This is a genomic window from Halomonas sp. MCCC 1A13316 (assembly GCF_014931605.1).
GTDB lineage: Bacteria > Pseudomonadota > Gammaproteobacteria > Pseudomonadales > Halomonadaceae > Halomonas.
Genome location: NZ_CP053382.1, coordinates 226260 through 282447, shown reverse-complemented (window position 1 = coordinate 282447; position 56188 = coordinate 226260). Strand labels below are relative to the sequence as shown.

Here is a 56188-nt window from a genome sequence, read left to right as displayed (position 1 = left end):
GACCTTGTCGATGGCTTCGGCATACCAGCGCAGACAGCGCACCGCTGACGGCAGGTCGACCGAGAGGCTGTCGCGGATCGGCTTGCCGACATCCAGCGTTTCGGTGAGGGCCATATCCTCAGCCTCGCTCTGAAGCAGATCGGCGAGCCTGGTCAGCACATTGTTGCGCTCCGCCGGTGAGGCCCGGGACCAGTCGCCTCGCCGAAATACACCCTGAGCGGCCGCCACGGCAGCATCGACGTCTTCACCGTTGCATCGGGCCACGTCGGCAAGGCGCTTGCCTGTGGCCGGGTTGTATGTGGCGAAGCGTTGCCCGGAACTCGACGCGATGAATCGCCCATCGATGAAGGCGTCGCATTCGAACTCGAGCCGAGCAGCGCGCTCCGCCCAGTCGATGCGAGAGGTTTCACGGTTCGTGCTTGTCATTTCGGTCTCCTTGCCTGCTCAAGGGCGGTTGGCACTGAGCCGGCGTTCCATGGCCAGCACGCCTTGGCCAAGCGTGAAGGTAAGCGCCAAGTAGATAAGGGCAGCCGTGGAGAGAATTTCGATCGGCATATAGGTTTCGGCCACCAGGTTGCGTGCCACGCCGGTGATGTCCAGCAGGGTCACGGTGGAAGCCAGCGAGCTGGCCTTGACCATCAGGATCATCTCGTTGCCATAGGCGGGAAGCGCATGCCGCAGGGCCTGGGGCCAGACGATGCGAAAGAAGGTGGTGAACGGGGCCATGCCACAGGCGCGCGCCGCTTCGAGCTGACCATGGGGCACCGCCTTGATACCGCCACGAATGACCTCGGCGGTATAGGCGCCGGTGTTCAAGGCGAAAGCGATCAGGGCGCACCAGTAGGGCTGACGCAGAACGGGCCACAGGAAACTGTCCCGAATGGCCTCGAACTGGGAGAGTCCGTAATAGATGAGAAATATCTGCACCAACAGCGGCGTGCCGCGGAAGAAAAATACGTATCCCACGGCAATCGAGCGCAGAATGGGGTTGCCGTATAGCCGTGCCAGTGCCGTGGGAAGCGCCATGCAAAAACCGATCAACAGCGCCACTACCACCAGCTCGAGCGTTACCCATAGACCCTGGAGCAGAGCCGGCACGCTTTCGATCATCAGCGACAGGTTCATGCGACACTCCTCTCGATGACGCCTCGGTTGGCGCGCTGCTCGAGTTTGCGCTGCGCCAGCATGGCCAGCGCCGTGAGGCACAGGTAGATGAGCGCAGCGGTAAGAAAGAACGTGAAGGGCTGCTTGGTGTAACCGACTGCCACCTCGGTCTGGCGCATCAGTTCGTCCAGGCCAATGACGGACACCAGGGCGGTCTCCTTGAGTATGATCAGGAAGGTATTGCCCAGCCCGGGCAGTGCGAACCGCCAGACCTGAGGCAGCACGATTCGCCAGCCAATAGTGAGCGAGGTCATGCCGCAGGCCTTGGCCGCTTCAACCTGACCTTTCGGTACCGCCTGGATGGCGGCCCGCAGGATTTCGGTGCCATAGGCGCCAAAAGTCAGGGAGAGCGCCGCCACACCCGCGGCGAAGGCCGAGACATCGATATAGCTGTCGTAGCCCAGCTGGTCGGCAACGGCGTTGACGATGACGACACCGCCAAAATAGATGAACAGAATGACCACCAGCTCCGGAATACCGCGGAACAGAGTGGTATAAACGCCTGCCACGAAGCGCAGCAAACGCGATTCCGACAGTTTCATTGTCGCGCCCAGCAGGCTGAAGCCGAGCCCGATAATCACAGAAGTCAGAGCGAGTTGGACCGTAACCCACGTGCCTTCCAGCAGCAGGTGGCCGAAACCGAACAGGTCGAACATGAGGCTTCCCGATTCTTGCACCGCCCGGACGGCCCATGATGAGCCCTCCGGATGGTGCGGCTGTCATTGCGGACGGATGGAGAAGGAAAAATACTTGGCGCTAATATCGTCGTAGACGCCATTCTCCATAATCGTGACCAGCGCCTCATCGAACTGCTCGAGAAGCTCGGGATCGTCTTTGTTGATGGCGATACCAGCGCCCTCACCGATATAGGCAACGTTGAGTACCGGCTCACCCTTGATCTCATAGGCTCCGTTGGCGTTCTCGTCGATCCACTCCTGCATGAGCACGGCCTGGCCGACAACGCCATCGAGGCGCCCCGATTGCAGGTCGAGGTTGTGGTTTTCCACGGTGTCGTAGGTATTGACGGTGGCCTGGGGGTACTCGCCATCCAATAAGTTGGCATAGGTGGTGGCTCGCTGGACACCGATGACCTTGCCGTCCAGCTTGTCGGCTTCGAAGGCAATATCACTGTCAACGGGAGCGACGAGAGCGGCACCTACCTGATAGTAGGGTCGCGTGAAGTTGACGGCCTCCTTGCGTTTCTCGGTGATCGACATGGAGGCCACGATGGCATCGTAGCGTCCCGTGACCAGCCCCGGAATGATCCCATCCCAGGCCTGGGCGACGATCTCGCAATCCGCCTCCATTTCGGCACAGAGCGCCTTGGCGATATCCACGTCGAAGCCTTTCAACTCACCGCTTTCATCGATGTAGTTGAAAGGGGGATAGGCCCCTTCGGTGGCGATGCGAATGGTGTCGGCATGGACAGTACCTGACACCAGAGAGCCGGCGATGATGCTGAGTACGAGCAGTTTGGTTTTCATTGAAAATACCCTCCTGATTGGATTTGTTGTTGCTTGGGCAGCGGCTATCACAGCCGGGAAAGAAACTGTCGGCAGCGTTCCGAGCGCGGGTTGCCGAACACCTCCTCGGGAGCCCCTTCTTCCTCGACTTTTCCTTCGTGGAAAAACATGACGTGGGAGGAAACCTCTCTTGCGAAGCGCATTTCATGTGTCACGACAACCATCGTGCATCCTTCATCGGCAAGAAGTTGCATGACACGCAGCACTTCTCCCACGAGTTCGGGGTCGAGTGCGGAAGTCGGCTCGTCGAAAAGCAGAGCCGCGGGTTCCATGGCCAGCGCCCGGGCAATGGCCGCCCGCTGCTGCTGGCCGCCGGAAAGCTGGGCAGGATAGCTGTCGCGCTTGTCGCTCAGGCCGACCTTGTCGAGAAGCGACTCGGCTCGCTCGATGGCCTTTGCCCGGCTCAAGCCCTGCACGCGCATGGGGGCTTCGGTGAGGTTCTGCAGAATGGTGAAGTGGGTCCATAGATTGAAATCCTGGAACACCATGCCGAGCTCGGACCTGATGCGACGTAGCTGTCGCCTATCGGTGGGTTCCAATCCTTGCTTGCCGGGGCGCAGGCGCACCTCTTCACCGGCCACGCGAATCGCCCCGGCATCGGGACGTTCCAGCAGATTCAAGCAGCGAAGGAAGGTCGATTTTCCCGATCCGGAAGAGCCGATGATCGAGATTACATCACCGCGCTTCGCTTCAAGGTCGATGCCTCGCAGCACTTTCAGCGAACCGTAACTTTTTTCTATGCCACGTATGTCCAGGGCAAGTGATGCCGCTGTCTCCGCCATGGATCTCTCCCACATATTGTTTTTGTCGCCTTACGCGCTGCGCTCGGCAGACGCCTTGTTAGAAACAAGTGTTTCTCATCATGAGTAAAAAAACAAATGTTTTTTATGAGTCCGAATCCCCTACCGCCTCAACGGGCCGAAGGATGGGCGAAACGGCTCTTCCGTTCTGCTAACTTGAGAGGAACCATGAAAAGAAGGAAATTCATCGACATGCCTGTCTTGCGCCGCACCACTCTGCTGAACGCTTGCTTGGTTCTCCTGCTTCCCCTGTCGGCCTTGGCCCAGCAACCCATGCCGGAATACCAGGCCTACGAGGACGCCCTGGCCCGAGGCGAGCGCCAGGCCAACGTTTGGCAGTACGGCTGGGCCGGGGTCTATGCCACCTCGTTGGCGTTCAATGGCTACCAGTCCAGCGAGGCGGACGACCGCGACGACCGTTACGATGCCCGCGTGGGCGTGGTGAAGTCGGCGCTGGCGCTGGCTGGCACGCTGATGGATGACCAACCGCACCCGGCCGCCTACCGCGAGCTGAGAGAAGGCGATGGCAATATCGAGAGTGCCCGCCGGCTGTTGCATGCGGTGGCGGAGGAAGAACGCCAGCGCCGCAGCCTGCGGGCACGCCTGGGCTCGTTGGCGATCAATGCCGCTTCGGGGCTGTTGATCGGCGTGGGCGACGGCCGTGGCCGCGACGGAGCGATCAACTTCGCCACCGGCATGCTGATCAGCGAGCTACAGCTGCAGACCCAACCACGCCAGGCCTCAGTGGCCATCAACCGCTTCAAGCCGGCGCGGGTCTCTCTGGGCGACATTCATCTCGAAGGCGAGTATGCCCTGCTGGTGGCGCCCAATCAGGTGGGGGTCGCGCTGCGCTATTGAGAGGAACTGCTGAACGACGCTACGCCTCCTGACATGGTTATCGAGGATGTGGCCGCTTGGCTGGCCAGATTTGTTATGATATAACATTTTACAAATAGCAGCCTGACACTTTCCCATGCTCGACACGCTTCTGTGGTGGCTCACGTCACCTTTCGATTACGTCTTCATGCGCCGCGCCCTGGTCGCCTGCCTGGCGCTCTCGCTCACGGCGCCCATTCTCGGGGTGTTGCTGACGCTGCGCGGCATGAGCCTGATGGGCGAGGCGCTGTCGCATGCGATCATGCCGGGCGTCGCCATCGCCTTCATGCTGGCCGGTTTTTCGCTGCCGCTGATGATGCTCGGGGGCGTGCTGGCGGGCCTGGTCACCGTGGCGCTCGCCGGTGGCGTCACTCAGTTCAGCGGCCGCCATGGCCAGCCTGGTCCTGATTGCCATGGCCGGCGGGGTAACCATCGTCAGCCTTTCGGGCAATGCCCTGGACCTCGGCCATGTCCTGTTCGGCAGCATACTGGCGGTGGATGGCCGTACGCTGGGGCTGGTGGCGCTTGGCAGCAGCACGATCCTGGTGGGCCTGGCGATCGCCTTTCGCGCCTTGGTGGTCGAATGCCTCGACCCGCTGTTCCTGACGCTTCAGGGGCGCCATGCCGGCTGGACGCATGCCCTGTCCATGGTGCTGGTGGTGATCAGCCTGGTGATCGGCTTTCAAACGCTGGGCACCTTGATGGCAGCCGGGTTGATGCTGCTGCCCGCCGCCGCCGCGCGCTACTGGAGCCAGCGGCTCGAGGGCATGATCGCCATTGCCATTGGCATCGCCCTGGCGTCCAGCGTGGTGGGGCTGCTGGTGTCCTACAACGCTGGCCTGCCTTCCGGCCCTTCGATTATCCTGCTGGCGGGGCTGGGGTACTGTGCGTCGGTCGTGTTGGGCCCCTACCGTGGGTTGAAAACGGGTACCCGTTGGCCGAAGCGCGTCGTGTCGTCGCGGCATGCCGGGCAGTTACGCTGACAGGGTTCCCTTTTATGTCGAATTCTGGATACTGCCGCCCTTGGATCGGCCGATTGCCGTTATTCAATGTCGCAATGAAGACTCCCCCTTTGTCGGGCGTCTTGTTATGTTATATCTTAATTGTTTTTTGCGAGGGCCACTCATGGCACACCGCACGCATCGGCATCGCCCCGAGGGGCCGTGCCATTTTTCGCTGATGTCGCTTTCCGCCTCGCGCCGCCTGTTTCTGGTCGCCGCGCCGCTGGGCGTGCTCTGGTTCGCCGTCTCCTGGGCGGCTGGGTGGTGGGGCTGATGGCCGAGACTCACTCCTCACGCCTGGAACTCGAGGATCTGCAGCTGGCCCAGGCCAACCGCACCGTACTCGAACACGTGAGCGGCCGCTTTCGCGACGGTGCGATCACCGCCCTGGTGGGCGCCAATGGCGCCGGCAAGAGCACCCTGATCCAGGGCATCATGGGTATGCTGCGCCCGGTGAAGGGCAAGGTACGCTGCACGGTTCCCAAGGAGCGGCGCGCCTGGCTGCCCCAGCAGCTGGCGCTCGATCTCACTTTTCCCATGAGCGTGGAAGAGCTGGTGATGACCGGCAGCTGGCCGAGCCACGGCGCGCTCACCGGCTACTGTGCCCGCCACTACCGCCGTGGCCGCGAGGTGATGGCGCGCCTGGGGATCTCGCACCTGGCCCACCGCCCGCTGGGCGAGCTTTCCGGCGGCCAGCGCCAGCGCGCGCTGATCGGCCGCACCCTGATGCAGGAAGCCGAACTGCTGCTGCTCGACGAGCCCTTCGCCAACGTCGATGCGGAAACCGTCGAGGTGCTGATGACGGTACTGCGTGACATGGCGGCCGAAGGCGCCACCATCATCGTGGTCCTGCATGACATGGAGCAGCTCGCCCGCCTGTCGGAGGAAGTCGTGGTGCTGACGGGCGGTCACGCCCGCTGGACCACCGCCCAGGCCGTGCTGCAGAGCCAGCCTACCAGCGTCGGTTCGGCACGTCTCGCGCTGGGTATGCCGGGGGTCGATGCATGATGGAGCTGCTTTACGAGTGGCTGATCGCGCCCTTCGACTACGGTTTCATGCGCCGCGCGGCGGTGGCCGGCCTGGCCCTGTCGCTGGCCGCCCCGCCCATTGGCGTGTTCCTGATGCTGCGCGGCATGAGCCTGATCGGCGATGCCATGGCGCATGCCATTCTGCCGGGCGTGGCACTGGGCTTTCTGCTGGCGGGCTTCTCGCTGCCGATCATGAGCCTGGGCGGCGTGCTGTCGGGGTTATTGATTGCAGTGCTGGCCGGCAGCGTGTCGCAAATGACCGGGCATCGGGAGGACTCGGCCATGGCCAGCTTCTTCCTGATCTCGCTGGCGGCGGGGGTCATGCTGGTCTCGCTGGGTGGCAGCAGCGTCGATCTCACCCATGTGCTGTTCGGCTCGATCCTGGCGGTGAACTCCACCGCGCTGGTGCTGATCGCGACGATCAGCAGCGTGATCGTGATCACTCTGGCGCTGATCTTCCGCGCCCTGGTGGTCGAATGCCTCGACCCGCTGTTCCTGCGCGGCCAGGGCATGCAGGGCAGCCTGGTGCACGGCATCTTCCTCGGCCTGGTGGTACTCAACCTCACTGCCGGCTTCCAGACCCTGGGCACCCTGATGGCCGTGGGTCTGATGATGCTGCCGGCCACTACGGCGCGCTTCTGGAGCAAGCGCCTGGAGGGGCTGATCACCGTCGCCATCCTGCTGGCCGTTGTCGCCAGCCTCGGCGGCCTGCTGCTCTCCTACCATCTCAGCGTTCCTTCGGGGCCGGCCATCATCCTGCTGGCAGGCGTGGGCTACATGCTCTCCGCCCTTCTCGGCCGCCACCACAGCCTGAGGGCGAAGCTGCAGCGCCATGCCGTCCCCCTGGGCACGCCAGAACCGCACTGAATAGAACACTACCCCTGAGGAGGCTTTCCATGCGACACGCTACATCCGCTGCCCTGATGCTGGGCGCCTCGGCCATGCTGGCACTGCCTGCCGCCATTGCCGCCGAACGCGTTCAGGTCGTCACCAGTTTCAGCATCCTGGCCGACATGGTGCAGAACGTGGGCGGCGAGCATGTGGAGGTCACCTCGCTGGTCGGCCCCGACAGCGATACTCACGTCTTCTCTCCCAGCCCACGTGATGCGCGCTCGCTCGCCGACGCCGACCTGGTGGTGTTCAACGGCCTGCGGTTCGAAGGCTGGATGGAGCGGTTGATCGGTTCCAGCGACTACAGCGGCCCGCTGGTGACTGCCAGCGACGGCATCGACAAGCTCGACTACCACGGCCAGAACAGCGCGCATGCTCACGGTCACGACGATCATGAGGATGACCACGACGACGACCATGACGACCACGGCCAGGAAGAAGCGGCTGGCCACGACGAACACGACCATGGTGACGACGACCCGCACGGCTGGCAGGACTTGGCCATGGGCAAGGTCTACGTGGGTAACATCCGTGATGGCCTGATCGAGGCGGACCCGGACAACGAGGCCGCCTACCGCGAGAACGCCGAGCGCTACATCAACGAGGTGGAAGCCACCGACGCCGAGATTCGCGAACTTCTGGGCGAAGTCCCCGATTCCACCAGCGTGATCACCGGCCACGACTCCTTCGGCTATTTCGCCAGCGCCTACGGCATTCGCTTCCTCTCGCCGGTGGGGCTCTCCACCGAGGCCGAGCCCAGTGCCGCCGACATGGCACAGCTGATCGACGTGATTCGCGAGCAGAACGTACGCGCCCTGTTCCACGAAAACATGACCAGCCCGGCGGTGATCAATCAGCTCGCCGAGGAGACCGACCTGCCCATCGCCGGCACACTCTATGCCGATGCCCTGGCAGCCGAAGGCGAGGCCAGCACCTATTTGGGCATGATGCGCCACAACGCCCAGGTGCTGCATGACGCCCTGGCCGAAGCGGGCCAAGGCGACCATGGTCACGATGGCGATGACCATGACGATCACGGCCACGATCACTAGGAAGAGAATGGCATGAGCCACGCAGCGCCTCGGTTACCCTCCAGGTAACCGAGGCGCTGCTCGTCGTGGCCTCGAAAGCGTGGCAGCAGGCACGACGATACTCAACACGCACCCGAGGAGCCGAAGCCTTCCACTCGCCTGTCGCGGCGCACCTTCCTCGGGACGGCCGCAGCCGCAAGCGCAGCGGCGGTGCTCAAGCCTGGGCAGTTGCTCGCTCAGGAGCGACCCTGGGATGGCTCTCTCGTGTCATACCCCGACCCGGCCATCGAGGTCATCGATGACCGCTTCAGTGCCTACCGCCTGGCCAATGCGGCGGTCGAGCGCCTGGCGACAGGCTTCCGCTGGGCGGAGGGACCGGTCTATTTCGGCGACGGCGGTTTTCTCGTCTGGAGCGATATCCCCAACAACCGCCAGATGCGCTGGCTCGAGGACACCGGCGAGGTAAGCATCTATCGCGAGCCGTCCCACAATTCCAATGGCAACACGCGGGACCGGGAAGGGCGGCTGCTGACCTGCGAGCACGACACGCGCCGCGTGACCCGCACCGAGCATGACGGCACCATTACCGTGCTGGCAGACGCGTTCGAGGGCAAGCCGCTCAATGCCCCCAACGACATCATCGTGCATCCCGACGGCGGCATCTGGTTCACCGACCCGGGCTACGGCATCCTGATGCATTACGAAGGGCATATCGCCGATTTCGAACTGCCCGAAGCCGTCTATCGCATCGACCCTGACAGTGGCCGACTGCAGAAGATGGCCGAAGTTATGAAGCCCAACGGCATCGCCTTTTCGCCCGACTACTCCCGCCTGTACGTCTCCGATACGGGTGGCACCCATACCCCTGGGCATCCCCACCAGATCCTGGTGTGGGATGTCATGGACGACGGTACCCGCCTGGCCAACGAGCGTCAGTTCGCCGAGGTCGGCCCGGGTTTCATCGACGGCATGGCCACGGACATGGATGGCAACCTCTGGTGCGGGGCGGTCTTCGGTGGCCTGTTCGATGCCGAGGACCACGATGGCGTTCACGTCTATGCCGACGATGGCACCCTGATCGGCAAGATTCATTTGCCGGAGCCCTGCGCCAACGTCTGCTTCGGCGGCCTCAAGCGCAACCGCCTGTTCATGACCGCCAGCCAGTCGCTCTATGCCGTCTATGTCGAGACCCAGGGGGTCGCCGTCTGGGCCGGCAACACGTAGCTCTTCGCGCCAGCGGACGACATACATGAGTGGAGAGGGCAACCCTCCGCTCTTTTCGGCACGCATCCTTCCGTTCTTCCTTCTCGTCCTTCCTTAGCGCTCCTGCTTAGCCCTTCCCTGGCGCTCGACTGGCACGATCCGTCACCGCTTCAATCAGGCCCCCATTTATCGGTTGCCATAAATACGACTCGCCGGCTTGTTTTCACCCTGCGACCTCAGCCTTACCCGCCTCGCAGCAACGAAAGAATGGCACGAAAGGCAAAAATTGTGGCGCGATGGGTAAACCTGACGAACCGCTTTCTTCACTACCATGAACGGGCGTGCCAAGGGCCAGCAGGCCTCTCACAGGCAGCCCACACCCTTTACACAAAAGTTCACCAAACAATACACAGTTTTATCCACAGACGCTCATTTAACGCCGAATACAAGAAAACAATCCAAAGGCCGCATAATGACAATGACACGCCGCTTCGCCCTGGGAGCGCTAGCCGCTTCCATCCTGCTCGCCGGACAGACCGCTCAGGCCGAGATCACCGACAACGAGATCCGCATCGGCTACCTTGCCGACATGTCGGGCCCCTACCGCGATCCCATCGGCCCGAACGGCCTGGAGGCGGTGCAGATGGCCATCGAAGACGTCGGCGGCAGCGTGGCCGGCGCCAGCATCGAAGTCTTCAGCGCCGACGACCGCAACAGCCCCGACGTGGGTTCGAGCGTGGTGCGCGAGTGGATCGACCAGCGCAACGTCGACATGGTCACCGGCCTGGTGGCCTCCTCGGTCACGCTGGCCGCTGTTCAACTGCTGGAAGAGGCGAACCGCCTGGGGCTGGTCAATGGCGCCGTCTCCTCCGGCGTGACCAACGAGAGCTGCTCGCCCAACCATATCCACTGGGTCTACGGCACCTGGGCGATGTCCAACGGCACCGCCAAGGCGATCACCCAGGAGGGCCACAAGAGCTGGTACCTGCTGAGTGCTGACTACTCCTTCGGCCATGCCCTGGAAGGCGACGTGGAGCGGGTGGTCAGCGAGAACGGCGGCACCGTGGTGGGTAAGGCGCGCCACCCCTTCCCCAGCAGCGACTTCTCCTCGTTCATGTTGCAGGCCCAGGCCTCCGGCGCCGAGGTGATCGCGCTCAACAACGCCGGCGCTGATACCTTCAATGCCATCACCACCGCCGGCGAATTCGGCATCACCCAGGCGGGCCAGGTGCTGGCCGGCATGGTGCTGTTCAGTACCGACGTGCGCAGCATCGGTCTGGAGGCCGCCCAGGGACTGCAGTTCACCAAGGCGTGGTACTACGACCTCAACGACGAGACCCGCGCCTGGGCCGAGCGCTTCCGCGAGCGCACCGGCAGCATGCCCACCATGGTCCACGCCGGGCTCTACTCCAGCACCCTGCACTATCTCCAGGCGGTGGATGTCGCCGGCACCGACGAGGCCCAGGCCGTGCGCCGGCAAATGGCCGACACGCCGATCAACGACATCTTCGCCACCGACGGCTACATCCGCGAGGACGGCCGCATGGTCCACGACATGTACCTGGTCGAGGTGAAGACGCCCGAGGAGTCGCAGAACGAGGACGACCTGTTCCGCGTGGTGCGCACCATTCCCGCCGAGGAGGCGTTCCGCCCGCTGTCGGAGAGCAAGTGCCACCTGGTTGACAACACCTGAGCGCTTCGCTTCCGACCCACGAACAAGCACAAGAGGATCGTCATGAGCCACGCATGCAGGAACGCACACAGCAGGATCCAGCGGAACACCATCGGCGCAGCGCTCAGCCGCAGCGCACGCAAGCACCGCGACAGGCTGGCGCTGGCCTTCGAGGGCCGGCGCTGGAGCTACGCCCAGCTCGACCGGGCGGTTAACCGGGTCGCCAACCGCCTGCTGGCGGCGGGCCTGGCCCCGGGCGAACGCCTGGCCGCCTACGGCAAGAACTCCGACGCCTACGCAATCGCCTGGTTGGCCTGCACCCGCGCCGGCCTGGTGCACGTGCCGATCAACTTCGCTCTGAGCGCCGACGAGCTGCGCTACATCCTCGAGCAGTCCGGCGCGGCCGGGCTGCTGAGCGATACCAGCCTGGCCGACAACGTGGCCAGGACCAGCGAAGGCCTCCCCCTCACGCTCGCCGGCACCCTGCACGCCGAAGCGCCGCCAGGCTTTGACGTGCTGCAGGTCGCCCTCGATGAAAGCAGCGACGATAGCGAGCCGGACGTCGTCATCGACGGTGCCAGCCTGGCCCAACTGCTCTACACCTCGGGTACCACGGCGGCACCCAAGGCGGCGATGATGACCCACCAGGCGCTACTCGCCGAGTACATGGCCTGCATGGTCGAGCTAGACATCAAGGGCGACGAGCCGATGCTGGCCGCCCTGCCGCTCTACCACTCGGCACAGATGCACGTGTTCCTGATGCCGGCGTTGTTGCTCGGCGCGCCCGTGCACCTGCGCATGGCGCCGCTGCCCGACGACTGCCTGAGCCAGATCGCAAGCCAGGGCATCGCCTCGTTCTTCGCCCCGCCCACGGTGTGGATCGGCCTGCTGCGCCACCCCGACTTCGACACCTTCGACCTCTCCACGCTGAAGAAGGCCTACTACGGCGCCTCGATCATGCCGGTGCCGGTGCTCGAAGAGCTGCAGCAGCGCCTGCCCGGCGTGGGACTCTACAACTGCTACGGCCAGAGCGAGATCGCCCCGCTGGCCACCGTGCTGCGCCCCGAGGAGCACGCCGAGCGCCCGGCGTCGGCGGGCCGCCCCATCCTCACCGTGGAGACGCGCATCGTCGACCTGGAGATGAACGACGTGCCGACCGGCGAGCATGGCGAGATCGTGCACCGCTCGCCGCAGCTGCTCACCGGCTACTGGGACAAGCCCGAGATGAGCGAGGAAGCCTTCACTGGCGGCTGGTTCCACTCCGGCGACGTGGGCTACTTCGACGAGGCGGGTTACCTCTACGTGGTCGACCGCATCAAGGACGTGATCAACACCGGCGGCGTGGTGGTAGCCAGCCGCGAGGTCGAAGAGGGGCTGTTCACCCACCCCGCCGTCTCCGAGGTGGCCGTGATCGGCCTGCCCGATGCGAAGTGGATCGAGGCCATCACCGCCGTGGTGGTGCTCAAGGAAGGCGCCGAGGTGAGCGAGGAGGAGCTGATCGCCCATGCCAAGGCCCACATGGCGCCCTACAAGGTACCCAAGCGCATCCTGTTCGCCGAGGCCCTGCCCAAGAGCACCGCCGGCAAGATTCTCAAGCGCCACCTGCGCAAGGACCTGAGCTGACCATGACGGAAACGCAAGACGACCTGACGCCGCTGTTCCACGACACCATACGCCGCTTCCTCGAGCAGGAGGTGGCGCCCCACTACGAAGCGTGGGAGGCCGCCGGCGAGATGCCGCGTTCGCTGTGGCAGAAGCTCGGCGAGGCCGGCCTGCTGGGCATCGACCTGCCCGAAGAGATGGGCGGAAGTGGCGCCGACTTCGCCATCGTCCAGCTGGCGCTGGAGGAGATCTCGCGGCAGGGCTTCGGCGGCCTGGCCAGCGCCTACAACATCCACGCCAACATCGTCATGCCCTACCTGCTGCATATCGCCACGCCGGCCCAGCGCGAGCGCTGGCTGCCGGCCATGGCCCGTGGTGAGGCGATCGGCGCCATCGCCATGACCGAGCCCGGCGCCGGCAGCGACCTGGCGGCGATGAAGACCCGCGCCCGCCGCACCGAAGATGGCTGGCGGCTAGACGGCAGCAAGCTGTTCATCACCAACGGCCAGATCGCCGACCTGGTGATTGTCTGCGCCAAGACCGCCCCCGGCGCCGGTGCCCGCGGCGTGTCGCTGTTCCTGGTCGATACCTCGCTTGCCGGCTTCTCCCGCGGCCAGCCGATCAAGAAGATCGGCCAGCACGCCAGCGACACCGCCGAGCTGTTCTTCGACGACCTGCGCCTGCCGGAAGAAGCCCTGCTCGGCGAGGAGGGTTCGGGATTTACCTATCTGATGCAGGAACTGCCCCGCGAGCGACTCGGCGTGGCGGCCCAGGCGCTGGGCGCCATGGAGGGTGCGCTGACGCTGACCCTCGACTATGTGCGCGAGCGCCGCGCCTTCGGCCGTGCCGTGGGCGATTTCCAGAACACCCGCTTCACCCTGGCCGAGGTGCGGGCGCAGATCGACATGGGCCGCGCCTACTTCGAGCAGTGCGTGGCCAGGCATCGCCGCGGCGAGATGAGCAGCACCGACGCCGCCATCCTCAAGCTGCAGCTCAGCGAGATGCAGTGCCGCACCATCGATGCCTGCCTGCAGCTGTTCGGCGGCTATGGTTATACCCGTGAATACCCAATTTCGCGCTTCTACCTGGATGCCCGCGTGCAGACGCTCTACGCCGGCACCTCGGAGATCATGAAGGAAGTGATCGCCCGCTCGCTGCTCGGCAAGAGCACGGCGGTTTGAGCGCTTCGGCTAGAACCGAACGACAAGACCTGAACGATAAGACAAGTGCTGAACGACAGACAGGAGACACACCATGCGGCTCGATTCCGTGGTCATTCTCGGCAGTGCCCGCACCGCCATCGGCAGCTTCGGCGGCAGCCTGGCCGGGCTCGCCCCGCATGAGCTGGGCACCGTGACCGCCCGCGAGGCGCTGGCCCGCGCCGGCGTCGAGGCCGGCGAGGTCGACCACGCCGTCTACGGCCACATAATCACCACCAGCCCGCAGGACGCCTACCTGGCGCGCCACATCGCCCTGGAGGCAGGCCTGCCCGCGGGCGCGGCGGCGTTCAACGTCAACCGCCTGTGCGGCTCCGGCGTACAGGCGATCCTCTCAGCCGCCCAGCAGATCGTGCTGGGCGACAGCCACCTGGCGTTGGCCGGTGGCGCCGAGTCGATGAGCCGCGGCGCCTACCTACTGCCGCCCCAGGCACGCAACGGCCTGCGCATGGGCCACGCCAGCGTCACCGACCTGACCTTGGGCGTGCTCAGCGACCCCTTCGGCAGCGGCCACATGGGCGTGACCGCCGAGAACATCGCCCAGCGCTGCGGGCTCGAGCGCGAGGAGATCGACCGCTTCGCCGTGGAGAGCCACCGCAAGGCCGCCCGCGCCATTGCCGAGGGTCGCTTCGATGGGCAGATCGTCCCGGTCACCGTGCGTGAGGGCAAGAACGAGCGCCAGTTCGACCGCGACGAGCACGTGCGCGACGGCGTGACGCTGGAGGATCTCGCTCGGCTCAGGCCCGCCTTCGCCAAGGAGGGCGTGGTCACCGCCGGCAACGCCTCGGGCATCAATGACGGCGCCGCCACGCTGGTGCTGGCCCACGCCGACGAGGCCGCCCGCCGCGGCCTCTCGCCCCGCGCCCGGCTGATCGGTGCCAGCACCGCCGGGGTCGAACCCAGCGTGATGGGCCTGGGGCCGATCCCCGCCGTTCGCCGCTGCCTCGACGAGGCCGGGCTCTCCATCGCCGATATCGACGTGATCGAATCCAACGAGGCCTTCGCCGCCCAGGCCATGGCGGTGGCCCAGGAGCTCGACTTTCCCGCCGAGCGGCTCAACCCCAATGGCGGCGCCGTGGCGCTGGGGCACCCGGTCGGCGCCACTGGCGCGATCCTCACCATCAAGGCGCTGGCCGAGCTGGAGCGCACCGGCGGCCGCTACGGGCTGATCACCCTGTGCATCGGCGGCGGCCAAGGCATCGCCCTGTTGATCGAGAGAACGGCTTAGGCAAGCGCCCTCTCAGGACGCATACAACGACAAGGAGCCGCATATGAACACCGTCACACCGAAGATTCTTCCCGCCACGCCCTCCGCGACCAACCCGCCGCTGCTGATCGGCGAGCTGCTCGACTCGGGCGTGCGCATGGCCGGCGACAACCAGATCGTCTACCGCGACCTGAGCCGCCACGACTACCGCCGCTTCCGCGAGCGGGTGCACCAGCTTGCCCATGTTCTCAGCGCCCAGGGCGTCGAAGCCGGCGACGTGGTAGCGGTGCTCGATTGGGACAGCCACCGCTACTTGGAAGCATTCTTCGCTATACCCATGCTCGGCGCGGTGCTGCATACCGTGAACGTGCGACTCTCGCCGGAGCAGATTCACTACACCATGGAGCACGCCGAGGACGACTTCGTGCTGGTGCACGAGGATTTCGTGTCGCTGCTCGAACCCCTAGCTTCTCGCCTCCCACGCATACGTGGCTACCTGCTATGCCAGGACGCCCCGGCCCAGCGCGAGAGTTCGCTCAACCTGGTCGGCGAATACGAGGCGCTGCTGGCCGAGCAGCCGACCCGCTACGATTTCCCCACCTTCGACGAAAACGCGGTGGCCACGCTGTTCTACACCACCGGCACTACCGGCAACCCAAAGGGCGTGTTCTTCACTCACCGCCAGTTGGTGCTGCACACCCTGGGCGAAGCCAGCGCCTTCCAGACGCCGGGCTTCGAGCTGCTCAACCGCGACAAGGTGTACATGCCGATCACGCCGATGTTCCACGTACATGCGTGGGGCGTGCCCTACACCGCCACGCTGATGGGCGCTACCCAGGTCTACCCCGGGCGCTACGAGCCGGAGATGCTGGTCAAGCTGCTGGTGGGTGAAAAAGTCGACTTCTCTCACTGCGTGCCGACCCTGCTCAACATGGTGGTCAGCGCCGAGGCGATCGCCTCGGGCAAGGTCGACCTCTCTGGATGGAAGGTGCTGGTGGGCGGCAGTGCGCTGACCCAGCCGCTGGCGCAGAGGGCTCGGGAACTGGGCATCGACACTCGCAGCGCCTATGGCATGTCCGAGACCTGCCCACTGCTCACCGCCGACATCCTGCCTCGGGACATCAACGAGGCCGACTTCGAGACCCAGCTGCCGTGGCGTTGCAAGGCCGGTATGGCCGTGCCTCTGGTACACCTGCAGGTGGTGGACGAGAGCGGCAACGCCCTACCCCACGACGGCGAGAGCGTGGGCGAGGTTCGCGTACGCGCCCCCTGGCTGACTCAGGGCTACTACAAGGAGGAGGCCCGCAGCGAGGAGCTGTGGCGCGACGGCTGGCTGCATACCGGCGACGTGGCGGTACTCGACGAGCGCGGCTTCCTGCAGATCCACGACCGCATCAAGGACGTGATCAAGACCGGCGGCGAATGGATCTCCTCGCTGGAGCTGGAGAACCTGATCGGCCAGTGTCCGGGCATTTCGGAGGTGGCTGTGATCGGTGTCCCCGACGAGAAGTGGGGCGAACGCCCCGCGGCGCTGGCAGTGCCCAGCGACCTCAATAACCCGCCCCAGGCGGAGGAGGTGCAGGCCTTCCTGGAGCGCTTCGTCGAGGAGGGCCGCATCAACCGCTGGGCGATTCCGTCGTTCGTGCGCTTTGTCGACGAGATTCCCAAGACCAGCGTGGGCAAGCTCGACAAGAAGCGCATTCGCCAGGAGGTCTGAATCAGGAGATGCGGGAGAGGGGGACTAGAGCCCGCCGATAGGCGGCGGGGGAGTTCCCCGTCCAGCCCTTGAAGGCGCGGCTGAAGCACGCCAGGTCGGTGAAGCCCAGTTCGTCGGCAATGGCCGGCAGCGGGCGCTCGGAGCGGGTCAACGCCTGGATGGCAACGTCGCGGCGGAATTCGTCCTTCACCGCCTGGAAATGCGTACCCTCGTCGGCCAGTCGACGCGATAGGGTACGCACCGACATGTGCAGCGCCCTGGCCACGTCGTGCACCGAGCCCGAAGTAGCCAGGTGCCGCGTGAGGTGTTCGCGTACCCGGTGCGAGACCAGCCGATCGGCGAAGGAGACGTAGAACCAGTCGGCGGGTGCCCGGCGCAGGAAGGCGCCAAGGTGCTGTTTGGTCTGGCGGATCGGCTGTTCGAGCAGGGCGGCGTCGAAGTAGATGGCGGTCTGCGGCCGCTCGAAGCTCACCTTGCCCGGGTAGAAGTAGAGATAGTCGGCGCTGTGGGCCGGCTGGGTATAGGCGCACTCCATTATCAGCGGCGGGATCTTGCGTGCGATCATCCACGAGGCGATGCCGTGGAACAGCTTGAGCATCAGCTCGTGGATGAGAATGCGACTGCCCGCTGGCGGCCGGTGCTCCACCAGCGCCACCCGCGCCAGGCCGTTCTCGACGCTGTACTCATAGCCAAAGTCGTCCATTACGATGCGGAAGAACAGCATGTAGCGGTGCAGCGCCACTTTCAGCGTCGGTGCCTCCAGCACGCTCAGGCAAAGCAGCTTCAGCGTACCCCCGCGCAGCGGCCTGGCGAAGAAGCCCGGCGTCTCGTCGTCGTGCTCGTTGACCAGCAGGCGATAGAGCGTGGCGAACTGCTCCACGGTCACCCGGCCGTGAGGGGCACTGAGAAGAAACGGCGAAATCCCGGCACGGGCAAGATACGCCTCGCGAGCCGCTTCGTCCTCGGGCACGCCACGAAACAGCTCGTTGACGAAATGCATGGATACCGTGACGGACACTTCCCACTTCCCCTATGTTCCGGCTGACGACATCAGGCCGCGTGGTCATGGTAAGTTACCCGCAGCCTTGGCCAGATACTCTGCGACCAAGGGATCATCGCCGCGACATCGACGGGAGCCGCCATGCTCGAATTTCGCCAGGTTCATAAAGCCTACGCCACGCCCCAAGGGCCGCTCGCGGTGCTCGCTGCCGTCGACCTCGAGCTGCGCCCCGGCAAGAGCCTGGCGCTGATGGGCGAGTCCGGCAGCGGCAAGTCGACGCTCTTGCACCTGGCGGCCGGGCTCGACCTCCCCGACAGCGGCGAGGTACTCGTCGCCGGCCGTTCAATCTCTGAGCTGGACGAACCGACCCGTGCCCGGCTGCGGCGCGATACGCTGGGGTTGGTGTTCCAGCAGTTCCACCTGGTACCGAGCCTGAGCGTGAGTGACAACCTGCGGTTGCAGGCGCGGCTGGCCAAGCGCGAAAAACCGGAGTGGTCGGCTCACCTGACCGAGCGCCTGGGCCTGGCGGGCCTCGAGCGGCGCTACCCGGAGCAGCTCTCGGGCGGCCAGCAGCAACGCCTGGCCATCGGCCGCGCGCTGGCACCTCGTCCCGCCCTGCTGCTCGCCGACGAGCCGACCGGCAACCTCGACGAAACCACCGCCACTGAGGTGCTCGAGCTGCTGCTGGACCTGGTTCGCGAGGCCGGCAGCGCCCTGCTGATGGTGACTCACAGCCCCCAGGTGGCGGCCCCGCTGGACCGCTGCCTGCGGCTGACCCATGGCCGGCTCGAGCCGCCTTCCGGCCCGGAGGCGAGCCGCCGCTGATGCTGACCGCCTTGGCGACAATGCTTTCGCACTACAAGCGCCACCCCGGCCAGCTCGCCATGCTGCTGCTGGGGCTGTGGGTGGCCGGTGCGCTGTGGAGCGGCGTGCAGGCGATCAACGCCTCGGCACGCGACAGTTATGCCCGCGCCGAGGCGCTGTTCACCACCGGGCTCGACCGCCTGGAGCGCCGCGACGGCGAGCCGCTGACCCGCGACGACTACCTGCGCCTGCGCCGCGCCGGCCTGCCTGTCTCGCCGCTGCTCGAGGGCACGCTGGTAGCACCCGACGGTACCGAGCTGCGCGTGATCGGTATCGACCCCTTCACCCTGCCCGGCGACAGCGCCTTCGCCGCCGCCACGAGCCAGGGCGAGCTGACCGATTTTCTCACCCCGCCGTGGCAGACCCGCATCGCCCCGGACACCTTGCCTGCGCTGGGCATGAACGCCCGCGAGGCCCTCGGCGCCGAGCCGCACCTGGCCGAAGGCCGGCTGCCGCCGTTGGTGCTCTCCCCCATGCTGCCCCCCGGCACCCTGGTCATGGATATCGCCGCCGCCGCGGTGCTGCTCGACAGCGGCGAGCGGCTGTCGCGCCTGGTCAGTGCGCCCGGCGCACTCGAACGCGCCCCCAAGGGGCTGGTGCTGACCCGGTCGGCGACGCTGGTCTCGCCCGGCCAGCTCACCGAGAGCTTCCACCTCAACCTCACCGCCATGGCGCTACTGGCACTGGTGGTCGGCCTGTTCATCGTCCAGGCCGCCCTGGGCCTGGCGTTGGAGCAGCGCCTGGGCATGCTGCGCACGCTGCGTGCTCTCGGCGTGTCGGGGCGCGGGCTGGTCGGGCTGCTGGCGTTGGAGCTTGTGCTGCTGGGCGTCATTGGCGCCCTGGCCGGCATCGTCAGCGGCGTGTGGCTGGCCCGAGTGCTGCTGCCCGACGTGGCCGCCACCCTGGGTAGCCTGTATGGCGCCGATGTAGCGGTCACGCTCAACCTGCCTTGGCACTACTGGTTCGGCGGGCTCGGCGTCACCCTGGGCGGACTGCTATTGGCCGGCAGCGGTGTACTGTGGCGGGCCGCCAAGCTGAGCGTGCTAGGTCTGGGCCAGGTCCAGGCCTGGCGCGCCGGCTTCTACCGCCAGCTGCGCGGCATGAGCCTGGCGGGAGGCGGCGTTGCGGCAGTCGGGCTCGTGCTGTGGGCGTGGATAGTACGTCAGCCCGCCGGTGAGGGTCTGCTGGCCGGCTTCGGCCTGATCGCCGCGCTGCTGCTGGCCAGTGCCCTGCTGCTGCCCCCGCTGATCGCCCTGATCCTGGCCGGGCTCGGCCGGTTGATGCGGCACCGCCCGCTGGGGCAGTGGGCGCTGGCCGACCTGCAGCTGCAGCTGCCGCGGCTGGCACTGGCGATGATGGCGCTGCTGATCGCGCTCTCCGCCAACCTGGGCGTGAGCAGCATGGTGGGCGGCTTTCGCCTCACCTTCCTCGACTGGCTCGACCAGCGCCTAGTGGCGGACTACTACCTGCGCCCGGCCCCCGAGCAGTTCGATACGGTGCAGGCGTGGCTGGCCGAGCGTCCCGAGGTCGCCGAACTGCTGCCGACCCGCCATGCCGAGGCAACATTGCTCGAGATCGATAGCCCCGGAGGATTGCGCTCGCCGCAGCTGCCGGTCGGCCTCTACGGCATCACCCCCGGCGAGACGCTGATGCCGAGCTGGCCGCTGCTCGCGACCCAGGTTGGGCGCGACGCCGCCTGGCAGGACTTCGCCGCGGGCGAGGCCGCCTTCGTCAACGAACAGCTCGCCATTGACCAGGACCTGGCGCCGGGCGATCGCCTGACGCTGACGGCACCGGGTGGCCAGGAGACGCTGACGATCGCAGCCGTCTACCCCGACTACGGCAACACCCGCGGCGAGGTGCTGCTGGCCACGCCGCAGCTGGCCGAACGCTTCGCCGCCACGCTCAGCTCGATCGGCATCGCACTCACCGCGGGTGCCGACGAGGTTGAGCTGCGTGACGCGCTGCGCCAGCGGTTCGCGCTCGGCAGCGATGCGCTGGTGGACCAGCGCGAGGTGAAGCGGGTCTCCGTCGAGATCTTCGAACGCACCTTCACCATCACCCGGGCGCTCAGTGTGTTGACCCTGGCCGTGGCCGCCCTGGCCCTGCTCGCGAGCCTGCTGGCCCAGGCACGGGAGCGCCGGCGCCAGCTCGCCCCGCTGTGGGCGCTGGGCGTGCCGCGCGCCCGGCTGGTCACCGTTCAACTGGCACAGCTCGGCGGCATGGCGCTGGCCGTCGGCGCCCTTGCCGTGCCGCTGGGCAGCCTGCTCGCGCTGGGGCTGGTGGCGGTGATCAATGTCGCCGCCTTCGGCTGGCGCCTGCCGCTGCACGTCTTCCCCGGCGACGTTCTCCTGACCCTGGCGACCGCCGGCGCAGTAGCGCTGCTTGCCGCGGCGCTACCCGCGGCCCGCCTGTGGCGCACGCCGCCCCGCGCCCTGCTGGCCGAGGAGGGCGGCACATGAGGCCCTGGTTGGTTGTCGCGCTCCTGCTGCTGACGCTGGCCGGCTGCGGCGAGGAAACGCCGTCCGGCGAACCCGCCGGCTTCGCCGGCCTGGGCGAGGCGGCCGGCGACTTCTCCCAGGCCGGCCCGGACATCACGCTGCGCTTCCCCGAGGATCACGCCGCTCACCCGGACTATCGCATCGAATGGTGGTACCTCACCGCCAACCTCGAGGACGAGCACGGCGAACCGCTGGGCCTGCAGTGGACACTGTTCCGCCAGGCGCTCACTCCCCCTGAGCAGCAACCCGAGCCTACTCCGTGGGCCGCCGATCAGCTGTGGATGGCGCACATGGCGGTCTCCCGGGGCGACACCCACCGGGTAGCCGAGCGCTTCGCTCGCAGCCATAGCGCCAGCGACAGTAGCCAGGCGGGAGCGGTCGCCGAGCCGTTCGCGGCCTGGATCGACCATTGGCAGCTGGCCAGCCATATAGAAACATCAGACGAGGCGAGCGAAACCGACACCTTCGCCGAGTTGCAATTGACGGCGCACCAGGACGACGAGCACGGCGGCTTCGGCTACGATCTGACCCTCACCGCCGAGGGTCCGCTGGTGCTGCATGGGGCCGAAGGTTTCAGTCAGAAGTCCGCCAACGGCCAGGGTTCGATGTACTACAGCCAGCCCTTCTGGCGCATCGAAGGCGAGGTGATGCTGGACGGCGAGACGCGCGCGGTGAGCGGGCGCGGCTGGCTCGATCGCGAATGGAGCAGCCAGCTGCTCGACGAGCGCCAGCAGGGCTGGGACTGGTTCTCGCTGCACCTGGATAGCGATCACAAGCTGATGGCCTTTCAACTGCGCGGCGGCGGCGCGGACGGTGGCGACTACCGCTCGGGCACCTGGATTGCCCCGAGCGGCGAGCCCATCGCGCTTGGCCCCGACGAGATCGACATGACGCCGCTCGAAACACAGCAGGTTGCGGGACGCGAGGTGCCGACCCGTTGGCGTCTGGAGGTTCCCGGCGCCGGGCTCGATTTGATCGTCGAGGCGCCCCATGCCGAGCGCTGGATGGATACCAGCGTGTCCTACTGGGAGGGTGAAGTGGTCGCACGCGACGGCGATAGCGGTAAAGATATGGGCATTGGCTATCTGGAAATGACGGGTTACTGACGCTGCGCGAGGAGGGACCATGAACCTGCTGGACGCCATGACCGCCTACGTGCGCGTCGCCGAACTCGGCAGCTATACCCGCGCGGCGGAGACGCTGGACCTGTCGCGCACGCGGATCTCACGGCTGATCATGGAACTCGAGAGCCACCTGGGCGTGCGCTTGCTGCAGCGTACCACCCGGCGACTGCATCTCACCGAAGCCGGCGAAAGCTACCTCGCCCGCGCCCAGGGCATCCTGCAATCGCTGGAAGAGGCCGAAGCCGAGCTGGGCGCCGGCAGCACCGAGGTGTGCGGCCGGCTGCGGGTCAACGGCCCGATGTCCTTCGGCATGCGCTTCCTCTCCCCTGTCATCACCCGCTTCATGCTCGAGCACCCTGCTCTTGAGGTACGCCTCGACCTCAACGATCGCCGGGTGGACCTGTTGGAGGAGGGCTACGACCTGGCGATCCGCATCGGCAGCCTGCCCGATTCCAGCCTGGTGGTGCGCCGCCTGGCGCGCTGCCGCATGGTACCGTGTGCCTCACCCGACTACCTGGCACGCTTCGGCGAACCGCGCACTCTGGCCGAACTGGCCGAGCATCGCTGCCTGCGCTATCGCACGGCCCGCGGCTCCGACTGGCAGTTCGGCAGTGAGCGCCTGGCGGTCCATGGACCGCTGGAGAGCAATAACGGCGACGTGCTGACCCAGGCCGCCGAAGCCGGGCTGGGCATCGCCCACCAGCCGAGCTTCCTGATTCACGAAAGCATCAGGAGCGGGCGCCTGGTGCCGTTGCTGATCGAGGAAGCCAGCGTGACCATCGGCATTCATGGCGTCTACCCCGCGCGGCGCCACCTGCCGGCCAAGGTTGAACGCCTGCTCGACTTCCTGGCCGAGGCGTGGGGGGATCCTCCCGAATGGGAGCGGGAGATGGGATTGTCGCCTCTCGCGCAATGATGTTGTTCACGTGACGATGATTATCCCAAGAAGCGCGCAGCGTAAAGTGAAGGCATCCCTGACGATAACGGAGTCCTTCCCATGCAATCGCAAGCCACTCAAGCCAGCCCCTCGTTGGCCAACGCCTCACAGAGCCAATCTATCCAGGCCCACGCCACCGCCCTGCTGCGCGTGTCGCTCGGCGTCATGGCCCTGGCCCACGGCCTGCTCAAGGTATTCGTCTTCACCGTGCCCGGCACCGTCGGCTACTTCGAGTCGATCGGCCTGCCCGGCTTCATCGCCTACCTGACCATTCTGGCCGAAGTCGGCGGCGGCCTGGCCCTGCTGTTCGGTGTCTACACCCGCTGGGTGAGCCTGGCATTGATTCCGGTACTGCTCGGCGCCGCCTGGGTGCATGCCGGCAACGGCTGGGTGTTCTCCAATGAAGGCGGCGGCTGGGAGTATCCAGTGTTCTGGGCGATCGCCTTGCTGGTTCAGGCAGGCCTCGGCAGCGGTAGCCTGGTGCTCAGCCGTCGCTTCGCCTGAGCGGCCTCCGCCCCTATCATTTACAAGATGGCGTCGCCCCGCGGCGCCATATGTCGAGGAGCATCGCCATGTTGCCCAGCCTGTTCATCTCCCACGGCTCGCCCATGCTGGCGCTGACCGAGACGCCGGCGCACGATTTTCTGCGCGATTTCGGCCAGACACTCTCGCCCAAGGCCATTGTCGTGGTCTCGGCCCACTGGGCCAGCGAGCGCCTGCTGGTGAGCACCAGTGCACACCCCGAGACCATCCACGACTTCGGCGGCTTCCCCCGCGCGCTTTTCGAGTGCCAGTACCCGGCGCCGGGCGAGCCTGAGCTGGCATTGCGCTTGGCTCGCAAGCTCAACGCCGTGCCGGTGGAGCGTGGCCTGGACCACGGCGCCTGGGTGCCGCTGTCGCTGATGTTTCCCGCCGCCGACGTGCCGGTGGTGTCGCTGTCGCTGCCGGTCAGCTGGTCGAACCAGGCCTTGCTAGCGCTGGGGGAGACGCTGTCGAAGCTGCGTGAAGAGGGCGTGCTGATCGTCGGCTCGGGCAGCCTGACCCACAACCTCGCCGAGATGCAGGCAGAGGGCACACCGATGCCGGCCTGGGTCGGCGAATTCAGCGACTGGATACACGAGAAGCTGACGAGCGGCGAGCGCAGCGCCCTGCTCGAGTGGGAAAGCGCCCCGCAAGCGCGGCGCAACCACCCCACGCCCGAGCACTTTCAGCCGCTGCTGGTGGCGCTGGGCGCGGGTGGCGAGGCCAGCCGCCTGCACCACAGCGTGGAGCACGGCGTGCTGGCGATGGACCTCTACGCCCTCGCCTGAGGGCGCACGGCAGTCAGTCGCCCAACTGCGCCAGGCGGTCGGCCTGGACCACCTCGATCCAGTAGCCGTCCATGTCCTTGACGAACACCACGTTCTTCATCTTGCCCTGGTCGGAGCGCTTGACGAAGGTAACGTCGTTGGCGTCGAACCACGCTTCGGCGGCCTCGAGGTCCGGTACCGAAAAACAGATGTGGCTGAAGCCTTGAGGCTCGGCGTTACCGTCATGGTAGGCGAAGTCGTCCTGACTCTCGGTGCCCCAGTTGTGGGTGAGTTCCAGCAGCCCCTTCTGACGAAAAGTCCATACCGTGCGCTCGCCCTCGTCCTCGGGCGCCTGCTCGCTCGCCCCCAGCTTGGCCAGGAAATAGAGCGAAAAGCCCAGTTCCTCGAAGTCGAGCCGACGCAGGACCTGCATGCCGAACACTCGGGTGTAGAAGGCCAATGCCTTCTCCGGGTCCTTGACCCGCAGCATGGTGTGGTTGAGGCGAAAGCCCTGCGATTCCGCCGTTGGCGCCTTCACGCCGGGGTGCTGCTCTCCCTTGAAGCTCATGCCTCTCTCCTTTGCGATGCATTCGATAGCCACGATGATGCTTATCGCTTCGACGTTTTTCCAGCCGCGAGCGGCTGCCATGACCCTTCGGTTCACGCTAAAGTAGGGAAAGTATCAGTTCACGGGGGCCACCGATGCCGACCTCACCACTCGCCACTGCACCAAGGCCACAGCATTGTGCCGCCGGGCGCTTGCTGTGCCGCTTGGTTGGCCTGTTGGCGCTGGCGCTGCTGGCCGGTTGCGCCAGCCGGGACCTGGCGACCCATGATCCAGGACCCGGCTCGGAGGGCCTCTCCATCGAGCGGGCACTGATCCTGGCCAGCGCGAAGAGTGCGCTGGGTACGCCCTATCGCTATGGCGGCAATACCCCGTCGGGGCTCGACTGCTCGGGGCTGGTGGAGATGGTCTACAGTTCGGCGGGCATCCGGGTACCGCGCACCGCCGACGAGCAGTACCGCGCCCTGCCCAGCGTGAAGCAGGCCCAGCCGGGCGACCTGCTGTTCTTCGGCGACCGGCGCAAGGCCACCCATGTGGGGATCTATCGCGGCAACGGCCAGATGATCCATGCCCCCGGTAGCGGCCGCAAGGTCACCAGTGTGCCGCTGCATATCGACTACTGGCAGGATAGGTTCCTGAGGGCCGCCGGCCCAGCGCCCTGACTTCGCCTTACCCGAAAATTGCCTGCGCTTGGCCATACTGCGTTAAAAATCGACTCAATATACTCATTTACTCCATGTAAACTCCGTTATCTCATCGATTTTTCCCTTGCCTGGCCTGCGCTCGCCGACTTTTCGGACAAGGCTCTCCAATTTCTGAGGCTTTTCATGCGCCTAGATCTTTCCCTCTATCTGGTAACCGACCCTGAACTCTGCGCCCGCCATGGCCTGGTGGAAACCGCGGTGGCTGCGGTGCGTGGCGGTGTCACTATCGTGCAGCTGCGTGACAAGCAGGCCTCCGACGACGAGCTGATCGACCAGGCGCGGCGCCTCAAGGCAGCGTTGGCCGGCAGCGGCGTGCCGTTGATCATCAACGATCGCCTGGCGGTGGCGGTGGCGAGTGGCGCCGACGGCCTGCATCTCGGTCAGGATGACGGCGACGTGGCCATGGCCCGGGCCGAGCTGGGCGAGGGCGCGATTATTGGCCTCTCGGTGCAGAACCACGACCAGCTCGCCCGACTCGACGCGGGGGCGCTGGACTACCTCGGCCTCGGCCCGGTGTTCGCTACCTCAACCAAGCGCAATCACGCCACGCCGCTGGGCTTCGATGGCCTGGCATCACTGGTGGCGGCAAGTCCCCTGCCGGCGGTGGCCATCGGCGGGCTCAAGGCAGAACATGCACGCCGGGTACGCGCGGCCGGGGCGAAGGGACCGGCGGTAGTGTCGGGGATCTGCGGCCAGCCGGACCCGGAAACTGCCGCCCGGGCGTTCTTCGGCGCTTGAAAAAGCAATAGGAATAACGGATGGCCGCATGGCGTGGCGAACCGAAATTCAGGAGCTTCGGCTCTCCTGCTCACGCGTAAAGCGCTGCATGACGTCCAGGGTTTCCTGGCTGACGTGGTGCTCCATGCCCTCGGCATCGATGCGCGCGATACGGTCGCTGACGCCGAGGGCACGCAGGAACTGCAATACGATGGCGTGTCGCTGGTTCGACATGGCCGCCATCGCTTCTCCTTTTTCGGTCAGGAACAGCGAGCGATAGGGCTTGCTGGAGACCAACCCCAGTGACTTCAGCCGGGTCACCGTCTTCGACACCGTGGCCTGGCTGACCCCCATGCGGGCGGCGATGTCCGTCGACCGCGCCTCGCCCTGGTGCTCCAACAGATCGGCGATCAGCTCCACGTAGTCCTCGAGAAGCTCGGTTTCATGGGCATTGCGCACGGCAGCATACTGCTGCGCATGCTGATCGCTGGGCGGCAGGGCGTCCGCCTGGCTAAGGCGATCCGGCATTACTTCGTTCGGGGAATCGGTCATCGCGCCAATATAGCCAAAGTGCTCATAGGGCGGCAACAGTGCACCGATAGAGATTTCCTACTACCCTACAAGTTAACCTTGGCTAAAATACTAGCCGAACACTTAGAAACTCACTGTAACGAAACAACCCACATTCAACGGCCATGACGTCTGAGGAGAGTGACCGATGCCGGTTCCCAAGGGACTGATGCTGCTCTGCGCCCTCGCGCTAGCCCTGCCGACCACGACCCATGCCGAGGAGTCTCCGCTCAGGGTGGCGGTCACCTTTTCCGTGCTGGGGGACCTGGTGCGCGAGGTCGCGGGCGATGACGCCAAGGTGGAGATACTGACTCCGGTCGGCGCGGAAGTGCACGAGTGGGAGCTGGTGCCGAGCAACTTCATCGCGCTCGAGGAGGCCGACGTGGTGTTCTACAACGGTTACGGGCTAGAGCAGTGGATCGGCCAGGTCGAGGCCACGGTGGGTGACGGCGTGCCGCTGATCGCCCTGGCCGAGGAGAGCGGCTACGCCACCCAGCCGATCGCCACCGGCGACTTCGCCGGCAATTCCGACCCGCACATGTGGATGGATCCGCGCGCCGCTGCCGAGTACGCCCGGGTGATCGCCGATTCCCTCGCCGAGGCCAGACCGGGCGCTGCCGAGGCCTTCCAGGAACGCGCCGAGGCGCTGGGAGAATCGCTGCACGCCCTGCATGACGAACTCACGCAGACCCTCGCCGACATTCCCCAGGAGCAGCGCCTGCTCATCACCAGCGAGGCGGCCTTCCTCTACTTCGCCGACGCCTTCGGCTTCGAGCACGACGGCATCTGGGGCAACAATGCCGAGCAGGAGGGCTCGCCGAATCAGATCATGCGCATCGTCGACAAGATCGAGGAGCGCCGTCCGGCCGCCATTTTCTGGGAGAGCACCATTTCCGATCGCCACGTACGCAGCGTTGCCAGCGAGACCCAGGTAGAGATCGCCGGCCCGCTCTACGTCGATTCCCTCAGCGAGCCAGGCGGTGAGGCATCGGATTATGCCGGCATGTTGCGCCACAACGTCCATTTGCTACTCGATAGCCTGGGAGGCGAACATGATTGAACCCGTTCCCGCACTGCAGGCACGCCGGCTCTGCGCGGCTTATCATCAGCAGACCGTGCTCGAGGATATAACCCTCTCGTTGCCCCAAGGCCAGTGGACGGCCATCGTCGGCCCCAACGGCGCCGGCAAGTCGAGCCTGCTCAACCTGGTGATCGGCAGCCTTGCGCCGCTGCGTGGGGAACTGCGGATTCTCGGCGAGAGCCCTGCCTCTCAGCGCCGGGCCGGCAACATCGCCTACATGGCCCAGCAGGAGAACATGGAGTGGGACTTTCCCATTTCGGTACGCGACACGGTGCTGACCGGCCGCTACGGCCTGATGCGCCATGACCCGCTGTGGCAACGCCTGATGCCCCGGCACTGGGCCAATCCCAGCCACCGGCAAGCCGTTGAGGCCGCCCTGAAGGCCGTGGACATGGCCGATTATGCCGCCCGCCCCATCGGAGCGCTGTCCGGCGGTCAGAAGAAGCGCGTGATGCTGGCGCGCGCCCTGGCTCAGCAGGCCAGGATTCTGCTGCTCGACGAGCCCTTGGCGGGGGTGGATCCTCCCAGCGAGGCACTGATCCTCAAAACGCTCGAACGCGAACGCAGCGCCGGGCGCACCGTAATCATGGTGACGCATGACATGCCGAGCGCACGCGTGCATGCCGACAACGTGCTATTGATCAATCGTACGCTGGTCGGCATGGGCACGCCGGACGAGATGCTCAGCGACGCCATGCTGGCGCGCCTGGCGGTCGGAGAGCCCGAAGCCAGGCATGGAGGTACCCGTGTCGCAGCTTGAGCCATACGCCCTGGGCCTGATCGATGCCCTGACCGCGCTGCTGATGATGGCGGTCAACCTGCTGCCGGAGAACCTGGCCGCCCCCTTCGAATATCGTTTCATGCAGCGCGCACTGCTCACTTCGGTCCTGGTGGGGGCGATCTGCGGGCTGCTCTCCTGCTATGTGGTGCTCAAGCGCTGGTCGCTGCTGGGTGATGCCATCTCCCATGCGGTGCTGCCCGGCGTAGCCGTCGCCTACCTGCTGGGCTGGCCGTTCTTCATCGGCGCCTTCGTCACCGGTGCACTGACCTCACTGGGCATCGGCGCCATCGAACGCCATACACGCATCAAGTCGGATGCGGCCATGGGGCTGATGTTCACTGCCGCTTTCGCGCTCGGCATCGTGATCATCAGCAAGATCGCCACCAGCACCCACCTGATGCACATCCTGTTCGGCAACGTGCTGGGCGTGAAGACCTCGGCGCTGGTGCTGACCTTGCTGGCCAGCCTGGTGGCACTGCTGACGATCTGGCTGGCCTATCGCCCGCTGCTGCTCTACACCTTCGATCCGCAGCAGGCCCAGGCGCTGGGATTCAATACCGGCGCCATCCACTACGGGCTGATCATGCTGCTGACGCTGACCATCGTCGCCAGCCTGGAAACCGTAGGCATCATCCTGGTGGTGGCGATGCTGATCACTCCTGGCGCCACGGCGCACCTGCTCACCGACCGCTTCACCACCATGCTGGCCATTTCAGTTGCCGTCGGCGTGACCTCCGCCGTGGTGGGGCTGATGCTCTCGGTGTCGCTGGATGTCGCCTCGGGCGGCACCATCGTGCTGGTGGCCTCGAGCCTGTTTCTCGTCGCCCTGCTGGCCGCCCCCAGGCATGGGCTGGTAGCCCGCCATTGGCGGCGCTGGCGGCTCAATCGCGCTCAGGCATGACTAGGCTTTGTACGAAAATTAGGAAGTTGGGCGGCGCTTCAGGGTCGTGCGACGATCGTGGTAGGCGATCGCCAGGCCGCTGCCGATGATCAGCGCACTGCCGACGAACACCCATACGTCGGGCATCTCGCCCCAGAACCACCAGCCCAGCAGCACCGCCCACAGCATGGCGGTGTAGTCGAAAGGCGCGGCAATGGCCGCCGGCGCATGACGAAAGGCCATGGTGATGAAAGCCGTGGCCCCAACCCCGATGATTCCCGCCCCGAGGAAACCCAGCCAATGCCAGGGGAGAGGGGTCTGCCATACCCACGGTAGCGTCACGGCAGTCAGCAGCATCGGTACCAGCGTCATGTAGAAAACCATTGCCCAGAGATGCTCACGTGCACCGTAACGCCGTGCGGTGATCATCATCAGCGCATAGAAGACGGCCGCCGCCAACAGCGACAGCGCCCCAGGATGAAAGGCGTCGCCGCCGGGGCGCACCACCACCAGCACCCCCACGAAGCCCAGCACGGACGCCGCCAGCACCGGGGGATCGATCTTCTCGCCCAGTAGCGGTACCGACAGCAGCGTGACGAACAGCGGGGCGACGAAGGCGATCGCCGTGGCCTCGGCCAGGGGCAGCAGCGTTAGGCCAAGCACGAAGAAGAACATGGTGCCGGTGTAGATCAGGCCGCGTACCAGATGCACCACGGGGCGACGGGATCGCAGCTTGGCGAGACCACCACCGAAGTGGGCCAGCAGCGCGATCATCGGCAGTGACACCAGGGTACGGAAGAAGATGATCTGCAGCGGCGAATGCACTTCGCCCAGCCACTTGGCGATGGCGTCGCCGATGGCGAGGCACAGCACACCGGCACACATATACAGAATGCCCTTCAATGATGGCGACATCACGCCCCCTCGTGTCAACCAGGCTGCCAAAAACCACCCCGCCAACCGAAAGGGCGGCGGGGCTTGAAGATTAACAACCTAATGGCTGACGCGAAGCGCGACAAGTGTCATGCCCCGACATGACGCATTCGATCATGGACAGGTCGAGGCCGGAACGGACACGGCTGCTGCAGCATTGATCGAGCGGATCTGCGACAAGCGGATCTCCCTCGGGGCCACTTCCAGCGTGGCAAAACGGGAGCTCGACCCGGTCATGGCCTGATGCGCCAGGGTCCTTCGAACGAGCCCAAACGAACGACGCCCCGCATGTGCGGGGCGTTATTGGGCGTCAGTCTTATAGCCGGTCGAGCATCGCTCAGTTGTGGGCGACTACCATGCAGTCCATGCCTTGGGCACGCAGGCTGTTGCAGGCCGAATGCGCATCGCTCTCCTGCAGGTCGACCAGACGGGCACGGAACACGCGCCGTTCGTCGTTCGACTGCGCCACGGACACGCGCACATCGTTCAACACACTCGCCAACTGGTCGGCGGCACGTGTTGCCAGGTGGCGCGCCTGATCGGCGTCGTTGAAGGCACCGACCTGCACTGCCCAACTGCCACCACTGCCGCGAGGGGATTCGGCCTGGGCGATCAAGACGCGAATCGGGTCGTCGGCGGAGCCCATTTCGATATCCATCTCGGACTGGAAGGAGAGCTGGCGTTCCAAGTCGGCGCTGGCCATCTGGCTACTCGCCTCCGGAGCGGCCGCCAGCTGCTGGGCCGAAGGTGGCGGGCTCTCATGCAGTTCCATGCGATCCCCCAGCACGTCGGCTCGGGCGATCCAGTCGCCGCGCTGTAGCATTGAGAGCCGGGCGAAACCGCGATCGAGCAGGTCGCTCATGTGGGTATCGCGCGAAGCCGCTGTGAACCCACCCATTACTACCGAGACGATACGACGGTCGTTACGGATCGCCGAAGTCGCTACGTTGAAGCCGGAAGCGCGAATGAAGCCGGTCTTGAGGCCGTCGGCGCCGGGGTAGTTGCGCACCAGCCGATTGTGGCTGGTATGGGTGGTACCACGGTAGGTGAAGCTCTGGGTCGAGAAGTAGTGGTAATACTGCGGGAAATCCTGCATCACCCGGATCGACAGGGTGGCCATGTCGCGCGCTGTGGTGACCTGAGCGTTGTCCGGCAGGCCGGAAGCGTTGCGAAAAACGGTGTTGGTCATGCCCAGTTCGTTGGCGCGCTGGGTCATCATGCGCCCGAAGTTGGCTTCCGTTCCGCCCAACGCTTCGGCTACTACCACGGCGACGTCATTGGCAGAGCGCACCACCAGGGCCTTGATGGCATCTTCCACCGCGATGCTACTCCCTGCCGCAAGCCACAGCTTGGAAGCGGGCATGGACGCGGCATGTGACGATACCGGCAGCGGCTGCCTCATATGCATACTGCCGCTCTCGAGCGATTCGAACAGCATGTAGAGCGTCATCATCTTGGTCAGCGAGGCGGGGTAGCGCGTGGCGTCCGCATTTTCTGCGTGCAGCACGCCGCCGCTTTCTACGTCGATGACGATGGCCGCATAGCGGGGGTTGGCCTGCGCCGTACCGACCAATAACAATTGCAGGCAGAACAAAAGAAAGATAGCCACACCGAGGTTGTGTCGGTTGTAGGAGCGCATGACGAAGACCTCTGGTTCCCTTGTGATTCCCTGTGGCCCGATTCTGAAGCAGACCTAGACCCAGTATGGCCGCTAACGGAGCGGTTTACAGCCGGAATAGCGAGTTTTTTCCTCGTTATACCGGCTGCTTCCATCAAGCTTTCGTTTATTAATTATCTGGAATAACGACCTGTCGGCAGTGAGCGCAGCATCAGCCGCGCCAGCCAGATGGGCGGTCTAGCATATCGTCCAGACACGCCGGCACTGCGACCTGCTCGGCGACAGAAAAACACTTAAGACAAATTATACTTAGGCAGCTTCTTGCGCGACGAGCAAGAAGTTGCCTGACCTAGGCAACTCCTTGCCTAATTTTAATTATGCACTTGAGAGAAAAAACACCTAGCTTACTAACTGCGCTGCGTTTTTTCGCTGCAGGCATGCTTTCTGCCTTAACTAACTGTCCATCGGGACACACATTCACATCGTCAAGGAGCAGACCATGCCAACTCCCTGCTATATCAGCATCGAAGGCCAGACCCAGGGCAACATCACCGCGGGTGCCTTCACTCCGGATTCCGTCGGTAACATCTACGTGGAAGGCCACGAAGACGAGATGCTGGTCCAGGAGTTCAAGCACGTCGTGACCGTGCCGACCGACCCGCAGTCCGGCCAGCCCTCCGGCCAGCGCGCCCACAAGCCGTTCGTCTTCACCGTTGCGCTGAACAAGTCCGTGCCGCTGATGTACAACGCCCTGGCTTCCGGCGAGATGCTGCCCAACGTCGAGCTGAAGTGGTACCGCACTTCGGTCGAGGGCAAGCAGGAGCACTTCTTCACCACCACCCTGACCGACGCCACCATCGTCGACATCAACCTGCGCATGCCGCATGCCCAGGATGCCACCAAGGCCGAGTTCACCCAGCTGATGGATGTCTCGCTGGCCTACCGCAAGATCGACTGGGAACACACCGTCGCCGGCACCTCCGGTTCCGACGATTGGCGCGCCCCGTCCGAGGCGTAATCGCCTAGTGCCTGACGCCCCCGCCCGCTCACCGGGCGGGGGTATGCACGAATGAGGCAAAGACAGGAACGGTCATGCCCCCATCCGCTTCACCCCCTTCCCAGGCTGGTTTACGCGTTCAGCGGCTCTTGTCGACCCGCAGCGTCACCGAATAGCGGTAGTCGCGCTCCATCATGCCGAAGGAACCCAGGCTCGCATGCGGCGTGGTCACCCGCAGGTACCAGGTACCCGCTTCGAGCTGACGCTCGATCCTGAAGTTGCTGTTGTGTCCACTGTTCCAGTCGCGCTCCACGAGTTGCCCATCGGCATCGAGCAACTGCCCCGCAGGCGCCACGACGCCCGTATCTCCGGGGAAGGTATGGCTCTCCAGTACCACGCGAGCTGGAGCGTTCAGAATAAAGGTGAAGTAGCGATGCCCTGGCGTCATGACCTCGTACGGATGACCCGGCATCAGTTCGATGGCGTTATCCCGTGGGTCGCCCATGCCGGCACAGCCAGTCATCAGCAGCAGGATCAGTGGCAGAGAAGACACGAAGCGCTTCATGACAGACTCCTTTCCGAATAAGCCAGCCCTTATTCCCTCAGCCTAACCCCAACAGGCGCTCTGCGCCCAGCCAGATCAAGCGCAGCGCCAGCAGCGTCAACACCCACTTGAAGAGAAAGTCGAAGCGATGGTCGCTGACCCGGTGCAGCAGGCGCAGGCCCAGCCAGGTACCCGCGAAGCCCGCCGCCACCATCACCAGCATCAGCCCCAGCCAGTCGCGAAAGACGAACCCGGCGAAGCCGAAGATGAACGCCTTGGTGAGATGCTGCAGCGTCATGCAGGTAGCGAAGGTGGCTACCCGCGGCAGCCGTTCGCTCATGCCGATCTTGATGAACGAGGCCACCATGGGGCCGCTGGCACCCACCAGACTGGAAAGCAGGGTGGTGACGGCACCGGCGATCACGGTGCCGGTGCGCCCCACTGCCCGCTGGGGCAGACCCGGGCCCCAGCAGGAGTAGAGCACGAAGGCGGCGATGCACAGCTCCAGCACGCCATGGGGCAGGCGGATCAGCAGCCAGGCCGCGACCAAGGCACCGACCACCACCCCAGGCAGGAACGCCGCGACGATATCGCGGCGAATGTGACGCCAGGTCATCAGCGCGCGGCCGCCATTGGAGCCGAGCTGCACCATGCCGTGCACCGGGATAAGTGCCGTGGCCGGCATCACCTGGGCCATGGCAATGATCAGCAGCGTGCCCCCACCGATGCCGGCCGCCGCCGAGAGCGCCGAGGTCAGCACCGAGAGCAGCACCAGGCCCAGGTTGACCCCGGCCGACAGCGGCGAGAGCAGTTCCAGCATCAGCATCGGGACCTCATGGTAGAGCCTATGTGCGTGCCAAGGGAGAGGCGCAGCGATGGCATCATATTATCCACACTCAAAGCGTTTCCGGGGTATCACACCGGGAGGGTTTTCCCCTACCTTAACCAAGGCAGCCATAATTACCTCAATAAGCTTTTCAGCACCATATCGATGGTGGACAGTTGCGTTTCCCGCCATGGGATCATTCGAGCAGAGGAACCAATGCAGCTACTGACGACCCGAGTCGCCCCGGAGTGGGTCGATTACAACGGCCATATGAACGATGCCGAATACGCCCGAGTCTTCTCGCTGGCGGTGGATACGCTGATGGAACGGATAGGGCTCGATGACGAAGGGCGCGAACGCTTGGGTCATACGCTTTTCACTCTCGAGACCCACCTCTGCTACAGGCGCGAGGCCCACCAAGGGCAAGCGCTGACCGTCGACGTGCTGCTGCTCGATCGCGACGCCAAGCGACTGCACCTGTTCTTCACCATGCACGACGACAACGGCGAGCTGCTGGCTACCAGCGAGCAGATGCTGATGGGCATCGATACGCACCAGAACCGGCCCGCCCCGTTCCCGCCCGCCGTGGTCGATGCCATCGAGGCCGTGCCGCGGGCCGAAGCCGACGCCTGGCCGCAGGCCGCCGGTCGGCGTATCGGCATTCCTCGCTCTCTACCCTGAGCCAGTGGCTGCCCGATGCGCCGCATCGAGGCCGTGATGAATCGTCTGCACGATTCCCTCATCCAGCATCGTCCGCAACCCCTTGGCCGTGGTGCCGTCATAGGCAATCAGCCGCTCCACCATGTCGCCGGGCTCGGTACCCAGCTTCTCCAGTAGCAGGCTGCCGCCCACCAGGGTCTGCATGACGGCCTCTCGGGCGATCTCGTCGGAGAGCCCTGCGCTCCGGGCATGCTCCAGCATCGATTGGGCGAGCAACGCTGGGTAAGCGGGCCCTGCACCGCTCAGGGCCGTCAGGTAATCGAGATCGTGCTCGGTGGGAAGCTCCCGCGCCGTGCCGCAGCTCGCCAGTAGCGCCTGAACGAGACGCTTATCGGCGACGCTGACCTGCGGTGAGGCAAACCATGGAAAGTAGGCCCGACGGATCTCCGCCGCGGCGTTGGGCATGGCGCGCACCACCCGACTGCTGCCCACCTGGCTGGCGACCTCCTGCAGGGAGGCCATCGCCAGCAGCGAGATGACCAGCTTGTCGTCCAACTCGACATCGAGGCTGGCGAGATCTTCCGGGCGCACAGAGAGCACGACGACACCCGCCAGGGCGACCAGCTCGCGGTTGTCCTTGACGCAACGCACGCCGGGCCAGTCGCGGTAGGCCTCGGCGCGAGAGGCGCGCGAGGAGATCACGAGTCGTTCGGGAGAGACGATGTTTCGCTCCAGCAAGGCAATGCCGAGCGCACGTCCCATCCAACCCTGCCCACCGATGATCCCGATAACAGCGTCTTGCGACATAGTTTCCACCTCCTCGGGTCGGGTCCGACATCGCCGTTGATGGCTCTTGCTACCTCATGACGAAATTCGCAGGTGAAATTCTTCCCAATAGATGTACACCAATGTACATTTAGACGACCAGGATGTACACGCGCTACTGTCTTTGCAACGTACAACAAGAGCGAGACCCGACCATGGCTAACGACCCGCTGCTGCAGCCCTTCCAGCTCAAGCATCTCACCCTCAAGAACCGGCTCATGATGACCTCCCATGAGCCCGCCTACCCTGAGGACGGGATGCCCAAGGAGCTCTACCGGGCCTATCACGTCGAGCGGGCCAAGGCCGGCCTTGGCCTGACCATGACTGCAGGGTCCGCGGCGGTGGCCAAGGATAGTCCGCCGGTGTTCAACAACATCCTGGCCTACAAGGATGAGGTGGTGCCGTGGATGCGTGAGCTGACCGACGCCTGTCACAAGCACGGCACGGCGGTGATGATCCAGCTGACGCATCTGGGCCGGCGCACCCGCTGGGACAAGGGCGACTGGTTGCCGGCGGTATCGGCCTCGCACCGTCGCGAAGCGTCCCACCGCGCCTTTCCCAAGCAGGTCGAGGAGTGGGACATCGAGCGCCTGATCCGCGACTACGCCGACGCCGCCGAGCGCATGCATGCGGCCGGCCTCGACGGCATCGAGCTGCAGGCCTACGGCCACCTGATGGATCAGTTCTGGTCGCCGCTGACCAATACCCTCGAGGCGCCCTACGGGGGCGATCTCGACAACCGGCTGCGCTTCACCTTCGACGTGCTGCGCGCCATTCGTAAGCGGGTCGGCGAAGATTTCATCGTCGGCGTGCGCTTCACCGGCGACGAGATGCTTCCGGGCGGACTGACGGCCAGCGACGGCATGGCGATCTCGCAGCGCCTGAAGGACAGCGGTCTGGTCGATTTCCTCAACGTGGTGCGCGGGCATATCGACACCGACCCGGGGCTCACCGACGTGATTCCCATCCAGGGCATGCCCAGCGCCCCTCACCTCGACTTTGCCGGCGAGATCAAGCGACAGGTCGATTTTCCCACCTTCCATGGCGCCAAGATCCAGGACGTCGCCACTGCCCGCCATGCCATCGCCTCGGGCAAGGTCGACATGATCGGCATGACCCGCGCCCACATGGCCGACCCACACATCGTGCGCAAGATCGTCGAAGGCCGTGAAGAAGAGATTCGCCCCTGCGTCGGGGCCAACTATTGCCTCGATCGCATCTACCAGGGCGGTGCCGCCTACTGCATTCACAACGCGGCTACCGGTCGCGAAACTACCATGCCCCATACCATCCCCAAGGCAGCGCAGCAGCGCCGGGTGGTGATCATCGGCGCCGGACCCGCAGGGCTCGAAGCCGCCCGCGTCGCCGGCGAGCGGGGCCATGAGGTAGTGGTACTGGAAGCCGCCAGCGATGCCGGAGGACAAGTGCGCCTCACGGCGCAGAGCGAGCGGCGCCGCGAGATGATGGGCATCATCGATTGGCGCCTGGAACGCTGCGAGGCGCTCGGCGTCGAGATCCGCTACAACGTCTGGGCCGAAGTCGAGGACGTGCTCGCCGAAAAGCCGGACGTGGTGATCGTGGCCACCGGCGGCTATCCCATGGAGGATCGGCCCGAGGTCGGGCACGAGCTGGTGGTCACTACCTGGGACATTCTTTCCGGGCACGTGCCGCCGGGCAGCCGGGTACTGTTGTTTGATGATGCCGGCGACCATGCTGCCATGCAGGCGGCGGAGATCATCGCCGCCACCGGGGCCGAGCTCGAGATCATGACGCCGGACCGCACCTTCTCGGCGGAGATCATGGCCATGAACCTGGTGCCCTACATGCGCTCCTTGCAGCGTCCCAACGTCACCTTCACGCCCACTTACCGGCTGAAGTCCGTGCAGCGGGACGGCAGCGAGCTGCTCGCCAAGATCAACAGTGACTACGTCTCTCCAGGCAAGCAGGACCTGAACCACGAACGACGCATCGACCAGGTAGTGGTCAACTACGGCATCACGCCGATGGCAGACGTCTATTTCGAGCTCAAGCCACACTCGAGCAATGGTGGCGAGGTGAACTACGAGGACCTGATCGTCGGGCGGCCCCAGGCCGTCGTTCGCAATACCAACGAAGGTTTCCAACTGTTCCGCATCGGCGACGCCGTTGAGTCGCGCAACACACATGCCGCCATCTACGACGCCCTGCGGTTGGTCAAGGATATCTAGGATGGTGACTTGGTCATGCAAGGAGGAAAATGTACTCTCCTGTACATTCACCCGCTCCGGATCTTGGAAACGCCTCGATGCCATCATCAACCGACAAGCCCAACACCAAGTGGAAAGGCTCCCGCGATGCCTGGCTCGACGCCGCCTTCGGGCTGTTGCTCGACTCCGGTGTCGACAGCGTGCGGATTCTGCCACTGGCCAAGCGGCTCGACGTCTCGCGAACCAGCTTCTACTGGTTCTTCAAGGATCGCGAGGCGCTGCTGGAGGCCTTGGTCGAGCGCTGGCGGGAGAAGAATACCCAGGGCCTGGTGCGGCAGACCGAGGCCTATGCCGAGGGCATTACCGAGGCGATCCTCAACGTCTTCGACTGCTGGCTGGACCCCGAGCTGTTCGACTCCCAACTGGAGTTCGCCATGCGCAGTTGGGCATTGCAGTCGGAGGAAGTATCGAGGGAGATCGATGTCGCAGACGAGACGCGCATCGCAGCGCTGACGCGCATGTTCGAGCGCTACGGCTATGAGCCGCTGGCGGCCAACGTTCGCGGCCGCACCATCTACCTTACCCAGATCGGCTATATCTCGATGAAGACCCAGGAAGCACTGGAGGTACGCATGCGGCGCATCCCCGCCTATGTCGAGATCTTCACCGGGAAAGCGCCGCAGTCTCGCGAGCTGCAGCGCTTCCAGGCCCGGCATGGTTCTGTGTCTGAAGCCGTCTCCTAGTCACGCCTGCTCGCCCAAGAGTTGCTGGCCAAGAAACGCGAACGCCAGCGCCTGCATATGCGCGCGCTGAGGGTTGTCGGCCGCGCCGCCGTGGCCGCCTTCGATATTCTCGTAATAGATGGCTTCATGCCCCTGCTCGCGCATGCGCGCCATCATCTTGCGCGCGTGCCCCGGGTGGACGCGGTCGTCTCGGGTGCTGGTCATCAGCAGCAGCGGGGGATAATCGGCCGTAGGGTCGAGGTTGTGGTAGGGCGAGACATCGCGCAGGAACTCCCAGTCGTCACCCTCGGGGTCGCCGTACTCGGCCATCCACGAGGCACCGGCCAGCAACAGGTGGTAGCGGCGCATGTCGAGCAGCGGTACCTGGCACACCACGGCGCCCAGCAACTGCGGATAGCGGGTGAGCATATTGCCCACCAGCAGGCCACCGTTGGAGCCGCCCTGGATGCCCAGCCGCTGCGGCGAGGTGACGCCGCGCTCGATCAGGTCCTCAGCCACCGCGGCGAAGTCCTCGAACGCCTTGTGGCGCTTTTCGCGCAGTGCCGCCTGGTGCCAGCGCGGGCCGTACTCGCCGCCGCCGCGAATGTTGGCCACCACGTAGACGCCACCCTGGATGAGCCAGGCGCGCCCCACTCCGGGACTGTAGCCGGGCAGCAGCGGTACCTCGAAGCCGCCGTAGCCGTAGAGCAGGGTCGAATGCTCGCCGTTTGGTTCGAGGCCGCGCCGCGCCACCTGGAAGTAGGGAACCGGCGTGCCGTCCTCGCTGGTGGCGAAGTGCTGGGTGACCTCGAGGCCCTCGGCATCGAACAGCGCCGGCGCCTGCTTGAGTTTTTCCAGTGCCTCGCCGGCCCGGCCATGCAGTAGCGTGGTCGGGGTCAGGTAGTCGCTGACGATCAGGAAAACGTCGTCACTCTCCTCGTCGTCCACCGCGCTCACGCTGACGCTGCCGAGCGTCGGCGCGCCTTCCAGCGGCTCGGGCTGCCACTGCCCGGCTTCGGGAGTCAGCACGAAGAGCCGATGCTTTACCTCGTCGAGCACGGTGAGGATCAGGTGGCGGCGGGTCCAGGTCACGTCGGAGAGCGAGGTGCGCTCGGTGGGGGTGAACAGCACGCGCAGGTCGCGCTCCCCGGCCATGAAGGCGTCGAAGTCGGCGATCAGCAGCGCCCCGGCGGGATGGGTGGTGCCATTCACTTCCCAGGGTTCGCGCAGTTCCACGATTAGCCACTCGCGGTGCACCTGCTTATGGGCGGAGTTGGGCACCTCGATGCGGCGCAGGTGGCCGTCGGCCTCGCGCAGGTAGAGCTCGTTGTCGTAGAAGGCGCGGGCGCGGCTGACGAAGTCGCGCTCGAAGCCCGGCGTGGAATCGTGGCCGGCACCAACCGCCATGTCGCCGGGCTCGCCCTCGAAGATCGTCTCGGCCTCGGTGAGCGGCGTGCCGCGCCGCCACTGCTTGACGATGCGCGGGTAGCCGGAGCTGGTCATCGAGCCCTGGCCGAAATCGGTCTGGACGTAGACGTTGTCGCGGTCGATCCAGCCCAGGCTGCCCTTGGCCTCGGGGCGGAAGAAGCCCGCCTCGACCCAGCGCTTCTCCACCAGATCGAACTCGCGGGTGACGTCGGCGTCGGCACCGCCGCGGGAGAGTGACACCAGGCAGTGCCGCCAGGGCGCGTCGGGCGATTCGGGACGCAGGCAGTGGGCGCCGTGCCACACCCAGTTCTCGCCCTCCTCGGCGTTGAGCGCGTCGAGGTCGACCAGTACCTCCCACTCGGGGCGTGCCTTGCGGTACTCGGTAAGCGTGGTACGCCGCCACAGCCCGCGGGGATGGTCGCGATCCTGCCAGAAGTTGTAGACGTGCTCGCCGCGCTTGACCACGAAGGGGATGCGATCGTCGGCTTCGAGAATGGCCTGGAGGTCATCGCGCAGCTCAGCGAAGCCGGGTGAATCTGTCAGCTGCGCCTGGCTCTCGGCGTTGCGCTCCTTCACCCAGGCCAGGGCGCGCTCGCCCTCGACCTCTTCCAGCCAAAGATGGGGGTCGTGTTCGTCGTGCGGGGCAGCCATGCGAGCCTCCTGGTGGGCGTGGTTTGCCCACCAAGCTAGCCTGCTCCGGCCGCGGGCTCAATGGCATCGCGCCGGGGAGAGGACTCAGCGCTCGAAGATAACCGTACGGCTGGTATTCAGGAAGACGCGCCGCTCCACGTGCAGGGCCACCGCACGAGCAAGGGTGAGGCACTCGATGTCGCGGCCCTTGGCAACGAGATCCTCCGGGTAGTCGGCGTGGCCGACCGTTTCAACGCCCTGAGTGATGATCGGCCCCTCGTCCAGGTCGTCGTTGATGTAGTGGGCGGTGGCGCCGACCAGCTTCACTCCCTTCTCGTAGGCCTGGTGGTAGGGGCGCGCACCCTTGAAGCCGGGCAGCAGCGAGTGGTGGATGTTGATCGCGCGGCCGGAGAGCCTGGTGCACATCTCGCTCGAGAGCACCTGCATGTAGCGCGCCAGGATGACCAGCTCGGCCCCGCTGGCATCGATCACCTCCCGCACCTGGGCTTCCTGCTCGGCCTTGGTCTGCGGCGTGATCGGGAAGTGGTGGTAGGGAATACCATGCCACTCCGCCAGCGATGCCAGATCGGGGTGATTGGAGACGATGGCGCGAATCTCGATCGGCAACTGGCCGGTGCGGTAGCGGTAGAGCAGGTCGTTGAGGCAGTGGTCGGCCTTGGAGACCATGATCACCACCGGCATCAGCCGCCCTGGCGGCGTCAGCTCGAAGCTCATCCCGAACTCGGCGGCGCGTTCGGCGAAGGCCGTCTGGAAGACGGCGGCATCGAAGCCGGCCTCCTCGGGACGGAATTCGGTGCGAATGAAGAAGCGACCACTCAAGCGGTCGTCGAAGGACTGCTGCTCGGTGATGTAGCAGCCCCGCTCCTTGAGAAAGCGAGTGACCACGTCCACGGTGCCCAGGCGGCTGGGACACTGCGCGGCCATGATCCAGATGTCGTCGTATCGATTCATGCTACCCCTCCGGCGGCGAGTGCAATATAGGCTCGTATGAAAAAAGGGCCGGGGAAACCCCGGCCAAACGCGCCTGGCAAACGAGACGCCGAGTCACTTCTCCACGCCGATGGCATACTCTGCACCGGCATCCAGCAGCCAGCGATAGAGATAATCGGCGAAGCTGCGGCGTATCACCAGTTCCCAACGCTCCTCGGAGGGGCGGCGGATGATGGCGGTGGCCTTGGCGAAGACCGTGGTCACCCCCTTGCCCACCGGGAAGTGGCTGGGATGGACATCGTAGATCGCCGACTTCATCAGCAGCTCACGAGCCGCCTCGCCGGAAAGCTCCACCAGTGTCTGGCCGCCGCTGACGTCGCTGATGGCATAGTGGGCATCCGCGAGGCGTTCGCGCAGCCGGGTCTCCAGCTCGAACACCTCGCCGCCGGGAACGATCACCAGCCACTCATCCGGAGAGAGCCACTGGATCGAGCGCTCGCCGCTGGCGTCCACGACCAGCCCTTGGGGCTGGCCGGGCAGGCCCAGGCCCAGCACCTCGCGCACCGCCTCGTCGAGGACGATGGCGCCGCCGCGCAGGATCAGGTGACCCAGCAGGGCGCGCTCGCGCAGGGTGACGCGGCTCTGGGGGCCGACCCTTGGGGTGCCGCTGCGGTGATAGCTGTAGGCCAGCGATGACTCCACCGGGATGGCGCCATCGGTACGGGAATCGAAGGTAGCCGCGTTAGACATTCTGGCGCTCTCCCTTGGGGTCGTAGAAGATCGGGCTGACGATTTCGGCTTCGTGAGTCTGGCCGTCCGCCATGGGCAGGTAGACGGTCTCGCCCAGCTTGTTGTGGCCACCCTTGACCACCCCCAGGGCGAAGCCGGAGTTCAGGGTCGGGCTGTAGTAGCTGGAGGTCACGTGTCCGGCCATTGGTACGGGGACGGGATGCTTGGGATCGAAGACGATCTGCGCGCCCTCCTCCAGCACCACCTTGGGGTCCTTCGGCTTGAGACCCACCAGCTGCTTGCGGTCCGTGCGGCGTGTATCGGAGCGCGACAGCGCCCGCTTGCCGACCCACGAGTAGGGCTTGTCGTAGCCGACGGCCCACTGCATGCCCAGGTCTTCCGGGGTGACCGAACCGTCGCTGTCCTGACCGGCGATGATGAAGCCCTTCTCGGCGCGCAGCACGTGCATGGTCTCGGTGCCGTAGGGCGTCAGGCCATACTTGTCGCCGTGCTCGAACAGCGTCTTCCAGACGTGCATGGCGTAGTTGGCCTGGACGTTGATCTCGTAGGCGAGCTCGCCGGTGAAGGAGATGCGGAACACCCGCGCCGGTACGCCGGCGACATTCCCAGCACGCCAGTCCATGAACTTGAACGTGTCGCGATCGAGATCGATGTCGGTGATCTCGGCCAGCAGCTTGCGCGCCTCGGGACCGGTGATGGTCATGGTGGCCCAGTGGTCGGTTACCGAGGTGAAATAGACCTGCAGTTCCGGCCACTCGGTCTGGTGCCACAGCTCCAGCCACTCCAGCACACCGGCGGCGCCACCGGTGGTGGTGGTCATCAGGAAGTGGTTCTCGCCCAGGCAGCTGGTGGTACCGTCGTCCATCAGCATGCCGTCGTCCTTGCACATCAGCCCGTAGCGGACGCGGCCCACATCGAGCTTCATCCACTTGTTGGTATAGATGCGGTTGAGGAACTCGCGGGCATCAGGCCCCTGGATGTCGATCTTGCCCAGGGTGGAGGCATCGAGGATGCCGATCTTCTCGCGCACTGCAAGGCACTCGCGGGCCACGGCCTCTGCCATGCTCTCGCGTTCGCCGTTGCCGGCTCCGGCGCGTACTTGTGGAAAGTACCAGGGGCGCTTCCACTGGCCCACGTCCTCGAACTCGGCGCCATGCTCCACGTGCCACTGGTGCAGCGCGGTGTAACGCTCGGGGTCGAAGAGGTCGCGGCAGTGACGGCCGACGATGGCGCCGAAGGTCACCGGGGTGTAGTTCGGCCGGAATACCGTAGTGCCCACCTCGGGAATGGAGCGACCCAGGCAGCGAGCGGCGATGGCCATGCCGTTTATGTTGCCCAGCTTGCCCTGGTCGGTGCCGAAGCCCATGGCGGTGTAGCGTTTGACGTGCTCGATGGACTCGAAGCCCTCGCGGGTGGCCAGTTCGATGCCCGCCGCGGTGACGTCGTTCTGCAGGTCGACGAACTGCTTGGGCGCACGCAGGGTCGGCTTCTCGTGGGGCACCTGGAACAGCGGTGCCGCCGGGCCCTGTTCGAGAATCTTGGCCTGGGGCAGGCTGACCGCCGGGGCCGCATGGCCGGCAGCGGCGGCAGCCTTTACGCCGGCTTCCACGCCCTCGGCCAACACCTCGCCCAGGGCATAGGTGCCATTGGCACCGCCGCAGGCCTGGACGCCCTTCACCAGGCTCGGTACGAAGCCGAGGAGGTCGTCACGCCAGGTGGGCCGGGCGCCGGTGTGGGAAGCCAGGTGAATCACCGGGCTAAAACCGCCGGAGCTGGCGATGGTGTCGCAGGCAAGCGTCTCGGCCTGGCCGGTAACCTTGTAGGCGTCGATATCGATCTTGGCGACCCGCGCCGAGCTGACGCGGCTTCCGCCCTTGGCCTCGATCACGGCGCTGCCGGTGATGATGCGTATGCCCTGGGCGCGGGCGGCCTCCACCCAGTCGCCGGCCGGCGCCTGGCGGGCGTCGACGATGGCCACCACTTCACGCCCCGCCTCCTTCCAGTCGAGGGCGGCACGGTAGCCGTAGTCGTTGCTGGTAGAGAGCACCAGCTTGTTGCCCGGCGCCACGCCGTAGCGGCGGATATAGGTGGAAACGGCGCCGGCCAGCAGGTTGCCCGGCACGTCGTTGCCGGCATAGACCAGCGGGCGCTCGTGAGCGCCGGTGGCCAGGACCACCTGGCCGGCACGCACGCGGTGCATCCGCGACCGGACCGGACGATGGCCCTTCACCAGCGGGGCGGTCTCGCTGAGGTGCTCGGTGCGCCGCTCGTGCAGGGTGACGAAGTTATGGTCGTGGTAGCCGTTGGCCGTGGTGCGCGCCAGCAAGGTGACGTTCTCGCAGCCAGCCAGCTCCTCGAGCACCTGGGCCACCCACTGATCCGCCGGCTTGTCGTCCAGGGTCTCGCGGCTATCCAGCAGCGAGCCACCCATTTCCTCCTGCTCGTCGGCGACGATCACCCTGGCCCCGCTGCGCGCGGCGGCTAGGGCCGCGGCCAGGCCGGCAGCACCGCCGCCCACCACCAGTACATCACAGTGCTGGTGCAGGTGGTCGTAGGTGTCCGGGTCGGCTTCCATGGGGCTGCGCCCCAGGCCGGCGCTCTTGCGGATGTACTTCTCGTAGGTCATCCACAGGGAGGCCGGAGCCATGAAGGTCTTGTAGTAGAAGCCCGGGGGCATGAACTTGCCACCCACCTTGCCGACCAGGCCCATCAGGTCGCGCTGCACGTTGGGCCAGCCGTTGGTGCTGCGGGCGGTCAGGCCGGCAAACAGCGCCTGCTGGGTGGCGCGCACGTTGGGCACCTGGTCCGCTTCGGTGCTGCCCAGCTGGACGACGGCATTGGGCTCCTCGGCGCCGGCGGCGACGATGCCCCGGGGCCGGGAGTACTTGAAACTGCGGTTGACGATATCCACGCCATTGGCCAGCAGCGCCGAAGCCAGGGTGTCACCCGGGTGTCCCTGGTAGCTCTGGCCATTGAAGGTGAAGCTCAGGGTGCGGGAGCGATCGATCCGACCGCCCTTGGCCAGACGGTGCGCTTGTTTCTTGGACTGGCTCATATCTGCTCTCCCTTGACCGTTGGCGCTGCGGCGTTGGTGGCACCCACGGTCTGTTGCCCGCCGCTGGCTACCTGCACGTTGCCCTGCGTTTGCTGGCTCGCCAGGCTCTCGGCGGTGACACGGGGCTGTTCGCCCATCTTGTAGGTTTCGAGGATCTCGTAGGTCACGGTGTGGCGGGTGACGTTGAAGAACTTGCGACAGCCCACCGCATGCACCCACAGCTCATGGTGCACGCCGCGGGGGTTGTCACGGAAGAAGAGGTAGTCGCCCCACTCCTCGTCGCTGCACGCCTCGGGATCCTTGGGTCGCTCGATATGCGCCTGGCCCTTGGGGTGAAATTCCTCTTCCTCGCGGTGTTCGCCGCAGTAGGGGCAATAGATATAGAACATGGCGAATTCTCCTCAGTGGGCCACGCCGGCGGCGCCGTGCTCGTCGATCAGAGCCCCGCTATGGAAGCGGAACATGGAGAAGGGCTCGGCGATGGGATGCATCTCGCCCTTGGCCAGGCTGGCGGCGAACACATGGCCCGAGCCCGGGGTGGCCTTGAAGCCACCGGTGCCCCAGCCACAGTTGAAGTACAGGCCCTTCACCGGAGTCTTGGAGAGGATCGGACAGGCATCCGGGCAGGTGTCGACGATGCCGCCCCACTGGCGGTTCATGCGCACCCGGGAGAAGATCGGGAACATCTCGACGATGGCCTGCAGGGTGTGCTCCACGGTGGGGTAGCTGCCGCGCTGGCCATAGCCGTTGTAGCCGTCGATGCCGGCACCGATCACCAGGTCGCCCTTGTCCGACTGGCTGATATAGCCATGCACGTGGTTGGACATCACCACGGTGTCGAGGATCGGCTTGAGGGGCTCGGAGACCAGGGCCTGCAGCGGGTGCGATTCCAGCGGCAGGCGGAAGCCGGCCATCTTGGCCAGCACACCGGAGTTACCGGCGGCCACGCAGCCGACGGTCTTGGCCTCGATGTCGCCACGGTTGGTGTGTACGCCATAGACCTGACCGTCGCGGATCTTGAAGCCGGTGACCTCGGTCTGCTGGAGGATATCCACGCCATGGGCGTCGGCGCCGCGGGCATAGCCCCAGGCCACGGCATCGTGGCGGGCCACACCGGCGCGCGGCTGCCAGGAAGCGCCCAGCACCGGGTAGCGGGCACTCTTCGAGCAGTCCATGATCGGCACCAGCTCCTGCACGCTCTTGGCGTCCAGCACTTCGCCGTCGATACCGTTCAGACGGTTGGCATTGACCCGGCGCTGGATGTCGCGCATGTCCTGCAGGGTGTGGCCCAGGTTGAGCACCCCCCGCTGGGAGAACATCACGTTGTAGTTCAGGTCCTGCGACAGGCCTTCCCACAGCTTCATGGAGTGCTCGTAGAGGGCCGCCGCCTCGTCCCACAGATAGTTGGAACGCACGATGGTGGTGTTGCGCGCGGTATTGCCGCCGCCCAGCCAGCCCTTTTCGATCACCGCCACGTTCTTGACGCCGAACTCCTTCGCCAGGTAATAGGCAGTGGCCAGGCCGTGGCCACCGCCGCCGACGATGATGACGTCGTACTGTTTCTTGGGGGTGGGGTTGCGCCACTGGCGCTCCCAGTTCTCATGGTGACTGAGGGCGTGCTTGGCCAGCCCGAAACCTGAATAGCGTTGCATCTTCTCTCTCCTCGACCGGCCCTGCCAGGCAGGGCCGGCTCTTACGGGTTCAGGCGGTAGCGGTTTCTTGCGCCGCTGCCGAGGCGGCACCGTAGACCGGGTGCCGCAGGCAGAGCTCGGCGACCTTCTCGCGCACTTCGGCTTCCACGGCATCGGTATTGCCCTGCTCGGCCAGCACGTCGAGGATGTCGCAGATCCAGCCGGCCAGCGCCTCGCAGTCGTCCGCGTCGAAGCCGCGCGAGGTGACCGCCGGGGTGCCGATACGCAGACCGGAGGTGACGAAGGGGCTCTGCGGATCGTTAGGCACGGCGTTCTTGTTGACGGTGATGTGCGAGCGGCCCAGCGCCGCATCGGCGTCCTTGCCGGTAACGCCCTGGCGGATCAGCGAGACCAGGAACAGGTGGTCGTCGGTGCCGCCGGAGACGACGTCGTAACCGCGGTCCAGGAACACCTTGGCCATGCTGCGGGCGTTGTCGATCACGCGCTGCTGGTACTGAACGAAGGTCTGGCTCATGGCCTCCTTGAAGGCCACCGCCTTGGCCGCGATGACGTGCATCAGCGGGCCGCCCTGCTGGCCGGGGAAGACCGCGCCGTTGAGCTTCTTGTACAGCTCCGAATCGCCGTGGGCCGAGAGGATCAGGCCACCGCGCGGGCCGCGCAGGGTCTTGTGGGTAGTGGTGGTGACCACATGGGCGTGGGCGATCGGGCTCGGGTAGAGCCCGGCGGCGACCAGACCCGCCACGTGAGCCATGTCGACCATCAGCCAGGCGCCGACTTCATCGGCGATGGAGCGAAAGCGCCGCCAGTCGACCACACGGGAGTAGGCGGAGAAGCCGGCGATGATCAGCTTCGGCTTGTGGCTGCGTGCCAGGCGCTCGACTTCTTCGTAGTCGATCTCGCCGGTCTCGGCATTCAGGCCGTACTGCACGGCGTGGTAGTGCTTGCCGGAGAAGTTGGGCGCAGCGCCGTGGGTCAGGTGACCGCCGTGGGCAAGGCTCATGCCGAGTACGGTGTCGCCCGGCTTGACCAGCGCCATGAAGGCAGCTGCATTGGCCTGGGCGCCGGAGTGGGGCTGAACGTTGGCGTAGTCGGCGCCGAACAGGTCGCAGGCACGCTCGATGGCAAGCTTCTCGACTACGTCGACGTGCTCGCAGCCGCCGTAGTAGCGCTTGCCCGGGTAACCCTCGGCATACTTGTTGGTCAACTGCGTGCCCTGGGCCTCCATAACCGCGCGGCTGGCATAGTTTTCCGAGGCGATCAGCTCGACGTGCGCCTCCTGACGCGCCACCTCTTCGGCGATGGCAGCGGCAATCTGGGAATCGAATGACGCGAGTCCGGCTTGGTTCATGAGTGACTCCTGTTGTTATCGGCACTGGCTGGGTGTGTCTTCGAATCTATCGGCAACCCGCCAACGTGAAAAATTTGAAATCCTTATGCGCTGATAATCAGCGCGAAGGGTATTCGGCTCATGCGTCGATTAAAGGCTCACAGGAGGGAGAAAGATTGAATAAATGCGACAGCTTTGCTGAATGACAGGTACCGCCGAGGTCGGCCTACCACTTTTGGCGAAGGCCGTCCGCCGGGTACGAGCTTATGCCTGAAGCACCCATGAGACGGGAGATGGCGATATATCGGTCAGACCGCCGGGCGGGATTCGATATGCAGGAAGAAAGGGTCGACCCGGTCGCTGCCTGGCTCCTCGGCACGCTTGCGCATCTCCGACGGCGGCATACCGAAGGCGCTGCGGAAATGCCGCGAGAAATGGGCCGTATCGGCGAAACCGCAGCGCTCGCCGATTTCGGTGACGCTCTTGCCAGTGTAGTGCAGCAGCCACAGCCCGTAGCGCAGGCGCAGATCGCGCGCGAATTTCTGCGGCCCGACGCCCAGGGTCTCGCGGAAGCGGCGCTCCAGGTTGCGCCGCGAGGTTCCGACCCGCTCCGCCAGCGTCTCCATCGAGATCGGCTCGCCGAGATGTTGCTCGAGCACGGCAATGGAACGGCGCACCAGCCGATCCTCGATCTTGCCGAATACCACCGGCTGCGGCTGCGGATGCGCACCGATACGGGCTTCGTCGAGCAGCATGATTCGCAGGCTCTTCATGGCCCAAGCCTTGCCCAGATGCCGCTCGACCAGATAGGCGGCCAGGTCTGCTCCCGCTGAGCCACCCGCGCAGGTAAGCCGGTCGCCATCATCGACGAAAAGCCGGTCGGCCACCGGCTCGATGGTGGGAAAGCGCTGGATCATATCGCGGTGGTGATACCAACTGACGCAGCAGCGACGCCCGGTCATCAGGCCGGCCTGGATCAGGGCGAAGGCGCCCGTGCACAGCCCCACCAGCGGCACTTGGGCATTCGCCGCCCGGCGCAGGTAGGCCAGCGCCGTGGTATCGGCGCGGTCGGCGTCGTCCAGCACGCCGCCGATCACCACGATGTAGTCGAACTCCTGCGGATCCCGGAAGGGTTGGCACGGCGTGATGGAAGCCCCACAGCTGGAGGCCGCCGGCTCCCCCGTGCTGGTCATGAACGTCCAGTGACAGCGCAGCTGGCGGCTGCGGTCGCCCTCGTCGGCCGCCAGGCGCAGGCAGTCGACGAAGGCGGCGAAAGGCAGCAGGGTGAAGCGATGCAGCAGGACGAAGCCGACGGATAGGGGCTCGCCCTGGGAGGAACGGTTAAAGGTCGCGCCTGGTGTCATGGCAGTACACTCCGAAGCCCTGGAGCCGGGTCGATAGCCTAGCCTATCGCGCCATCGACCCCCACACCACCAAACGAGAAGCGAGCCCAGTTGGACTCGCTGTCAGAAACGACCTCATGAACAATGGTCAGGATTGGGACTGTCCGATGGTATTCAGGTAATCGACGCAGCGATCCACGGACTCAACATCGCCGAACTTGGCGTCGATATCGAACAGGTTCCAGGCCACGGCGCCTGGCACACGGTCACCGATGCACTCCTTGACTGCAATGGTTCGGAAACCATCAGCGATGCCGTCGCAAATGGTTTGGCGTACGCAAGCGCAGGCGGTGACGCCGGTCACGAGGATGGTGTCGACACCATTTGCACGCAGGATGCCCGCCAGCTCAGTACCATGGAAGGACGAGGCACGCTTCTTCAGCAGCGTATACTCACCCTCAACCGGAGCGATGCGTGAATCGATAGCCCAGAGCTCCTTGTCGGCAAGGTTTACGGCGTCGACGGGAATCTTGTTGTGCCATAACCCCATATCGGTAAAAGGTGCATTGCGGTCGGTAATCTCATAGGCGGTCGTCACGTGAATCACCGGCAGTTTCGCAGCACGGAAAGCCTTGAGTAGCTTCTGCATGCCAGGGATGATTTCGTTATCCATCTGCTCCTGGTCACAGGTAAAAGGGTTGCCTGGACGGGTCCAGGCATTCGCGAGATCGACACTCACCAGCGCCGGCTTCTTTCCGAACCCTACGCGACGCTGAAAACCACGCTTTTGGTAAAGCTTAGTGGCCTCTTCGAAAGCCTGATTCAGCATTGTCATCAGATCTTGGGACATCTCATTAACTCCGGTGTGTGGAATTACTGCTGCTGTACGCACTGAGTACTTTGTGTCGTTGACAGCTCGAAGGTTAACCACCTTATTTGATGCAGTCCAATTCCTTTTACTTTTTGATTGATACCGTACAGAGCAACAATAAAAAGTGCATTTTTTATTCTACTTATGCCCGAGCCGGCATCAAAACTTCACAACAAACCGTCCCCATACTTTTCAAAGACCCCAAAAAAAACGGCCCTCCCAGGCCGAAAATTAAGACAGTAAATTCTATTCACATCGCACTAATAGAAAGAAGGCAGCCAGGTCACCAGCCAAGGAAACAGTGTATATATGAATACGGCCCCCAAGATAATCAGCCAATAGGGCAATGACGCCCAAGCAGCATCAGTGACATTAACTTCATTATGGGTAATGGAGGTTAGAACGAAGAGATTTAGCCCTACTGGCGGCGTTATCATACCAACCTCCATTAACAGCGTTACAATAACCCCGAACCAGATGGGATCGAAGCCCAAGCTAGTGACCATGGGAAAAGTGATTGGCAAAGTCATCAACAGCAGCGATATGCCGTCAAAAAAGCATCCTAGTACAAGGTAGACAAGAACGATTAATAGCAAAACTCCATAACGATTGAAGCCAAGATCAGCGATTGCTGCTACCGCATCACGCGGCAGGCCAAGCAAGCTCACGGCCTGAGACAGTATCGCCGTACCCAGCATGATCATGGCGATTGCACTGAACATGATGGTGCCATTGATAAATGCTGCCCATAGCTGGGCCCAGGTGAGATTCCCCCAGACGAAACCCAGCATAATGCTGGCGACCACACCTAGTGAAGCCGCTTCGGTGGGTGTGGCAACACCCATGTAGATGGTACCGAGAACGAAGAAGATCAGCACAGGCAGTGGCCATATCTGCAATAAGCCTTTAAAGACCGCACTCCAGTCCATCGGTTCATCGTCCTCGGGTGTGATGGCCTCTCCCCAGCGGGAACGCAGCATGATCCAGAGGAAGAAAGCGCCGGAGATCATGATTCCTGGAATAATCCCGGCTAGAAATAACTTACCGATGGAGACGTTCTGGGTAGCACCATAGATGATCAGTGCCAGACTCGGCGGAATCAATAGCCCCAAGGTGCCCCCCGCGGCTAGTGTACCCACGACCATGCTAGGCGAGTAGCCACGCTTCTTCAGCTCCGGATAGCCTACCGAACCGATAGCGGCCGCGGTAGCTGAGCTCGATCCACTCACCGCGCTAAATAGTGTGCAGACAGCGATATTGGTATGCAACAGCTTTCCGGGAATACGCCGGAACAAAGGAGTCAGGCCGTTGTAGACCTTGGTGGAGACCCCACTGGCCAGCAGAATGTCTCCTAGAAAGATGAACAAGGGCACTGCAGTCAGCGAGAAGCCGGTCAACAAGTTCCAGATAGAGTTAATGGCGAGGGCTGTAGCACCGCCTCCTTGAAAGTGGAGAAGGATGAATCCTATCAGCCCCAACGCAGCGCCCAGAACCGCACCACTGCTAAGCAGAGTCAACAGCCCTGTGCTAAGAATTAGCCAGCTCATGAGGAAGCCTCCTTATAAAAAGGTTTACGGTCACGAGCGAAAAAGCGTACCAGTGTTTTTTTTAGCGTAATGATGCAGCACATAGTGAAACTGAGTGGCATCACCAGCATCCAAGGCCACAGCAACAGCCCACTGATATCGGAACGTGCGTCAATGGCACGAGAAAAAACCATGAAGTCCCATGACTGGTAGACAAATATTACTGCAAAGACGAGCAATACCAGACCCGCCAGCTGGCCAGTGAAGCCTTGGAAGCGCACCGGCAGCTGCTTAACGACCAGGTCAATACCGATATGACGGTCGATGTTGAGTACGTGAGGAATGGTCAAGAAGGTGATCGAAAGGAAAAGCAGGCCTGCCAGTTCGTTGGAGAAGTGCAGCGGAGTATTAAACAGGTAGCGCATCAAGGTACTGACGAAGACAGTCAGCGTCATCAGGATACCGACGATCACACCGCAGAGGAACATACCGTATACCACTCTGTCGATCGCCTTGTCGATAATCTTCATCGCCATGGCCTCCAGTTTGGGGCCGAAATGACGGCCCCGCGGGCTTATTTAATTGATCTCACGAATTCGGCCAGTGACCTCTTCGAAGATGGCCAGGCCATCCTCCCCTGCCCGACTAGCGAGCTTCTCCCAAGCTTCGAATGCGGCTTCCTGGAAGCGCACCACGTCCTCTTCGGAGAAGGGTTCGAGAATAGTCACGCCAAGTGACTCCCGGTTCTCACGGGCTTCAGCCTCACGCTGCTGATCTACTGACATCTCGCGGGTCTTCTCCCAGATTTCCTCGCCGGCCTCCTCGAGAATGTTGCGATGGTCTTCACTCAGCGACTCCCAAGTGCGCTGGCTGACACCGAACATAGCCGGTACCGCGGCCCAAGGGTGCAGGTACGCCTCATAATCAGTAACCTCATTCAGGGAGACCGTCTCAGCGACTGTGGACAGGTAATAGGCGCAATCCACAACGCCGGTCTGAAGTGCCATATACATATCATTCTGAGGAATAACTTCAGCTGAAATGCCTAGCCGAGTGAACGTATCCACCAGATGTGATGACCAGACGCGGAGCTTGCGGTCCTTGATTTCTTCCAAGGAATTGGCGGGCTCCTTGCAGTGCACACCGACATCGAACACCGGCGAAACAACACCACCGATAGTCTTGATGCCCCAATCGCCATATTCCCTGACGTAGATCTCGCGCACGGTTGGCAGGAGCTCCAAGTGCTCCTCGGCTTCCTTAATGGCACCTTGGGCGTATACCGCGGAGAGCTCCGGCGCGTCTCGTGTGTAATACTCGCCATAGAGAAGGGCCATGTCTACCAAGCCGCGCTGCAACGTACGCAGCATGTCCGGCTCCTTCAGACCCAGGGAGCCGGCATGGTATACGTCAATCTTGAGCTCGCCACCCGACTTCACATCGACAAGCGCTGCAAATTCGTCAACGAAGCCCGCCTCCGGACGCGACTCGGCATAGCCGTTGTGGAACTTAAGAGTTCTCTCGGCAGCCGAGAGCGAGGTGGCGACAAACGTAGCGACCAAGCTGGTAGCACCGATCATCAGCGTTCGTGAGAGTGTCTTGCGCATCGGACTTTTCCCGTTTGGACTTGTTGTGGGCTGCCGGCAAGCCGACAGGCTCTGCTTGACAATATTCAGCCTATGCCTCACAACTCATACCGTCTAATTCATTCTTTTTCTAGATTGATGCCAGCATGAACAACAATATTACGCGCTTTGACCTGCGCCATCTCCGCGCCTTCATGGCAGTGGCTGAGAGCTTACACTTCAAGAAAGCTGCAGAGTCGCTGCACATGACCCAACCGGCACTGAGCCGACTGATCAAGGGGCTTGAGGAAGGGGTCGGCGCCGATCTGTTCGAGCGCACTACTCGCCAAGTGGCACTGTCCCGCTCGGGCCATTTGTTCCTGAACGAGTGCCAGGCCGCGCTAAGCCATCTTGAGCGAGGGATTCAGCTCGCAGAAAGGGCGGCACAGGGTGATATCGGCCATATCACCATTGCTTACAATGACTTCTCGATCAATGGCGTGTTGCCGCGGATTCTCGATACTTTCAAGGAGACCTACCCCGACATCACGGTAGAGCTCATCTACATGCCTTCTCATCACCAGCACGAGGCACTGCTGGAACAACGTATCGACATTGGCTTCATGATCGGCCCCGTGCAGCTGCCAGGAATCGAGACCCACCGCGCGGCCATCGAGAACCTGATGGTGGTCCTGCCTCGACGGCACAAGCTGGCCGACCGGCCACGCTTGACGCTCGCCGAGCTAGAAGACGAGAAGTTCATACTGGGCACTGAAGAGGGCTGGAGCACCTTTCGAGCTTACGTATTCCGGCTCTGCCTGCAGGACGGTTTTCGCCCCCAAATCATTCAGGAAGCCTCGACCAGCAGCGGTATCTTCGGCTTGGTGGCGGCCAACATGGGCATCTCGCTGTATTCCGACTGCATCAACCGGTTTCGCCGGGAAGACATAGCCGTAGTCCCCCTGGCCAGCCCTCATGAGCGCCTTGAGACCATTGCCGCCTGGAACCAGGCCTTTAGTACTCCCAGCTGTCGCCTGTTCCGTGATCTCTTGAGCAAGGAGCTGGAAGGCTGATATGAAATGGGCCGTGGCATCGCTGCCTCGGCCCGCGTTCTCGCTGCCTTCCCTGCCATTCAGTGAAGCGAGGGCCTGCTCAGTTGAGGACGCCGGCGGCACAGCGATACCCCCACATAACAGGCCGAAGAGACAGCACATCCGGTCAGCGGCCCGATCAGCCACCCCACGTCGACGAATAACATCATATAGCCACTGGTGAAGAACCCCACCAGCATGGCAGTGAGCGCTCCCCAGGCTGTGCCTTGCCAGAACGTCGAGATGAAAACTGGTCCAATCATACTGGCGAGCAGCGTGCCGGAACCCAGGATACCCAGCCAGGAAAGCATGAACGGAGGAGCATAAAGCATCATCAGCAGCGCTAAGACGCCGAGCAACACCACGGCCGCGCGATTGATCCTCAGCGCCATGCGCTCACTGGTGACAGGACCAAACAGAGACAGCCGAAGATCATGCGAGGTCGCCGAAGCCACGGTATGCAGCAGCGAGTTTGCCGTGGATTTCATGGCGAAGATAATGAAGAGCGTGATGACCCCCTGGATGGCCGGATGCATGAACTGCTCGAGGTAGATCGGCATTGCCATGTCGGGATCGGCGAGGTCGGGTATGTGCATACGCACATAGAGGCCGACAATAGGGATCAAGCTCAGCAGCGCGCCGAGAATCGCCACGTAGAGCCCCACCTTGTGTAGCTTGACGTCCGGCCTCATCGCCAGGAATCGGATCGCCATGTAGGGCAGCACAGCGGCGAATAGGAATGC

The 56188-nt window shown here is 64.4% G+C and carries 55 protein-coding genes and 1 pseudogene (2 of these 56 only partly in view); 30 read left to right on the top strand and 26 right to left on the bottom strand.

Translation table 11 applies throughout. From position 1 onward, the window contains the following. The 5 genes from HNO52_RS01355 to HNO52_RS01335 form a co-directional block, all read right to left on the bottom strand. On the bottom strand, window positions 1-426 hold the beginning of the coding sequence (locus HNO52_RS01355; RefSeq protein ID WP_197567302.1) for an aldehyde dehydrogenase family protein. The gene continues 1080 nt to the left of window position 1, outside the view; the window shows 426 of its 1506 coding nt (coding positions 1-426); it begins with the start codon at window positions 424-426; its stop codon lies beyond the left edge, outside the window. A gap of 18 nt (window positions 427-444) precedes the next feature. Continuing rightward, window positions 445-1125 (bottom strand): ABC transporter permease, encoded by a 681-nt coding sequence (locus tag HNO52_RS01350; protein WP_197567301.1) that lies wholly within the window; start codon window positions 1123-1125, stop codon window positions 445-447. Beyond that, window positions 1122-1820, bottom strand: coding sequence for an ABC transporter permease (locus HNO52_RS01345; protein ID WP_197567300.1), 699 nt, complete (start codon window positions 1818-1820; stop codon window positions 1122-1124). The genes HNO52_RS01350 and HNO52_RS01345 overlap by 4 nt, the downstream gene beginning before the upstream one ends. Before the next feature lie 63 nt (window positions 1821-1883). Beyond that, window positions 1884-2648 (bottom strand): transporter substrate-binding domain-containing protein, encoded by a 765-nt coding sequence (locus tag HNO52_RS01340; RefSeq protein ID WP_197567299.1) that lies wholly within the window; start codon window positions 2646-2648, stop codon window positions 1884-1886. Between the two features lie 47 nt (window positions 2649-2695). After that, window positions 2696-3469, bottom strand: coding sequence for an ABC transporter ATP-binding protein (locus HNO52_RS01335; protein WP_197567298.1), 774 nt, complete (start codon window positions 3467-3469; stop codon window positions 2696-2698). 210 nt (window positions 3470-3679) lie between these two features. Between HNO52_RS01335 and HNO52_RS01330 the strand changes: the two genes are divergently transcribed. The 13 genes and pseudogenes from HNO52_RS01330 (at window position 3680) to HNO52_RS01270 (ending at window position 16932) form a co-directional block, all read left to right on the top strand. After that, on the top strand, window positions 3680-4345 hold the full coding sequence (locus tag HNO52_RS01330) for a hypothetical protein (RefSeq protein ID WP_197567297.1): 666 nt from the start codon (window positions 3680-3682) through the stop codon (window positions 4343-4345). A 115-nt stretch (window positions 4346-4460) separates the two neighbouring features. Next, window positions 4461-4652 (top strand): annotated as a pseudogene (locus HNO52_RS21385) (metal ABC transporter permease); the annotation flags it as partial. A gap of 100 nt (window positions 4653-4752) precedes the next feature. Next, window positions 4753-5346 carry a metal ABC transporter permease gene (locus HNO52_RS01325; RefSeq protein ID WP_442907093.1) on the top strand — a complete coding sequence of 198 codons (594 nt, stop codon included), beginning with the start codon at window positions 4753-4755 and terminating at the stop codon, window positions 5344-5346. 142 nt (window positions 5347-5488) lie between these two features. Further along, complete coding sequence (locus HNO52_RS01320; RefSeq protein WP_197567296.1) at window positions 5489-5638, top strand: hypothetical protein; 150 nt, start codon at window positions 5489-5491, stop codon at window positions 5636-5638. Then, complete coding sequence (locus tag HNO52_RS01315) at window positions 5638-6372, top strand: metal ABC transporter ATP-binding protein (RefSeq protein ID WP_197567295.1); 735 nt, start codon at window positions 5638-5640, stop codon at window positions 6370-6372. The genes HNO52_RS01320 and HNO52_RS01315 overlap by 1 nt, the downstream gene beginning before the upstream one ends. After that, a complete protein-coding gene (locus HNO52_RS01310; protein WP_197567294.1) occupies window positions 6369-7259 on the top strand; it encodes a metal ABC transporter permease in 891 nt (296 codons plus the stop codon). The genes HNO52_RS01315 and HNO52_RS01310 overlap by 4 nt, the downstream gene beginning before the upstream one ends. A 29-nt stretch (window positions 7260-7288) precedes the next feature. Then, window positions 7289-8335 (top strand): metal ABC transporter solute-binding protein, Zn/Mn family, encoded by a 1047-nt coding sequence (locus HNO52_RS01305; protein WP_197567293.1) that lies wholly within the window; start codon window positions 7289-7291, stop codon window positions 8333-8335. Window positions 8336-8473: 138 nt separating this feature from the next. Next, window positions 8474-9538, top strand: a complete 1065-nt coding sequence (locus HNO52_RS01295) for an SMP-30/gluconolactonase/LRE family protein (RefSeq protein ID WP_442907170.1) — start codon at window positions 8474-8476, stop codon at window positions 9536-9538. Window positions 9539-9989: 451 nt separating this feature from the next. Continuing rightward, entirely contained in the window at window positions 9990-11210 is a 1221-nt protein-coding gene (locus HNO52_RS01290; RefSeq protein WP_197567291.1) for an ABC transporter substrate-binding protein, read from the top strand. A gap of 42 nt (window positions 11211-11252) precedes the next feature. Next, entirely contained in the window at window positions 11253-12812 is a 1560-nt protein-coding gene (locus tag HNO52_RS01285; protein WP_197567290.1) for a fatty acyl-CoA synthetase, read from the top strand. A gap of 2 nt (window positions 12813-12814) precedes the next feature. Then, window positions 12815-13972 carry an acyl-CoA dehydrogenase family protein gene (locus HNO52_RS01280; protein ID WP_197567289.1) on the top strand — a complete coding sequence of 386 codons (1158 nt, stop codon included), beginning with the start codon at window positions 12815-12817 and terminating at the stop codon, window positions 13970-13972. A 73-nt stretch (window positions 13973-14045) separates the two neighbouring features. Further along, window positions 14046-15236, top strand: a complete 1191-nt coding sequence (gene bktB, locus HNO52_RS01275; protein WP_197567288.1) for a beta-ketothiolase BktB — start codon at window positions 14046-14048, stop codon at window positions 15234-15236. A 43-nt stretch (window positions 15237-15279) separates the two neighbouring features. Next, complete coding sequence (locus HNO52_RS01270) at window positions 15280-16932, top strand: fatty acid--CoA ligase (RefSeq protein ID WP_197567287.1); 1653 nt, start codon at window positions 15280-15282, stop codon at window positions 16930-16932. Between the two features lies 1 nt (window position 16933). Here HNO52_RS01270 and HNO52_RS01265 read toward each other — a convergent pair whose 3' ends face one another. Continuing rightward, window positions 16934-17950, bottom strand: a complete 1017-nt coding sequence (locus HNO52_RS01265; RefSeq protein ID WP_197567286.1) for an AraC family transcriptional regulator — start codon at window positions 17948-17950, stop codon at window positions 16934-16936. Window positions 17951-18073: 123 nt separating this feature from the next. Between HNO52_RS01265 and HNO52_RS01260 the strand changes: the two genes are divergently transcribed. The 6 genes from HNO52_RS01260 (at window position 18074) to HNO52_RS01235 (ending at window position 24668) form a co-directional block, all read left to right on the top strand. Beyond that, entirely contained in the window at window positions 18074-18757 is a 684-nt protein-coding gene (locus HNO52_RS01260; RefSeq protein ID WP_197567285.1) for an ABC transporter ATP-binding protein, read from the top strand. Further along, window positions 18757-21258, top strand: coding sequence for an FtsX-like permease family protein (locus HNO52_RS01255; protein WP_197567284.1), 2502 nt, complete (start codon window positions 18757-18759; stop codon window positions 21256-21258). Before HNO52_RS01260 ends, HNO52_RS01255 begins: the two co-directional genes overlap by 1 nt. Further along, complete coding sequence (locus tag HNO52_RS01250) at window positions 21255-22403, top strand: lipocalin-like domain-containing protein (protein WP_197567283.1); 1149 nt, start codon at window positions 21255-21257, stop codon at window positions 22401-22403. The genes HNO52_RS01255 and HNO52_RS01250 overlap by 4 nt, the downstream gene beginning before the upstream one ends. Window positions 22404-22422: 19 nt before the next feature. Further along, window positions 22423-23337, top strand: a complete 915-nt coding sequence (locus tag HNO52_RS01245) for a LysR family transcriptional regulator (RefSeq protein ID WP_197567282.1) — start codon at window positions 22423-22425, stop codon at window positions 23335-23337. A gap of 81 nt (window positions 23338-23418) precedes the next feature. Next, window positions 23419-23862: a DoxX family protein gene (locus HNO52_RS01240; protein ID WP_197567281.1), complete on the top strand. Its 444-nt coding sequence runs from the start codon at window positions 23419-23421 to the stop codon at window positions 23860-23862. A gap of 68 nt (window positions 23863-23930) precedes the next feature. Continuing rightward, entirely contained in the window at window positions 23931-24668 is a 738-nt protein-coding gene (locus tag HNO52_RS01235; protein ID WP_197567280.1) for a DODA-type extradiol aromatic ring-opening family dioxygenase, read from the top strand. 13 nt (window positions 24669-24681) lie between these two features. On the opposite strand, the gene gloA is transcribed toward HNO52_RS01235, so the two are convergent. Next, window positions 24682-25215, bottom strand: a complete 534-nt coding sequence (gene gloA / locus HNO52_RS01230) for a lactoylglutathione lyase (protein ID WP_197567279.1) — start codon at window positions 25213-25215, stop codon at window positions 24682-24684. A 134-nt stretch (window positions 25216-25349) separates the two neighbouring features. Here gloA and HNO52_RS01225 point away from each other — a divergent pair, with 134 nt between their 5' ends. Both HNO52_RS01225 and thiE read left to right on the top strand, forming a co-directional pair. Beyond that, the gene (locus HNO52_RS01225) at window positions 25350-25874 is read left to right on the top strand and encodes a C40 family peptidase (protein WP_197567278.1); all 525 of its coding nucleotides are present in this window, start codon (window positions 25350-25352) and stop codon (window positions 25872-25874) included. A gap of 165 nt (window positions 25875-26039) precedes the next feature. Continuing rightward, a complete protein-coding gene (thiE, locus tag HNO52_RS01220; protein WP_197567277.1) occupies window positions 26040-26654 on the top strand; it encodes a thiamine phosphate synthase in 615 nt (204 codons plus the stop codon). Window positions 26655-26702: 48 nt separating this feature from the next. Here the strand turns inward: thiE and mntR are convergent, their stop codons facing one another. Continuing rightward, window positions 26703-27161 carry a manganese-binding transcriptional regulator MntR gene (mntR, locus tag HNO52_RS01215; RefSeq protein WP_197567276.1) on the bottom strand — a complete coding sequence of 153 codons (459 nt, stop codon included), beginning with the start codon at window positions 27159-27161 and terminating at the stop codon, window positions 26703-26705. A 190-nt stretch (window positions 27162-27351) separates the two neighbouring features. Here mntR and HNO52_RS01210 point away from each other — a divergent pair, with 190 nt between their 5' ends. From HNO52_RS01210 to HNO52_RS01200, 3 genes are read left to right on the top strand one after another with little or no spacing between them, the layout of a single operon-like run. Beyond that, the gene (locus HNO52_RS01210) at window positions 27352-28263 is read left to right on the top strand and encodes a metal ABC transporter solute-binding protein, Zn/Mn family (RefSeq protein ID WP_197567275.1); all 912 of its coding nucleotides are present in this window, start codon (window positions 27352-27354) and stop codon (window positions 28261-28263) included. After that, window positions 28256-29044 (top strand): metal ABC transporter ATP-binding protein, encoded by a 789-nt coding sequence (locus tag HNO52_RS01205; RefSeq protein WP_197567274.1) that lies wholly within the window; start codon window positions 28256-28258, stop codon window positions 29042-29044. Before HNO52_RS01210 ends, HNO52_RS01205 begins: the two co-directional genes overlap by 8 nt. A 43-nt stretch (window positions 29045-29087) precedes the next feature. Further along, a complete protein-coding gene (locus HNO52_RS01200; RefSeq protein WP_232090724.1) occupies window positions 29088-29966 on the top strand; it encodes a metal ABC transporter permease in 879 nt (292 codons plus the stop codon). Between the two features lie 18 nt (window positions 29967-29984). On the opposite strand, the gene HNO52_RS01195 is transcribed toward HNO52_RS01200, so the two are convergent. Beyond that, a complete protein-coding gene (locus HNO52_RS01195; RefSeq protein WP_197567272.1) occupies window positions 29985-30860 on the bottom strand; it encodes a DMT family transporter in 876 nt (291 codons plus the stop codon). 109 nt (window positions 30861-30969) lie between these two features. Between HNO52_RS01195 and HNO52_RS01190 the strand changes: the two genes are divergently transcribed. Further along, window positions 30970-31122: a hypothetical protein gene (locus HNO52_RS01190; protein WP_197567271.1), complete on the top strand. Its 153-nt coding sequence runs from the start codon at window positions 30970-30972 to the stop codon at window positions 31120-31122. A 93-nt stretch (window positions 31123-31215) separates the two neighbouring features. Here HNO52_RS01190 and HNO52_RS01185 read toward each other — a convergent pair whose 3' ends face one another. Continuing rightward, window positions 31216-32517 (bottom strand): D-alanyl-D-alanine carboxypeptidase, encoded by a 1302-nt coding sequence (locus HNO52_RS01185; RefSeq protein ID WP_197567270.1) that lies wholly within the window; start codon window positions 32515-32517, stop codon window positions 31216-31218. A gap of 478 nt (window positions 32518-32995) precedes the next feature. Between HNO52_RS01185 and HNO52_RS01180 the strand changes: the two genes are divergently transcribed. Continuing rightward, the gene (locus tag HNO52_RS01180; protein WP_167117474.1) at window positions 32996-33514 is read left to right on the top strand and encodes an Hcp family type VI secretion system effector; all 519 of its coding nucleotides are present in this window, start codon (window positions 32996-32998) and stop codon (window positions 33512-33514) included. A 118-nt stretch (window positions 33515-33632) separates the two neighbouring features. Here the strand turns inward: HNO52_RS01180 and HNO52_RS01175 are convergent, their stop codons facing one another. Further along, entirely contained in the window at window positions 33633-34058 is a 426-nt protein-coding gene (locus HNO52_RS01175) for a hypothetical protein (RefSeq protein WP_197567269.1), read from the bottom strand. A gap of 37 nt (window positions 34059-34095) precedes the next feature. Beyond that, window positions 34096-34863 (bottom strand): sulfite exporter TauE/SafE family protein, encoded by a 768-nt coding sequence (locus tag HNO52_RS01170; protein WP_232090471.1) that lies wholly within the window; start codon window positions 34861-34863, stop codon window positions 34096-34098. A gap of 216 nt (window positions 34864-35079) precedes the next feature. On the opposite strand from HNO52_RS01170, the gene HNO52_RS01165 reads away from it, so the two are divergent. Next, window positions 35080-35544 carry a thioesterase family protein gene (locus HNO52_RS01165; protein WP_197567268.1) on the top strand — a complete coding sequence of 155 codons (465 nt, stop codon included), beginning with the start codon at window positions 35080-35082 and terminating at the stop codon, window positions 35542-35544. Here HNO52_RS01165 and HNO52_RS01160 read toward each other — a convergent pair. Next, a complete protein-coding gene (locus HNO52_RS01160) occupies window positions 35536-36330 on the bottom strand; it encodes a pyrroline-5-carboxylate reductase family protein (protein WP_197567267.1) in 795 nt (264 codons plus the stop codon). The genes HNO52_RS01165 and HNO52_RS01160 overlap by 9 nt on opposite strands. Window positions 36331-36503: 173 nt before the next feature. Between HNO52_RS01160 and HNO52_RS01155 the strand changes: the two genes are divergently transcribed. Together HNO52_RS01155 and HNO52_RS01150 are read left to right on the top strand one after the other, a co-directional pair. Beyond that, window positions 36504-38555, top strand: coding sequence for an NADH:flavin oxidoreductase (locus HNO52_RS01155; protein WP_197567266.1), 2052 nt, complete (start codon window positions 36504-36506; stop codon window positions 38553-38555). A 77-nt stretch (window positions 38556-38632) separates the two neighbouring features. Then, window positions 38633-39277: a TetR/AcrR family transcriptional regulator gene (locus HNO52_RS01150; RefSeq protein ID WP_197567265.1), complete on the top strand. Its 645-nt coding sequence runs from the start codon at window positions 38633-38635 to the stop codon at window positions 39275-39277. Here HNO52_RS01150 and HNO52_RS01145 read toward each other — a convergent pair whose 3' ends face one another. From HNO52_RS01145 to HNO52_RS01090, 12 genes are all read right to left on the bottom strand, one after another. After that, window positions 39278-41335, bottom strand: a complete 2058-nt coding sequence (locus HNO52_RS01145; RefSeq protein ID WP_197567264.1) for a prolyl oligopeptidase family serine peptidase — start codon at window positions 41333-41335, stop codon at window positions 39278-39280. Window positions 41336-41419: 84 nt separating this feature from the next. Then, complete coding sequence (purU, locus tag HNO52_RS01140) at window positions 41420-42286, bottom strand: formyltetrahydrofolate deformylase (protein WP_197567263.1); 867 nt, start codon at window positions 42284-42286, stop codon at window positions 41420-41422. Between the two features lie 93 nt (window positions 42287-42379). Next, the gene (locus HNO52_RS01135) at window positions 42380-43015 is read right to left on the bottom strand and encodes a sarcosine oxidase subunit gamma (RefSeq protein ID WP_197567262.1); all 636 of its coding nucleotides are present in this window, start codon (window positions 43013-43015) and stop codon (window positions 42380-42382) included. Continuing rightward, window positions 43008-46070 (bottom strand): sarcosine oxidase subunit alpha family protein, encoded by a 3063-nt coding sequence (locus tag HNO52_RS01130; RefSeq protein ID WP_197567261.1) that lies wholly within the window; start codon window positions 46068-46070, stop codon window positions 43008-43010. The genes HNO52_RS01135 and HNO52_RS01130 overlap by 8 nt, the downstream gene beginning before the upstream one ends. Continuing rightward, complete coding sequence (locus tag HNO52_RS01125) at window positions 46067-46459, bottom strand: sarcosine oxidase subunit delta (RefSeq protein WP_197567260.1); 393 nt, start codon at window positions 46457-46459, stop codon at window positions 46067-46069. The genes HNO52_RS01130 and HNO52_RS01125 overlap by 4 nt, the downstream gene beginning before the upstream one ends. A 12-nt stretch (window positions 46460-46471) precedes the next feature. After that, window positions 46472-47722 (bottom strand): sarcosine oxidase subunit beta family protein, encoded by a 1251-nt coding sequence (locus HNO52_RS01120; RefSeq protein ID WP_197567259.1) that lies wholly within the window; start codon window positions 47720-47722, stop codon window positions 46472-46474. Between the two features lie 49 nt (window positions 47723-47771). Beyond that, window positions 47772-49070: a serine hydroxymethyltransferase gene (gene glyA / locus HNO52_RS01115; protein WP_197567258.1), complete on the bottom strand. Its 1299-nt coding sequence runs from the start codon at window positions 49068-49070 to the stop codon at window positions 47772-47774. Window positions 49071-49357: 287 nt separating this feature from the next. Further along, on the bottom strand, window positions 49358-50413 hold the full coding sequence (locus HNO52_RS01110; RefSeq protein ID WP_197567257.1) for a GlxA family transcriptional regulator: 1056 nt from the start codon (window positions 50411-50413) through the stop codon (window positions 49358-49360). A gap of 127 nt (window positions 50414-50540) precedes the next feature. Continuing rightward, window positions 50541-51242, bottom strand: a complete 702-nt coding sequence (locus HNO52_RS01105; protein ID WP_197567256.1) for an isochorismatase family protein — start codon at window positions 51240-51242, stop codon at window positions 50541-50543. Between the two features lie 281 nt (window positions 51243-51523). Further along, entirely contained in the window at window positions 51524-52810 is a 1287-nt protein-coding gene (locus HNO52_RS01100; RefSeq protein ID WP_197567255.1) for a TRAP transporter large permease, read from the bottom strand. Beyond that, entirely contained in the window at window positions 52807-53319 is a 513-nt protein-coding gene (locus tag HNO52_RS01095) for a TRAP transporter small permease (protein ID WP_197567254.1), read from the bottom strand. The genes HNO52_RS01100 and HNO52_RS01095 overlap by 4 nt, the downstream gene beginning before the upstream one ends. Before the next feature lie 48 nt (window positions 53320-53367). Next, on the bottom strand, window positions 53368-54396 hold the full coding sequence (locus HNO52_RS01090; RefSeq protein ID WP_197567253.1) for a TRAP transporter substrate-binding protein: 1029 nt from the start codon (window positions 54394-54396) through the stop codon (window positions 53368-53370). A gap of 125 nt (window positions 54397-54521) precedes the next feature. Between HNO52_RS01090 and HNO52_RS01085 the strand changes: the two genes are divergently transcribed. Continuing rightward, a complete protein-coding gene (locus HNO52_RS01085) occupies window positions 54522-55427 on the top strand; it encodes a LysR family transcriptional regulator (protein WP_197567252.1) in 906 nt (301 codons plus the stop codon). A gap of 59 nt (window positions 55428-55486) precedes the next feature. Here HNO52_RS01085 and HNO52_RS01080 read toward each other — a convergent pair whose 3' ends face one another. Then, window positions 55487-56188, bottom strand: partial view of a sodium:solute symporter family protein gene (locus HNO52_RS01080; protein ID WP_232090470.1) — the 3' end only. Its footprint extends 753 nt past the window's final position; the window shows 702 of its 1455 coding nt (coding positions 754-1455); its start codon lies beyond the right edge, outside the window; it ends in the stop codon at window positions 55487-55489.

Bases quoted from the DNA above. Each gene is read 5' to 3' on its own strand.
- HNO52_RS01350 (WP_197567301.1), bottom strand. From the start codon at position 1,125: ATGAACCTGTCGCTGATGATCGAAAGCGTGCCGGCTCTGCTCCAGGGT.
- HNO52_RS01345 (WP_197567300.1), bottom strand. From the start codon at position 1,820: ATGTTCGACCTGTTCGGTTTCGGCCACCTGCTGCTGGAAGGCACGTGG.
- HNO52_RS01340 (WP_197567299.1), bottom strand. From the start codon at position 2,648: ATGAAAACCAAACTGCTCGTACTCAGCATCATCGCCGGCTCTCTGGTG.
- HNO52_RS01335 (WP_197567298.1), bottom strand. From the start codon at position 3,469: ATGGCGGAGACAGCGGCATCACTTGCCCTGGACATACGTGGCATAGAA.
- HNO52_RS01330 (WP_197567297.1), top strand. From the start codon at position 3,680: ATGCCTGTCTTGCGCCGCACCACTCTGCTGAACGCTTGCTTGGTTCTC.
- HNO52_RS01325 (WP_442907093.1), top strand. From the start codon at position 4,753: ATGGCCAGCCTGGTCCTGATTGCCATGGCCGGCGGGGTAACCATCGTC.
- HNO52_RS01320 (WP_197567296.1), top strand. From the start codon at position 5,489: ATGGCACACCGCACGCATCGGCATCGCCCCGAGGGGCCGTGCCATTTT.
- HNO52_RS01315 (WP_197567295.1), top strand. From the start codon at position 5,638: ATGGCCGAGACTCACTCCTCACGCCTGGAACTCGAGGATCTGCAGCTG.
- HNO52_RS01310 (WP_197567294.1), top strand. From the start codon at position 6,369: ATGATGGAGCTGCTTTACGAGTGGCTGATCGCGCCCTTCGACTACGGT.
- HNO52_RS01305 (WP_197567293.1), top strand. From the start codon at position 7,289: ATGCGACACGCTACATCCGCTGCCCTGATGCTGGGCGCCTCGGCCATG.
- HNO52_RS01290 (WP_197567291.1), top strand. From the start codon at position 9,990: ATGACAATGACACGCCGCTTCGCCCTGGGAGCGCTAGCCGCTTCCATC.
- HNO52_RS01285 (WP_197567290.1), top strand. From the start codon at position 11,253: ATGAGCCACGCATGCAGGAACGCACACAGCAGGATCCAGCGGAACACC.
- HNO52_RS01280 (WP_197567289.1), top strand. From the start codon at position 12,815: ATGACGGAAACGCAAGACGACCTGACGCCGCTGTTCCACGACACCATA.
- bktB (WP_197567288.1), top strand. From the start codon at position 14,046: ATGCGGCTCGATTCCGTGGTCATTCTCGGCAGTGCCCGCACCGCCATC.
- HNO52_RS01270 (WP_197567287.1), top strand. From the start codon at position 15,280: ATGAACACCGTCACACCGAAGATTCTTCCCGCCACGCCCTCCGCGACC.
- HNO52_RS01260 (WP_197567285.1), top strand. From the start codon at position 18,074: ATGCTCGAATTTCGCCAGGTTCATAAAGCCTACGCCACGCCCCAAGGG.
- HNO52_RS01255 (WP_197567284.1), top strand. From the start codon at position 18,757: ATGCTGACCGCCTTGGCGACAATGCTTTCGCACTACAAGCGCCACCCC.
- HNO52_RS01250 (WP_197567283.1), top strand. From the start codon at position 21,255: ATGAGGCCCTGGTTGGTTGTCGCGCTCCTGCTGCTGACGCTGGCCGGC.
- HNO52_RS01245 (WP_197567282.1), top strand. From the start codon at position 22,423: ATGAACCTGCTGGACGCCATGACCGCCTACGTGCGCGTCGCCGAACTC.
- HNO52_RS01240 (WP_197567281.1), top strand. From the start codon at position 23,419: ATGCAATCGCAAGCCACTCAAGCCAGCCCCTCGTTGGCCAACGCCTCA.
- HNO52_RS01235 (WP_197567280.1), top strand. From the start codon at position 23,931: ATGTTGCCCAGCCTGTTCATCTCCCACGGCTCGCCCATGCTGGCGCTG.
- gloA (WP_197567279.1), bottom strand. From the start codon at position 25,215: ATGAGCTTCAAGGGAGAGCAGCACCCCGGCGTGAAGGCGCCAACGGCG.
- HNO52_RS01225 (WP_197567278.1), top strand. From the start codon at position 25,350: ATGCCGACCTCACCACTCGCCACTGCACCAAGGCCACAGCATTGTGCC.
- thiE (WP_197567277.1), top strand. From the start codon at position 26,040: ATGCGCCTAGATCTTTCCCTCTATCTGGTAACCGACCCTGAACTCTGC.
- mntR (WP_197567276.1), bottom strand. From the start codon at position 27,161: ATGCCGGATCGCCTTAGCCAGGCGGACGCCCTGCCGCCCAGCGATCAG.
- HNO52_RS01210 (WP_197567275.1), top strand. From the start codon at position 27,352: ATGCCGGTTCCCAAGGGACTGATGCTGCTCTGCGCCCTCGCGCTAGCC.
- HNO52_RS01205 (WP_197567274.1), top strand. From the start codon at position 28,256: ATGATTGAACCCGTTCCCGCACTGCAGGCACGCCGGCTCTGCGCGGCT.
- HNO52_RS01200 (WP_232090724.1), top strand. From the start codon at position 29,088: ATGATGGCGGTCAACCTGCTGCCGGAGAACCTGGCCGCCCCCTTCGAA.
- HNO52_RS01195 (WP_197567272.1), bottom strand. From the start codon at position 30,860: ATGTCGCCATCATTGAAGGGCATTCTGTATATGTGTGCCGGTGTGCTG.
- HNO52_RS01190 (WP_197567271.1), top strand. From the start codon at position 30,970: ATGCCCCGACATGACGCATTCGATCATGGACAGGTCGAGGCCGGAACG.
- HNO52_RS01185 (WP_197567270.1), bottom strand. From the start codon at position 32,517: ATGCGCTCCTACAACCGACACAACCTCGGTGTGGCTATCTTTCTTTTG.
- HNO52_RS01180 (WP_167117474.1), top strand. From the start codon at position 32,996: ATGCCAACTCCCTGCTATATCAGCATCGAAGGCCAGACCCAGGGCAAC.
- HNO52_RS01175 (WP_197567269.1), bottom strand. From the start codon at position 34,058: ATGAAGCGCTTCGTGTCTTCTCTGCCACTGATCCTGCTGCTGATGACT.
- HNO52_RS01170 (WP_232090471.1), bottom strand. From the start codon at position 34,863: ATGCTGATGCTGGAACTGCTCTCGCCGCTGTCGGCCGGGGTCAACCTG.
- HNO52_RS01165 (WP_197567268.1), top strand. From the start codon at position 35,080: ATGCAGCTACTGACGACCCGAGTCGCCCCGGAGTGGGTCGATTACAAC.
- HNO52_RS01160 (WP_197567267.1), bottom strand. From the start codon at position 36,330: ATGTCGCAAGACGCTGTTATCGGGATCATCGGTGGGCAGGGTTGGATG.
- HNO52_RS01155 (WP_197567266.1), top strand. From the start codon at position 36,504: ATGGCTAACGACCCGCTGCTGCAGCCCTTCCAGCTCAAGCATCTCACC.
- HNO52_RS01150 (WP_197567265.1), top strand. From the start codon at position 38,633: ATGCCATCATCAACCGACAAGCCCAACACCAAGTGGAAAGGCTCCCGC.
- HNO52_RS01145 (WP_197567264.1), bottom strand. From the start codon at position 41,335: ATGGCTGCCCCGCACGACGAACACGACCCCCATCTTTGGCTGGAAGAG.
- purU (WP_197567263.1), bottom strand. From the start codon at position 42,286: ATGAATCGATACGACGACATCTGGATCATGGCCGCGCAGTGTCCCAGC.
- HNO52_RS01135 (WP_197567262.1), bottom strand. From the start codon at position 43,015: ATGTCTAACGCGGCTACCTTCGATTCCCGTACCGATGGCGCCATCCCG.
- HNO52_RS01130 (WP_197567261.1), bottom strand. From the start codon at position 46,070: ATGAGCCAGTCCAAGAAACAAGCGCACCGTCTGGCCAAGGGCGGTCGG.
- HNO52_RS01125 (WP_197567260.1), bottom strand. From the start codon at position 46,459: ATGTTCTATATCTATTGCCCCTACTGCGGCGAACACCGCGAGGAAGAG.
- HNO52_RS01120 (WP_197567259.1), bottom strand. From the start codon at position 47,722: ATGCAACGCTATTCAGGTTTCGGGCTGGCCAAGCACGCCCTCAGTCAC.
- glyA (WP_197567258.1), bottom strand. From the start codon at position 49,070: ATGAACCAAGCCGGACTCGCGTCATTCGATTCCCAGATTGCCGCTGCC.
- HNO52_RS01110 (WP_197567257.1), bottom strand. From the start codon at position 50,413: ATGACACCAGGCGCGACCTTTAACCGTTCCTCCCAGGGCGAGCCCCTA.
- HNO52_RS01105 (WP_197567256.1), bottom strand. From the start codon at position 51,242: ATGTCCCAAGATCTGATGACAATGCTGAATCAGGCTTTCGAAGAGGCC.
- HNO52_RS01100 (WP_197567255.1), bottom strand. From the start codon at position 52,810: ATGAGCTGGCTAATTCTTAGCACAGGGCTGTTGACTCTGCTTAGCAGT.
- HNO52_RS01095 (WP_197567254.1), bottom strand. From the start codon at position 53,319: ATGAAGATTATCGACAAGGCGATCGACAGAGTGGTATACGGTATGTTC.
- HNO52_RS01090 (WP_197567253.1), bottom strand. From the start codon at position 54,396: ATGCGCAAGACACTCTCACGAACGCTGATGATCGGTGCTACCAGCTTG.
- HNO52_RS01085 (WP_197567252.1), top strand. From the start codon at position 54,522: ATGAACAACAATATTACGCGCTTTGACCTGCGCCATCTCCGCGCCTTC.